Source organism: Clavibacter tessellarius, from assembly GCF_001618005.1.
In the GTDB taxonomy this organism is placed as follows: Bacteria; Actinomycetota; Actinomycetes; order Actinomycetales; family Microbacteriaceae; genus Clavibacter; species Clavibacter tessellarius_A.
On the sequence record NZ_LQXA01000013.1, the window covers coordinates 168892 to 225672 of the forward strand.

A 56781-nucleotide genomic window follows, 5' to 3' on the forward strand; every position below is an offset into this window, starting at 1 on the left:
CTCCTCGACGCCGCGGTGTCCGGATCCGTCGGCCAGTGCCTGTACCTCGTGGCCGTGGTGGCGCTGGCGGCGCTGACTGCCCGCGGGCGGGTCCCCGTGTGGACGGTCGGCGCCGTCGCGGCTGCGGCGACGCTCGCGACCGTGCCGCTCGCCGCGTCCGGCATCGCCGCGCCCTTCGCGCTCAGCGAGGGGCTCGTGCTGCTCGTCGCGGTCGTCGCGACCACGCGTCGGGCCGTCGGCGCGCGCGGCGCGGCGGCGGTCGCTCTCGTGGCGCTCGCGACCGTGACCCTCCCGGTGCGGCTGCTGTCGGCGGACACCGCCACCTTCGGGATCCTGCTGGTCGCCGTCGTCGCGTGCGCGCTCGCCGTGGGCGCGACGCTGCGGAACGCCGACGCCGAGCGCCGCCTCGCCCTCGCGGTCGCCACCCAGCGCGAGCGCGACGGCCTGGCCCGCGACCTGCACGACGACTTCACGAACCGCGTGACCGGCATGATCCTCCTGGCCCAGGCCGCCCGCCGCCGCGTCGACGCTCCCGGCACCGAGCTCGACGCGGAGCTCGCGCGCATGGAGGAGTCCGGCGGCGAGGCGCTCGCGAGCATGCGGCGCTGGGTGCGGACGCTGCGCGACACGGGCGTGGAGCGCGATCCCGAGCTGGCCGACGGCATCGACGGGCCCGACGACGCGATCCGCGCGCTCCTCGACACGTGGGAGGCCGCGGCCCCCGGCCGCCGCGCGGAGCTCCGGGACACCACCGCCGCGCCCCTGCCCGCCGAGGTGCGGGCGACGGCGACGCGCATCGTGCAGGAGTCGGTCACGAACGCTACCCGGCACGCGCCCGGCGCCGACCGGATCCGGGTGACGCTCGCCGAGGATCCGCACGCCGACGCCGTGGTCCTCACCGTCGTCAGCCCGCTCGAGGGCACCGGCCGGCCGGGCGCCGACCCCGTGCCCGGTTCCGCGGGCCTCGGCCTCGTCGGCATGCGCGAGCGCGCCGCGATCCTCGGCGGCCGCCTCGACGCCGGGCCCGTCGCGGGCACCTGGACCGTCCGGGCCGTCCTCCCCCGGGACGCCGGCGCATGACGATCCGCGTGCTCCTCGCCGACGACCACCCCTCCGTGCTGCGCGGCCTCGAGGGGATCCTCGCGGGCGAGCCCGACATCGCGGTGGTCGCGTCGTGCGGCGACGGCCTCGCCGCGCTCGAGGCCGCGCAGCGCCTGCGGCCGGATGTGGCGGTCGTCGACATCCGCATGCCGCGCATGGACGGGCTCGAGCTCACGCGGCTGCTCGCTGGATCCCGCGCGCGCGTGCCCGTGAAGGTGGTCGTCGCGACGACCTTCGACCTCGACGAGTACGTCTACGGCGCCCTCCGCGCCGGCGCCTCCGGGTTCCTCCTCAAGGACGCGGGGGCGGGCCTCCTCGTCGAGGCCGTGCGGGCGGCCCACTCGGGCGACCAGCTGATCAGCCCGTCCGTCACGGTGCGCCTGCTGCGGCACCTCGCGCCGCGCTCCGCCGCCACGATGCACCCGGACCTCACCGCCCGCGAGCTCGAGGTCGCCGCGCTCGTCGGGCGCGGCCGCACGAACGCGGAGGTGGGCGCGGAGCTCGTGATCTCGCTGGGCACCGTGAAGTCGCACCTCGGATCCCTGCAGGCGAAGCTCGACGCCCGCAACCGCGTGGAGATCGCGGCGTGGGCGTGGAGCTCGGGGCTGCTGCGGCCCTGAGGCATGGAGCCGGACGCGCCGGTCGGCGCCGGGCGCGCGGGCATCGGGAACGATCCGCGGAGACCGACCGAACGGCCGATGCCGCACCGCGCGCCCGGCCCGAGCATGGATCACGGCGGTCGGCCCGAGACGCGGGCCCCGCCGACGAGAGGCCCGCATGACCACCGCCCCGACGCATCCCGCCACGACCGGAAACAGCCGCGGCCCCCACCCCCGCCCCGGCTCCGGCTCCGGCTCCGAAGACGGCGGCGCCGCCCCGCGCTCCGGCATCACCCGCCGCGTCGCCGCGCTCGACGTGATCCGCGGCGTCGCCCTCTGCGGCATCATGCTCGTGAACATCGGCCCGCAGACGCGCTTCGGCACGGCCGCCGGCTTCTACGAGATGGCCGCGCTCGGATCCACGAGCGGCTGGCTCCAGCTCCTCGTGCAGCAGCGCTTCTTCCCCGTGTTCGCGCTGCTGTTCGGGATCGGCTTCGCGCTCATCGTCGAGTCCGCCGAGCGCCGCTCGGCCCGGCCGCGGCTCGTGCTGCTCCGCCGCCTGCTGATCCTGCTCGCGATCGCGATCCCGTTCGAGTTCCTCCAGCACGGGTCGGCGCTCCTGCCGTACGCGCTCGCCGGCCTCGTCGTCCTGCTGCCGAGCACGTGGCTGCCGCGGTCGCTCACGGCCGTGGCCGCCGTCGCGCTCGTCGTGGTCAGCGTGGTCGTGGCCGGCGGCGGGCTGACGCTGGTCCCGGGCATGCTCCTCCTCGGATCGGCCCTCACCCGCTACGGCGTCGTCGCGGCGATCGGCCGCTCGCGCCACGGATCCGCCGTCGTGCTCGTCATCGCCCTCGCCGCCGCCGCGCCGCTCGTCGCGTGGCAGGTCACGACCATCGCCGACTCCGGCTTCAGCACGGAGTCCGCCGCGGCCGGCCTCGCCCTCGCCGCCGCGTACGTGGCGCTCCTGTCGCTGCTCATGACGACGCGCGCGGCCCGCGCCCTCGAGGTCGCGTTCGCGCCGCTCGGCCGGATGGCCCTCACCAACTACGTGACCGGCGCCCCGCTGATGCTCGCCGCGGGCGCCCTGCTCGACCTGCCGCACGCGACCTCGTGGACGCCGATGCTGCTCGCGGTCGTCGTGATCCTCGCGGTGCAGGCCGTCGCGAGCGCCCTCTGGCTGCGCGCGTTCGCGCAGGGGCCGCTCGAGTGGCTCTGGCGGTGGGGCACGTGGGGCACACGCGCGCCGTTCCGACTCGCGCGCTGATCGGCTGCCCGCGGATCCCGGGCTCCGGCGACATGAGCGGGACCCGGGCGCCACGACGCCCGGCTCCCGCGCTCACGCGCCGGTCAGAGCGCGCCCTGGAGCTCGTCCCCGGCCGGGATCGGCACCAGCTCCGTCACGACGGGCGGCGCCTGCAGCAGGCCCGCGAGCGACGCGTTCATCCGCGCGACGACCTCGCCCGCGCCGTGGGCCGCGAGCTCCTCGCCGGAGGACCACTTCTCGAGCATGACGATGGTGCCGTCGGGCGCGTCGTGGATCGCGTACAGCTCGCAGCCGGGCTCGCCGTGCACCTCGGCGATGCCGCGGGACAGCGCCGCGACGGCCTCGTCCCGCCTCCCCTCGACGGGCGTGAAGACGGCGGTGACGACGACGGGCTGGGACATGGGATCTCCTCGGTTCGGGTGGTGCGGGTGGTGGATGGATGGACGGGGCGTCAGCGCGCCGGCGGCGCCGCGCTGCTCGACCGGGGCACGAAGTCGGCCTGCACCTCGATGCGCTGCGGCTCCGACGGGATCCGGCCCTGCATGCGCGCGAGCACCAGCTCGACGCTGTGGCGGGCGAGCATGTCGATGGGCTGCCGCACGACGCTGAGCGGCGGCGAGACGAGCTCGCTCCACGGGTTGTCGTCGAAGACCACGAGCGAGAGGTCCTCCGGCACGCGGATGCCGAGCTGCTGGATCCGCCGCACGGCCACCCCGACCTGCGCCGTGTTGGCCACCACGAGCGCGGTCGGCGGCTCCGGCAGGGCGAGGAGCGCGGTGACCGCGTCGGCCCCGAGGTCGCCGCGGAACGGCACGTCCCGCACGAGCGCCGGGTCGGCATCGATGCCCGCCGCCCGGAGCGACGCGCGGTAGCCGGCGACGCGCGCCCGCCCCGTGGACGTGTCCGCCGGCCCCGAGATGATCGCGATGCGCGTGTGACCGAGGGCGACCAGGTGGTCCGTGGCACGCGCGGCGGACGCGTCGTTCTGGATGCTGACCACGTCGATGTCGTCGAGCCCGTCGAGCGTCCGGTCGACGAACACCATGTCGACGCCCGCCCGGCGGAGGCGCTCCCACTTCTCGAGGTTGTCGCCCGCTGGGGTCGCGATGACGCCGCCCACGGAGCGGTCGAGGAGGCTCGTCAGCGACTCCCCCTCGACGTGCGCGTCCTCCTGCGTGGTCATGAGGAGCACCTGCGCGCCGCGCGCCCGGGCCTCCCACACGATGCGGTCGGCGAGCCGCGCGAAGAACGGGTTCGTGAGGTCCGGGAGGACCAGGCCGATCGCGAGGGCCTGCCCGTGGCTGAGCTCGCGGGCCGCGGCGCGGGGCCGGAAGTCGAGCTCGGCGATGGCCTCCACGACGCGCCGGCGGGTGTCGACCGCGACGGGACCGGATCCGTCGTTGAGCACTCGGGAGACGACGGAGACGGACACGCCTGCCGTGCGCGCGACGTCGCGGATCGTGGCGGGCTTCCTCACGCGACCTCCTCCGGTCGGGCCTCGCTCGTGCCCGGGCAGGCGGATCGAGTCCTCGTTGACACAGCCTACGCCCGGTGGTACAAAACTGGTACCGGTTCCACCGTGACCGGTCGACACACCCACATCGCATGCGACGACGACGTCCTCCGCCCCGGCGGCCGACGTCCCCCGCCTGCCCGGACCCGGAGGTCTCAGTGAACCTGCACAAGCTGCTCGGCGATCGCGAACGCGAGGGCCGCCCCATCCGCATCGGGCTGATCGGCGCCGGCCGGTACGGCACCATGTACCTCTCGCAGGCCCGCAACATCCCCGGCGTGCACGTCGTCGCCATCGCCGACATCAACACCGAGCGCGCACGGGGCGCCTTCGCCCTCGTCGACTGGCCGGACGAGCTGGTCGCCGCCGACATCCCCGAGGCGCTCGCGAACCGCACCACCACGATCGTCGCGGACGCCGCGGCGCTGTTCGAGAGCGACATCGACGTGATCGTGGAGGCGACGGGCAACCCCATCGTCGGCGTGCACCACGCGCTGCGGGCGATCGCGACCGGCAAGCACATCATCATGGTCACGGTCGAGGCGGACGCCCTCGCCGGCCCCGCGCTGCAGAAGCGGGCCGAGGCCGCGGGCGTCGTGTACTCGATGGCGTACGGCGACCAGCCGGCGCTCATCATGGAGCTCGTCGACTGGGCCCGCACGAGCGGCTTCGACGTCGTGTGCGCCGGCAAGGGCGCCAAGTACCTCGAGCACTACCACCAGATGAATCCCGACAACGTCTGGGAGAACTGGGAGTTCAGCAAGGAGCTCACCGACTCGGGCCAGCTGAACCCGTACATGCACACGTCGTTCCGCGACGGCACGAAGGCCGCCATCGAGATGGCCGCGGTCGCGAACGCGGCCGGCCTCGTGCCCTCGGACTCCGGGCTCACCTTCACTCCCGGCGACGTCGAGCAGATCGCCACCATCGGCCGGCCGCGCGACCTCGGCGGCGCCCTCGCCCACGAGGGCACGGTCGACGTGATGTCGAGCGTCGAGCGCGACGGCTCGCCCATCCCGCACAACACGCAGGAGGGCGTCTACGTCGTGGTCAAGGCCACGAACGACTACGTCGCCACCTGCTTCGACGAGTACCCCTGGCACCCGGACCCCACCGGGCGGTACGCGGCGCTCTACCGGCCGTACCACTACGTCGGCCTGGAGCTCAACGTGTCGATCGCCAACGCCGCCCTCCGCGGGATCTCCACCGGCCACCCCGACGGCTTCTACGGCGACGTCGTCGCGACCGCGAAGAAGGACCTGACGGCGGGCGAGCTCCTCGACGGCGAGGGCGGCTTCACGGTCTACGGCAAGCTCGTCTCCGCCCGCCACTCCGTCGCGACGGGCGCCCTCCCCGTCGCGCTCGCCCACCACGTGGAGCTGACCCGCGACATCGCCCAGGGCGAGACCGTGGGCTGGGCCGACGTGATCATCGACGACTCGCTCTCCGAGGCCATCGAGCTCCGCCGCGAGACCGAGGCGCTGCTCCGGTCCTGACCCCGCATCGCCGCACGGCTCCCGGGCGCGCCGCCCGGGAGCCCTCCCCGCACGACCCACCCGCACCGCTTTTCGATGACGAAAGGTCCACCATGCTCCTCCCCTCCCGGACGACCCGGCTCGCCCTCGCCGGCCTCGCGTCCGTCGCCCTCCTCGCCGGATGCACGGCGACGCCCGACGGCGACGCGCCGGCCGGCGGGTCCTCCGCATCCGGCGGCGTCGCCTCCCTCGTGAGCGCGGACGCGAAGTCCACGGTCGACGAGGTGAAGGCGTCCCTCGGCGAGCCCGCCGCGAAGGACGGCGTCAAGCTCTGCTATGTCACCCGCACCCTCTCGAACGAGTTCTGGGGCTACGAGCGGGACGGCTTCGAGGCCGAGGCGAAGCGCCTCGGCGTGCAGTTCCAGACGTTCGATGTGACCGACGAGTCGTCCATCACGGAGCAGCTCGACAAGGCCAAGAGCGCGCTCAACCAGGGCTGCTCCGCGATCCTCGCCTCCCCCATCTCCGCGACCGGGCTCGACTCGGTGTTCCAGTCGGCGCTCGCGGCGGGCATCCCGGCCATCGTCCTGAACGACGCCAAGAGCAGCCTGCCCGGCGTCGTCTACGTGGGGCCCGACGCGACCACCATCGGCGGCACGGCGGCCGACTACATCGCGGGGAAGCTGCCGGACGGCGGCAAGGTGGCGATGATCGAGGGCGACCCGGGCTCGTCGAACGCCATCAACCGCGGCGACGGCTTCACCGCGGCGCTCACGAACCACCCCGGCCTCGACCTCGTGGCGTCGCAGACGGCCTCGTGGGACCAGACGAAGGCGCAGGAGATCGCGACCACGATGCTCACGGCCAACCCCGACATCGCGGCCTTCTACTCGCAGAACGACGGCATGGCGCTCGGCGTGCAGGCCGCCATCGACGCGAAGGGGCTGACGGGCAAGGTGCTCCTCGTGGGCACCGACGGCATCCCGCAGGCGAAGAAGCAGATCCAGGCGGGCTCGTACACGGCGACCGTGAGCGAGCTGCCGACCACCGAGGGCGCCACGGGCGTCGACGTGGCGCTGTGGCTGCTCGCCGGGAAGCAGGTGCCGGCGTGGGTCGACGTGCCCGCGTTCATCGTCGACGACCAGAACGTGGCCCGGTACGCGACCGGGATGCCGTGACCGGCGTCGTCCGGCCGTCCCCCGTCCTCGAGGGCCGGCCGCCCGCGGGATCGGACCGGCCCCTGCTGGAGGTCCGCGGCATCGCCAAGTCGTTCCCCGGCGTGCGCGCGCTGGAGGACGTGAGCTTCACGCTCGCCCGTGGCGAGATCACGACCCTCGCCGGGGAGAACGGCGCCGGGAAGAGCACCCTGCTCAACATCCTCGGCGGCGCGCTCCGCCCGGACCGCGGCTCCATCACCATCGACGGGGTCCGGCGGATGGAGTACACCTCCCGCCGCGCCCTCGCGGAGGGCGTCCGCATCGCGCACCAGGAGCCGGCGATCGTGCCGCAGCTCACGGTGATGCAGAACCTGCTCCTCGGCCGCACGCGCCGCCAGCGCGCGACCGCGCAGGCGGACGTCGACCGGGCGCTGCAGGACGTGGAGCTCATGGGCTTCCCGATGGAGGCGCGCACGCCGGTGTCGCGCCTCAGCCCCGCCCAGCGGCACGCGCTCACCATCGCCCGCGCGTTCGCGTTCGACGCGCGGATCGTCGCGCTCGACGAGCCGACGACGAGCATGCTCGAGCACAACGTCGCCGGCGTGCTGACCCGCGTCCGCGAGATCGCCCACGGGCGCGGCGTCGGCGTCATCTACGTCTCGCACAAGATGCCCGAGGTGATGAGCGTCTCCGACAACGTCGTCGTCCTCCGCGACGGCCGGCCGGCCTACGACGCGCCCATCGCGGAGACCTCCTCGGAGGACATCGTGCGGCGCATGGTCGGCCGTGAGCTGCTGTCGTTCTCGCGGCAGCACCCCGTGGCGCCCGACGCGCCCGTGCAGTTCGAGGCGACCGGCGTCACGCATCCCTCGGGGGTCGGGCCGCTGTCCGTGGCCGTGCGCCGGGGCGAGGTGGTCGGCGTCGCCGGGCTCGTCGGATCCGGGCGCACGGAGTTCCTGCGGGCGCTGATCCGGGCGGACGCGGGCTCCGCGGGCACCGTGCGCGTGGGCGGACGCGAGGTGCGGATCCGCTCCCCGCGCGACAGCCGCGACGCGGGCATCGCCTTCATCCCGGAGGACCGCAAGCACCAGGGCCTCGTGCTCCAGACGCCGGCGTACGCCAACGTGGCGCTCACCTCGGACCGGCAGCTGAACGGCTTCGGTCCGTTCGTGAGCACCCGGAAGCAGATCGCGACCGCGGAGGAGATGGGCCGGCGCATGTCGCTGCGCCCCGCCGACGTGCGCCTCGCCGCCCGCCAGTTCTCGGGCGGCAACCAGCAGAAGATCGTCATCGCGAAGTGGATCTGGCTGGGCGCCGGCGTCTTCCTCTTCGACGAGCCGACCAAAGGCGTGGACGTGGGCGGGAAGGTCGAGATCTACGAGCTCATCGACCAGCTGGCCGCCGACGGGCACGCCGTCATCGTGGTCTCGAGCGACCTGCCCGAGATCATCTCCATCAGCGACCGCGTCCTCACCATGAGGGCGGGCCGGTTCGTCTCCGAGCACGTGGGCGACGACATCAACGAGCAGAGCATCGTGGCGAACGCCATGGGCGTCGCGGAAGGAACATCATGACCTCGCCGGAGACCCGGAGCATCCCCACCCGCCCGAAGCGGGCGCTGAACCTGCAGGCGGTGGGCATCTACCTCGCCGCCGTCGTGCTCTTCGTCGTCCTCGGCGTGCTGAACCCGGCCTTCCTCACCGTGGGCAACCTCCGCGACGTGGCGGTCTCGGCGAGCGTGAACGCCATCATCGGCATCGGCATCACCTTCGTGATCATCACGGGCGGCATCGACCTCGCGGTCGGCGCGATGGCGAGCTTCGTCGGCATCGTCAGCTCGACGCTCATGGTGGGCAGCGGGCTGCCGCCCGTGGCCGCGCTGGTCGCGGGCATCGCGCTCGGCGTCGTCGCCGGCGCCGTCAACGGCCTGCTCGTGACGAAGCTCAGCCTCCCGCCGTTCATCGCGACGCTCGGCACCATGAGCGTGTTCCAGGGCGCCGCGTACGTCGCCACGAACGGCAAGCCCGTGTACGACATCCCGCCGGCGTTCGTCCTGCTGCTCAACAGCTACGTGGGCGGCGTGCCGATCGTCGTGATCGTCGTCGCGGTCGTCGGCGTCGCCGCGTGGCTGCTGCTGCGCAAGACCGTGTTCGGGCAGAACGTGATCGCGGTGGGCGGCAGCGAGGAGACCGCGTGGCTCTCGGGCGTCCGCGTGCACCGCGTGAAGATCGCCGTGTACTGCATCGCCGGCGGGCTCTCCGGGCTCGCGGGGCTCGTGATCGTGGCGCGCATCGACGCCGCGCAGCCCGACGCCGGCAGCCCGTACCAGCTCACGGCCATCGCGGCCGCGGTCATCGGCGGGGCGAACCTCATGGGCGGCGAGGGCCGCATCGCCGGCACGCTCGTGGGCGCGCTGATCCTCGGGGCGCTCACCAACGGCCTCGTGCTCCTCAACGTCCCCAGCTTCTACGAGCAGATCGTGACCGGCCTCGTGGTGCTCATCGCGGTGACGCTCGACCAGGGCGGCAAGGGCTGGCCGATGCTCTCGCGGGCGAAGCGGCGACGGCAGCGCGAGGAGGAGGTCGGCGCACCGGCCACGTCCTCGATGGCGGCGGTCGACCGATGACGCGCGGCGCCCTGCCCGGCCTGTCGGGCGCGCGGGTCCTCGTGACCGGCGGCGCGGGGCTCATCGGGGTCCCGACCGTCCGGGCGCTGCAGGACGCGGGCGCCGTGGTCACGGTCCTCGACCGGACGGGCGCCCGGGAGGGGACGGCCGCGCGCACGGTCGTCGGCGATGTCACCGAACGCGCGGTCGTCGCCGACGCGGTCGCCGGGCAGGACGCGGTCGTGCACCTCGGCGGCTACGCGGGACTCGGCATGGCGGATCCGGTGGAGACGTACCGGGTCAACGTCGTGGGGACGTTCGCGGTGCTCGAGCGGTCCGCCGCGGCGGGCGTGGCGAAGGTCGTCCTCGCGTCGAGCATCAACGCGAACGGCTACCCGCTCGGCGCCCGTCGCGCCCAGCCGCCCGTGCTCCCGTACGACGAGGACTCCGCGCCCGACCTCTCCGACGAGTACTCGCTCTCCAAGGCGGCGAGCGAGGACGCGGCGCGCATGGCGCACGCCACCTGGGGCCTCGCGGTCACGTGCCTGCGCTTCCCGCTGGTCCGCGACATCACGGCCGACGGCGGGCGCGTGTTCGGCGCGCACGTCCGGGCGGCCGTGGGCGCCGATCCGCGTCGCCAGGCGGCGGAGGGCTGGAGCTACCTCGACGCGTCGGATGCGGCGCGCGCCGTCCTCGCCGCGCTCCTGCACGAGACGCCGCCCGCGCCGGGGATCCTCGTGGCCGCGCCCCGCACGTACCTCCGCACCCCGACCGCGACGGCGCTCCGCCTGCACGCCCCCGGCGTCCCGACCCGGCCGATCGCGGGACGCGACGTCGCGCTCGACCTCACGCGCTCCCGCGAGCTGCTCGGCTTCGCCTCCCGCGTGCACCTCGACGATGTCGCGCCCCACGAGCTCCTCGACCTGGAGGCCGGCGCGTGAGCGTGTCGCTCCTCGGGCTCGGGCCCATGGGCGCGCCGATGGCCGAGCGCCTCCTCGCGGCCCGCGGCGAGCTCGTGGTCTGGAACCGCACCGCGTCTCGGGCCGCCGAGCTCGGGGCCCGTGGCGCGACCGTCGCGGCGACCCCGCGGGAGGCGGCCGCGGAGATCACGCTCACGGTCCTGCCCGACCTCCCCCAGGTGGAAGCGCTCCTCGACGGCGACGACGGGCTGCTCGCGGGGTGGCGCGAGGCCGGCATCGCGGATCCGCTGCTCGTCGTCCACGGCACCGTGTCCCCCGTCGGCGTGGCCGCGTTCGCCGCCCGCGTCCGGGCGGAGCACGGCATCCGCGTCGTCGACGCGCCGCTCAGCGGCGGCACCGCGGGTGCGCACGACGGGACCCTCAGCATCATGGTCGGCGGCGAGGCGGAGGACGTGGCGCGCATCGCCCCGCTGCTCGCGCACCTCGGCCGCACGGTGCGGCACCTCGGGCCGAGCGGATCCGGCGCCCTGGCGAAGGCCTGCAACCAGGTCGTGGTCGCCGGCGTCGTGACGGTCGTCTCCGAGGCGATGCTGCTCGCCCGCAGCGCCGGCCTCGACCCGGCCGTCGTCGTCGAGCTCCTGCAGGGCGGGCTGGCGCGCACGGCCGTGCTCGAGCAGCGCGCGGCCAAGTGGATCGACGAGGACTTCGTCTCCAGCGGCAGCGCGCGCAACCAGCTCAAGGACCTGCGCTTCATCGCGGAGGCCGCCGACCGCGCGGGGGTCGCCCTGCCGACCACCGCGACGGTCGCCGACCTGTTCGCGCGCATGGTCGACGACGGGGACGGCGACCTCGACCACACGGGCGTGTACCGGACGATCGCCGCGCTCGGGCGGCCCGCACCCGGGCGCCACGCGCCGCGGGACGGGGACGACCGGCACCCGGCCGACGGCGCCGCGGAGACCGCACGATGACCGGCCGCGCCCGCGGCATCGTCGTGATGGGCGTCTCCGGATGCGGCAAGTCGACGGTGGGCGCGGGCCTCGCGGACGCGCTCGGCGGGCGCTTCGTCGACGCCGACGACCTGCACCCGCCCGCCAACGTCGCGAAGATGGCGGCGGGTGTGCCGCTCGACGACGCCGACCGGGCGCCGTGGCTGGCGCGGGTCGCCGAGGTGCTCGCCCAGGGCACGTCGGCAGACGGCACGCCGCCGGGCGCCGCGCCGGGCATCACGGTCGTCGCCTGCTCGGCGCTGCGTCGCCGGTACCGCGACGCGTTGCGCGACGGATCCGGCGCCCGGCTCGACTTCGTGCACCTGGTCGGCGATCCCGCGCTGCTCGAGCGGCGGATCACCGCCCGGACGGGCCACTTCATGCCGCCCGGCCTCCTCCTCTCGCAGCTCGCCGCGCTGGAGGGGCTCGACCCCGACGAGCGCGGCGTGCTCGTCGACATCGCTCCCCCGCCCGGGTCCGTCGTGCGCGCCGCGCTCGAGGGGCTCGCCGCCCTGCCCCACCGGGAGGACCCGCCCCGTGCCTGAGCTCGAGATCGTCGACGCGCACCACCATCTCACCGACCTCCGCCGGTCGTACCCCTGGCTCGAGGGCCCGCCGACCACGCGCTACCACGGCGACGACCTGCCGCTCCGCCGCGACTACGACGTCGACGACTACCTCGAGGACGCGCGCGACGTCACCCTCCTCGCCTCCGTCCACGTCGAGAACGGCGCCGCGGACGCGCTCGCCGAGACCGCGTGGATCGACGGGCTGTCCCGGGAGCGACGCGTGCCGACCGTGCACGTGGCGCACGTCGACCTGCTGCGGCCCGACGCCGCGCGCCTGTTGGAGGAGCACGCCGCGTTCCCCGTCACGCGCGGGATCCGCGACATCCTCAACTGGCACCCGGACCCCGTCTACACGCACCGCGACCGGGGCGACGTCATGCAGGATCCCGCGTGGCTCGCGGCGTTCGGCAGGCTGGAGGGCCTCGGCCTGTCGTTCGACCTGCAGGTCTTCCCCTCGCAGCTGCACGATGCCGCGGCGCTGGCGGCACGGTTCCCGGGCACCGCGATCGTGCTCGACCACGCCGGCATGCCGATCGGGCGCGACCGCGACGCCGTCGCCGCCTGGCGCGCGGGGATGCGGGCCGTCGCCGCCCAGCCCGGCGTCACCGTGAAGATCAGCGCCCTCGGAACCAACGACCACGCGTGGACGCGCCAGTCGATCCGCCCGTTCGTGCTCGACACCCTCGAGGCGTTCGGCGCCGAGCGCACGATGTTCGGCAGCAACTTCCCGGTGGACGGCCTCTACGGCACGTACTCCGACCTGTACGGGGCCTTCGACGCGCTCACGTCCGAGCTCTCGCCCGCCGAGCGCCGCGCGGTGTTCGCGGGCACGGCGGATCGCTTCTACCGGATCGGCGTGGGCGCCGCGACCGCGTGAGCCGGTCGCGGCGCCAGGTCGCTCACGGCCGCGGGATGTTCCGCAGGTTCGAGCGGGCGAGCTTCGAACTTCCCGAGCCGCCGCTTCCCCACCGCCGCACAATTATTCACCTATTGTGCAAATAAGGACTTCACAACCCGCACCGGGATTCCCCACTATGAGAATAACTATTTGTGAAACAAAACAGTACTGCGGAGTGGGGTGCGGCACAAGACATTGAAGGACATCACTGCAGATTCTTTTCTCCTGGCAAGCTCTAGCCGCCGGCTCCTCGCGATTGGAGCCACCTAGCGAGAGACAAATCATTGAAGAAGCGAATCAAAATCACCGCCGCGTGCACTGCGAGCTTGGCCTTGCTGCTCGGGCTGAGCATGGGCGCTCCCGCCATGGCGGCCACGGGTGGCACGTCGCCGGATGCTCGTCAGACCGTCGTCTCGCGCTACACCACGACGGACCCCGCGTGCGTCGCCTCCGTCACGGCGGCCATCGCCGCCGGTGACGGTCACGCCTCGCTCGCCGTCTGCACCGGCACCGTCACGCTCAGGCAGTCGACGGCACGACAGGTGACGAAGGCCGACCTCAGGCAGGCGCGGTCGAGCATGAGCACCGAAAGCTTCGACGAGCTCTCGGCCGCCGTGACCGATGGCGTGGTGCGACACAAGAACTACAGCCAGAATTTCAACAACATCACCGACAGCGAGACGCAGGCGGGCGACTTCTACTACAACGGCAGCAACGTGTGGGTGACGGGCCCCTTCCTCGGGCGGGTGGGCAGCCACAACTGCACCGTCGACTACGCCGTGGGATGGACAGTCGCCAGGGAGGAATGCTCGGACATCGGCACGCCGACGCAGCGTGACCTCCGCATGCAGTGGGGCTTCTCCGAGGCGTTCGGGCCCCTCAGCGGGGACAAGATCTACACTATTCACTTCAATTCCTACGGCAGCATCTGGCAGTAGGGGAGACGACTCCATGCTCGAGAACACGAACTACGCGCACCTCGGGGTGCTGCTGCTCGTCATCGTGGCCCTCGTGCCCGCGGTCATCGCCATGGTGGCGACTGTCCGCTCGCGCGATCTGGCGACGGTGGTCAAGCTGCTCTGGCTCCTCCTCCTGACGGTCCCTCTCCTGGGAATCGTGCTGTGGCTCGGGGTCCGGCCCACGCGGTCGACGACCGCCGGAGGGCATGGCGACACGCGCTAGCCAGCGGGAGGTACGGGGATCGAGTCCGCCCGGCTCGGTCCCCGCTGCCAGACGATCGCCGGTGGCTCCTTCCGCTCCGGACACGCGGGACACCTCGCTCGCGACGCCCGAGAGGCGTCGGCTACGGCCGCGGGATGTTCCGCAGGTTCGAGCGGGCGAGCTTCACGGCCTCGCCGACGCCGCCGTTCATCACGATCTTCGACATCGAGAGCGCGAAGCCCTTCACCTGCGCGGCCGAGATCTCCGGCGGGATCGAGAGCGCCATCGGGTCGGTCACGAGGTCGACGAGCGCGGGCCCGTCGTGCGCGAACGCGGCCTCGAGCGCGCCGCGGATGTCGGCCGGGTCCTCGACGCGCTGCGAGTGGATCCCGAGCGCGGCGGCCACCGCGGCGTAGTCGACCATGGGCACGTCCACCCCGAAGTCGGGGATCCCGTCCACGAGCATCTCCACCTTCACCAGCCCGAGCGTCGAGTTGTTGAACACGACGACCTTCACGGGCAGCTGGTACGCCGCGACCGTCACGAGCTCGCCCATCAGCATCGCGAGGCCGCCGTCGCCCGAGACCGACACGACCTGCCGCTCCGGGTACGCGACCTGCGCGCCGATGGCCATGGGGAGCGCGTTGGCCATGGACCCGTGCACGAGCGAGCCGATCATCCGCCGCCGCCCGTTCGGCGTGAGGTAGCGCGCGCTCCACACGTTGCACATGCCGGTGTCGGCCGTGAAGACGGTGTCGTCGCCCGCGACCTCGTCGAGGATGCTGGCCGCGTACTCCGGGTGGATCGGCTTCAGCTTCTCGGCCTTCGACGTGTACGCGCCGACGACCTGCTCGACTTTCTTGTCCTGCTCCTTCAGCAGCTTCTCCAGGAACCTCCGGTTCGTCTTCCGCTCCACGAGCGGCAGCACCGCGCGGATCGTGGACAGCGCGTCGCCGTGGATCGCGATGTCCACGTCGGTGCGACGGCCGAGGCGCTCGGGCGCGATGTCGATCTGCGCCGTCCGCACCTCCTTGCCGGGCAGGAACTGGTCGTAGGGGAAGTCGGTGCCGATGAGGATCAGCAGGTCGGCGCCCGAGATCCCGGCCGCCGCGGCGCCGTAGCCGATGAGGCCCGTCATGCCGACGTCGAACGGGTTGTCCTGCTGGATCACGTCCTTGCCGCGCAACGAGTGGCCGACGGGAGCCGCGATCTTCTCGGCCAGCTCCATGAGCTCGGCGTGCGCTCCTCCCGCGCCGCGGCCCGCGAAGATCGCGACGCTCTTCGCCTCGTCGATGGCCGCGGCGAGCGCGCGCACATCCTCCTCGGCCGGCACGATCGCGGGACGCCTGGGCAGCGAGAACGCGGGCGCCTCGCCCTCCGCCTCGAACTCGGCGACGTCGCCCGGCAGCGTGATGACGCTGACGCCGCCGAGCGCGAGGGAGTGCCGCATCGCCTGGTCGACGACGCGCGGCGCCTGCACGGCGGTGGAGATCATCTCCGTGTAGTGCGAGCACTCGACGAAGAGGCGGTCGGGGTGCGTCTCCTGGAAGTAGCCGGAGCCGATCTGGTTCGTGGTGATGTGGCTCGCGATGGCGAGCACGGGCGCGCCCGAGCGGTGCGCGTCGTAGAGGCCGTTGATGAGGTGCAGGTGGCCGGGGCCGCAGGATCCGGCGCACACGGCGAGCTTTCCCGTCAGCTGGGCCTCGGCGGACGCGGCGAACGCGCCGGCCTCCTCGTGCCGCACGTGGATCCAGTCGATGCCGCCCTTGCGGCTCCCTCCCGTGCGCCGGACCGCGTCCACGATCGGGTTGAGGCTGTCGCCCACGACCCCGTAGATGCGGCTCACCCCCGCCTCGATGAGCTGGGCGATGAGCTGGTCGGCGACCGTGCGTGCCATGGGAGCGTCCTTCCGTCGGTGCATCCAGTCAATACCCGACGGCTCCGCGCCGCCTCCGCGGCGGGCTCGCCGGGCGCGGCGGGAATGCCGCCGGATGCGACGCGCGTTGCCCCGGGGGGACCGACACGCGAGAGACCCCCGCCCGCCCCGCCGCATCCGACGCCGACCCCGCCGCCGCTGCGCTGGCCGAGGCTGCGCTGGCTGAATACGAGGCCTGGCACCGCGCCCGCCTCGCCGCCGTGACGAGCCCGTTCGGCAGCCTCGCGCTGATCCAGACGACATGGCTCGAGCCCGGCCAGGAGGTCAGCGACCTCGAGGCGCTCGAGGGCCAGCCCGACACCGTGCAGCTCACCCGCATCGAGCGCATCTCGCTCGACACCGGCGAGCCCGAATACGGCTACCGGCTCTGGGACGCGGCGTCCCCGAAGAACCGCGCCTTCGTGGACATCGAGGTCTACCCGTACGCGCCCGAGTGGATCCTCGAGGGCCGCTTCGAGCGCGTCGACGACGACCGGGTGATCCCGTTCGAGCACATCGCCGACGCGGGCCGCACGCGCGAGCTGCCGGTGCCCGGCGACATCGTCGTGACCATCGAGGGCGAGGAGGTGCGCCTCAGCGCCTTCGCCGACGGCGACCGCCTCCAGCTCGTCTTCGCCGACGCCACCACCGGCCGCGAGAGCTACGCGCCCAGCCGCTTCCTCTTCCTCCCCCGCCCCGACGGCGACGGCCCCGTGACCCTCGACTTCACGCGCGCCGTCGTCCCGCCCTGCGGCTTCTCCGATTGGATGAACTGCCCCCTCCCGCCCGCCGGCAACCGCCTCGCCGCGGCCGTCCGCGCGGGCGAGCGGGGCGTGGTCTACCGCGACGAGGCCTGACTAGTCATTCTCGTTAGGAAGTCCGAGCAGAATCGGGCGTGTACTGATTGTGTGCTACTGTTGTACACATGGATATGTGGAATGTACGTGATGCCCGAGCCCGATTCGCAGAGCTCCTGACGGCTGCTCGACAGAAGGGAGCCCAGACGATCAGGCAGTCCGGGCTTCCCGACGTGGAGGTGGTCGCCGCACAACCTCGCCTCCCGATGCACCATCTGGTCAATTCGCTGGCACGATGTGACGCGATGGAGATCGTGCTGAGGCAGCACGAGCGCAGTGTCGAGGCACCGGCAGGACAAGAGCGTTCGGATCTCCATCTCCCGCCGAACCTCTCCGGGGATGTCCTGGCGTGGGCTCTCGAAAACCAAGGCGAGTTCCAGGCCGCGAGCTACGTCGTGAGCGCCGTGAAGTCGATGCGGAGACTCCAAGCGGCCCTGGGTCTCCCACTTTCTTCAGCCTCACAGGTGCTGACGGGGCTCCGACTGACTGCAGCAGAACCTGTCGTCAATGCCGGCACAGTGCACTGGATCGAGAAACTGGTTCGGGAGCGATGGGGAGAAGAAGCAACCTCGGTGCTCGGATCTAATTGGTCCGAGTCAGTCGAGCGCGCCCTTCACCCTTAGCCCGCCATTCGCACAGTCAGAGGTCACGACGCGACCTTACGGGCTCGTCACCCCAGAAGCTCGGGCCGCACGAACTCCCTCCCGTGCACGTGCTGGTCGAGGAACGCGAGCACCGTGCGGTACCAGACCACCGACTGCTGCGGCTTCAGCACCCAGTGGTTCTCGTCCGGGAAGACGAGGAACCGGTGCGGCGTCGTGCCGTCGTCGGCCGCGTGGTGCTCGGCGAGCTCCGACCACAGGCGGAGGCTCTCGCCGATGGGCACGCGGTAGTCGCGGTCGCCGTGGATCACGAGCATGGGCGTCGAGATGTCGCGCACGGAGTGGTGCGGCGAGTTCCGGTCGAGCCCCTCGGCCGAGAAGATGCTCTGCCAGTACTGCGACGAGTCGGTGGTGGGTCCGAACTGGTCGAGCGACCACAGGCTCGCGTGGCTGACGATCGCGCGGAAGCGGTCGGTGTGACCCGCGACCCAGTTGGCCATGTAGCCGCCGAACGAGCCGCCCAGCGCGGCCGTGCGGGTCGCGTCGACGTCGTCGCGCGCCTCGACGGCGTCGGTGATCGACATGAGGTCGGTGTACGGCGCCGCGCCCCAGGCGTCCCAGCCGCGCGCGATGAAGTCGAGGCCGTAGCCGGTGCTGAGCGCGGGATCCGGCAGCAGCACCGCGTAGCCGCGGGCCACCATCACCTGCGGCGTCCAGCGCCAGCTCCAGGCGTTCCAGCTGTTGAGCGGGCCGCCGTGGATCCACAGCAGCAGCGGCGCGGGCGCCTCGGCCGACGCGCCCTCCGGCAGCATCAGCCAGCCGCGCACGCGGGCGCCGTCGGAGGCCGTCGTCTCGACCTCGGTCATGGTGCCGGTGGTCGCGGGGATCGGCGCGGGCGTCGCGAGCTCGGTCACGGATCCGTCGGCCGCCGACACGCGCACCGGGTGGGACGGCGCCATCCACGAGGAGCGGAGCGCGAGCACGTCGCCGGTCTCGCGGTCGACCCGCACGTCGGTGTAGGTGTGGTCGTCGGTCGTGAGCTGGGCGACCCGGCCGTCGAAGCCGATGCGGAACACGGGACCGCGGCCGTCCTGGTCGGCCGTGACCACGAGGGCCTCGGAGTCGACGTCGAACTGCAGCGACGACGGCCAGCGGTCCCAGTCGGCGGCGACGCGGCGGGCGTCGGATCCGTCGAGGGCCGAGACCCAGAGCTCCTGCTGCGTGGGCGCGGCCGGCGTCGCCCGGTCGGTGCGCACGTACGCGAGGAGGGCGCCGTCGGGGCTGATGGCGGGCATCTCGAGGTCGACGCCGGGCACGTCGAGGAGCGTGCTGCGCTCGCCGGTCGCGACGTCGATGGACACGAGCGCCTGCCGGTACCCGCGGCGCTCCTTCACACCGACGGCGACCACGAGCGTGCGGCCGTCGGGGCTGATCGCGGCGGCCGCGTGCTCGAGCGTGCGCCCGGGCCGGGGCGTGAGGTCGCGCGGCCTCGGGAGCGACGCCGGATACGGCTGCGCGGTGGCGCCGGGCGCGGACGCCGCGGAGCCGCCGTCCTCCGCCTCGGCCTCGGCGGCGAGCGCGGCGGCCGCGTCGGCGGTCGTGGGCCGGGCCGGCTCCTCGGCGAGCGCGCCGGCGAGGTCGATCGCGAGGAGGTGCGTCTCGGCGGGTCCGAGGTCGTGGTCCCAGTACCGCACGGGGTAGCTGTCGTGCAGGATCGCGTTCACCTGGAGGTCGGCGCGCTTCCTCCGGGCCACGGCGTCGGCCTCGAGGGAGCCGGATCCGGGCAGCAGCGGCGCCTGCACGACCACGGTGGAGGCGTCGCGCGCGACGGCCGCGATGCCGTCGACACCGCCCGCGAGCCGGGTGATCGCGCGGGCCTCGCCGCCGGCCGCGGGCAGGATCCACAGCTGCGCGGCCTCTCCCCCGTCGGCGTCGTCCGCGTCGGGGCGGGAGGAGACGAAGAGCAGGTCGCCGTCGGCGGTGAAGGCCGCGCCGCCCTCGCTCTTCGCGGAGCGGGTGAGGCGCCGCGGTGCGCCACCGCCCGTCGCGGGGACCACCCAGAGCGCGTGGCGGTAGCCCGTGCGCGCGGGGTCGAGCGTCGTGACGGTGAGCACCGCGCGGCGTCCGTCGGGGGAGAGCACGAGGCCGCCGAGGCGCGGGATGGCGATGAAGTCGTCGAGCTCGGAGAAGGGGATGCGGGAGTCGGGCATCCTCCTACGCTAGCCGCGGCCTCGGCGCGGGACCGGGCACGCGCCGCGCGGAGGGGCGTCGTCGACCGTCGATTTGCGCCCAAAGCATCGGCGGCGGACCGGTAGGATCTGACGCATGGAGCGGCGAGCCGGTCGGATCGGGAGGCCCGCGCGCGTGTCGCGGAGGCTCATCGCGGAGGCGGCCCTCGAGGTCGGCCTGAGCACGCTCACCCTCACCACGCTCGCCCAGCGGCTGGGCGTCGACCACTCGACGCTGTACCGCCACGTCGCCAGCCGCGACGACATCGTGCTCCTCGCCTGCGACACGGCCATCGCCCGGATGGACTGGCCGGACGTGCCCGACGCCCCCGCCGCGGAGCTGCGCGCGCCGGGCGACGCGTCCTGGCGCGCGTACCTGGAGCAGGCCGTCGAGGGCATCTGGGACATGTACGACCGGCACCCCGGCCTCGCGAGCGCCATCCACCACCTGCACGCGGCACCCGACCAGGTCGTGCTGCGCTTCACGAGCGCGATCCGCGACCTCGTCCGGATGGGCTTCGCCGAGGCGGAGGCGGTGCTGGTCCTCGACACCGTGATGGACATCGCCGTCGAGTCGTACGTCGCGTGGGAGCGGGCGCTCGCGCTCGACGCGGCCCCGCCGGCGCGTCCGCCGTCCACCGCCCCCATCGCGGACGCGACGGCGTCGGCGAGCGTCGGCCGCGGGCTCCTCACGCGGGCTTCGGGCCGGATCGCCGCGGACCGCGTGGCTGAGGAGGACGCCGGTCACTCCCCGCACGCGTCCCGTCGCGGCGGACCCGCCCACTCCTCGGGGGCGCCCGATGCCGGGCACGCGCGCGAGGAGGAGGCCCAGCGCGATGCGCTCGGCACCATGGTCCGCGTCACGGCGCGCTTCTCGGGAGAGGTCGAGACCGGCACCGCCACGACGCCGCGGGACTGGTGGCGGCGGAAGCTCGCCGTGATCCTCGCGGGCGTCGCCGACCTGCGGGTCGCGGGCGACGCCTGACCGGCTCCCCGACCGGGCGCCCCATCGGGGCGTCCCGTCAGGGCGTCCCGTCCGCGCCGCCGTGGTGGGAGGCCGCCCGCTCGTAGGTGCACTCGGCCACCCCACGGCCGTCCTCGCTCACGGCGGTGGCGATCAGGGTGAAGCCGAGGCGCTCGCACAGTGCCCGCGACGAGCGGTTCGCCGCGTCCGTGCGGGCGATGATCCGGGGGGATCCGTCGGCGAGGGCCGCCGTCACCACGGCCGAGACGGCCTCGGTGGCGAGCCCCTGTCGGCCGTGGTCCGGGTGGAAGACGTAGCCGACCTCGGCGCCCTGCTCCCGTCGGACGAGGCCCACCTCCCCGACGACGACGCCGGTGCCGAGGAGCTCGACCAGCAGCACCAGCTCGTCGCCGGGCCGGGAGAAGGCGGAGGCGGCGTACAGCGCGAGCTCCGCCGCCGTCTTCTCCCGCGTCCAGGTCCCGGCGCCGAGGTGGCGCGCGACGTCGGGTCGCGACCGGTAGGCGTGCACCGCGTCGACGTCAGCGGCCCGCGGGCGGCGGAGGCGCAACCGCGGCGTCTCGATCACCACGTCGCCCGCGAGGTCGACCATCGTCCGTCCCCGCTAGACGCCCGGGCTCACGGCGTCGCCGTCGTCGCGACCGTCGTCGCCGCCGCCGTCCAGCACACGGGCCAGCACCTCCCGCACCGCGGCCGCGCCGTCGGGCCCGAGGTGCAGCCGGTCGTCCGTGAACGCCGGGTTGAGCTCGCCGTCGCCGAAGCCGAGCACCGGCCACAGGTCCACGTGCTCCGCGCGCACGACGGGCGCGAACTGCCGCAGGTGGATGTTGACCACGCGGATCCGCTCGGCCATCTCCCGCCCCCGCGGCGGCACGGAGAGCACCACGAGGCGCGCGGCCGGGAGGTCGCGTCGGAGGTGGGCGAGGATCGTCTCGAGCGCGCGCACCGTGAGCTCGGGGCCGCGACGGAGCCGACCCAGGTCGTGCGTGCCGACCGAGAGCACGACGGTCGCGGGATCCGCGGCCACCACCTCCGGCAGGAGCGCGAGCACATCGTCGGTGGTCTGGCCGGCCCGGCCGAGGTCGGTCGTCGCGTCGTCGTCTCCCGCGTCGCGGGACGGGAGGAGGGCGCTCCAGTTGCCGTCCCCGGTGAGGCTGTCGCCCAGGAGGACGGTGGTCCGCGTGCGGGGTGCCATGGTGTCGCCTCTCGTCGTGCCCATCATGGCCCCCGATCCCGGCGATGTCACCGGACGGCGGGACGCCCTAGCCGCGGTTCCGGCGGAGCGCCCCGCTCCAGCGACGGCGCCGCCGGGGGCCGGCCACGAGCGCGATCACGGTGATCACGAGCGGCACGCTGAGGATCGTCGCGAGCAGCGCGCCGGCCTCGCCCGGTGTGATCCGCATGCCGAGCACGTCGACGGTCACGCGCGTGGCGGCGTGCTGCGTGAGGTCGGTGATGCTGCGGCCGTCCGCGGCCTCCGCGGGCAGCGGCGTCCAGGCCTCGGAGGGCGTGGTGCGCGGCTCGGGTGCGCGCGCGGCGCCCGCCCCCGCGTCGGACGCGCCGAGCGCCGCGAGGTCGGCCTGGGCCTGCACCGGCGCCGAGACGCTCATGGTGACGGCGGTGGCGAGGCCCGCGGACGCGAGCGCGATGCCCGCGAGGGTCAGGAGGATGAGGCCGATGCGCGGCGCCCCGGTCCGCCGGCTCACCGGGCGGCCCCCGCGGGCGCCGACTCCGGCTCGCGGGCGGTCGTGGCCGCGAGCGCCTTCGCCGTGATGCGGTTGGCCATCGACGTGAAGATCACGCCATGGAACGGCAGGATCGAGAACCAGTAGAGCCGGCCCGCGAGGCCGGACGGGAAGAAGATCGCCCGCTGCCGGTAGTCGCTGCCGCCGCCCTCGCGCGGCGTGGCGCTGAGCTCCAGCCAGGCCTCGCCCGGCAGCTTCATCTCGGCGCGGAGCCGGAGGCTCGAACCGCGCTCGATGTGCTCGACGCGCCAGAAGTCGAGCGCGTCCCCCGTCTGCAGGGAGGTGGCGCTGCGCCGGCCGCGGCGGAGGCCGACGCCGCCGACCAGCTTGTCCATGTAGCCGCGCGCCGCCCACGCCACGGGCAGCGAGTACCAGCCGTTGTCCCCGCCGATCGACTCGATGACGGCCCACAGGTCCTCGGGCGCCGCGTCGGTCGAGCGCTCCTTGAGGTCGAGGTAGACGGTGTGGCCGGACCAGTCCGGGTCGCTCGGCAGCAGGTCGCTCGGCGCGCCGACGACGGCCGAGTCCTTCCAGCTCGTCTCGACGACGCCGTCGCGCATCCGGCCGAGCGCGAGGCGCACCGAGCGGCGGTAGCCCGTGAGCCCCCCCTCGGGGTCCGGGATGTAGGTGGAGATGTCGTGCTCCCCCATCACGCAGTCGTATTGCAGCGACTCGATGATGGGCACGGCCAGCGTGCGCGGGATGGGCGTGACCACGTTCACCCAGTGGGCGGCGAGGCGCGGCGCGAAGATGGGGATGGAGGCGATGGGCCGCTGCGGCAGGCCCGCCTCGACCGCGTAGCCGTTCATCATCTGGCCGTAGCGCAGGACGTCCGGGCCGCCGATGTCGAAGGTGCGGTTGAGGTCGGCGGGCAGGTCGGCGCTGGCCACCAGGTAGTAGAGGACGTCGCGGATCGCGATGGGCTGGATGAAGTTCCGCACCCAGGCGGGCGCCGGCATGAAGGGCAGCACCTCGGTGAGGTGGCGGATCATCTCGAACGACGTGGAGCCGGATCCGATGACCACGCCCGCCTGGAGCGCGATGGTCGGCACGCCGCTGGCGAGCAGGACGTCGCCCACGGCCTTGCGGCTCGCGAGGTGCTTCGAGAGCTCGTCGGTGTCCGGGTGCAGCCCGCCGAGGTAGACGATGCGTCCCACGCCCGCCGCCTTCGCGGCCTCGGCGACGTTCCGGGCGGACTCGCGCTCGGACGCGGCGAAGTCGCCCTTCGCGCCCATGCCGTGCACGAGGTAGTAGAGGACGTCGACGCCGTCGACCGCCGGCGCGAGCGTGGATGCGTCGGACAGGTCGCCCTGCACGACCTCCACGTCGTCGCGCCAGGGGACGTCCGTGAGCCGGCGCGGGTCGCGGACGAGCACGCGCACCCGGAAGCCGGCCTCGATGAGGCGCGGCACGAGCCGACCGCCGATGTAGCCGGTCGCTCCGGTCACGAGGGCGAGACGGGAGGCGACGCTCGGCGATGTCATTCCCTCACGCTAGGCAATCAGCCTGGCAAGCGGCTCCCAGGAGCCGGGGTGCCGCGTGGGCGACGGCCGGGGATCAGCCTTCGGCGGACTCGAGCTCGGCGAGGTACCGGCGCCAGGTGGCGCCGTGCTCCGCCTCGCACGTGGCCCAGTCGACCGGGACGCCGTGGACCAGGTCCTCCAGCAGGTCGAGGTGCAGGCGCCAGCTCGCCTTGAGGACGTTCGCGATGCCCGAGGGCAGCAGGCCCGAGACCGTCACGAGGAGCTCGGTCTGCCGATCGCGCGGGCCGCCGGGGACGTCCTCCAGGCGCAGGTGGAAGCGCGCCGTGACATCGCCCTCGTGCAGGAACGTGTACTCGATCTGGCGCTCCTCGTCGAACCGGCTGACGAAGCCGCCGGCGGCGGAGGAGAGGCTGCGGTCCGGCACGGTCATCCACTCGAACCAGAAGTCGCCGCCCTCGCGCTGCTCGACGGTGGCCTCCGCGAGCCAGCCCGAGAGCATGTCGCCGTCGGACACCGCGTCCCACACGATGGGCGCGGGCAGGTCGATGAGACGGCGGAAGACGAACTGGTACGGCAGGAAGACGGTGGACGCCTTCGCCTCGTCGAGCAGGGAGCCGGGGAAGGACGGGAAGCGGGCGCGGGTCTCGGTGACCTCGTCCTCGAGGCCGGTGGAGGCGGGCATCCCCTCGTCGAGCTCGCGGGAGGCGAGGCGGGCCTCGGCCGCGTCAGCGAAGTCGAGCGCGGGGGCCGAGCCGCGGCGCGCAGGCGCGGCGTTCTCGGCGCGCGGGTCGGAGGGCTCTCTGGGGGCCTGTCCGGGGGCGTGATCGGGATCCACGTGCCGAGCCTAGGCGCGGAGCCGCCGGACGGCCCATGAATTCCACACAGGTGTGAGGGCAGCCGGGTCCGGCGGAGGGCGCAGGACGGGCCGCGCGTCTCCGGTCGAGGCCTCCGCCCGCCCCTATCCTGGACGCCGGTGGACGGGCGGATCCGGGACCGGGACAGGACGAAGATGCCTCGCACGCTCGCGCTCGCCGTCGACTTCGGCGGCACCAAGGTCGACTCCGCGCTCGTGGACGACGCCGGCCGCGTGCTCGAGGGGAGCCGCTTCCGGCGCCCCACGGGACCCGAGCGCTCCGCCGACGAGCTGCTCGACTCCGTCCTCGGCGTGGCCCGGCAGGCACTCGAAGCGCTGCCCGCCGACGCGGAGCTCGTGGGCACCGGCCTCGCCGCCGCCGGCCCCGTCGACGTGCGCGAGGGCCTCGTCTCCCCTCTCAACGTCCCCGTCTGGCGCGACTACCCGCTCCGCGACCGCATCGCCGAGCTGACGCCCGACGTGCCCGTCACCCTGCAGGTCGACGGCCTCGCGATCACGCTCGCCGAGCACTGGGTCGGCGCGGGGCGCGGCTACGACGACGTGATGGGCATGATCGTGTCCACGGGCGTGGGCGGCGGCCTCGTGCTCTCGGGCCGCACGGCCGCGGGGGCAACGGGCAACGCCGGCCACATCGGGCACGTCGAGGTCGCGGGCTTCGACGACCCGTGCAGCTGCGGCGGGCAGGGGTGCGTCGAGGCCGTCGCGTCCGGGCCCCGGAGCGTCGCGTGGGCGCGCGCCCGCGGGTGGACGGGATCCACCGGCGAGGACCTCGCCGCGTCGTACCGCGACGGCGACGATACGGCCGTCGCGGCCGTGCGCCGCGCGGGCCTAGCGATCGGCCGGGCCATCGCGTCGGCCAGCTCCCTCGTCGACCTCGACGTGGTCGCGATCGGCGGCGGCTTCAGCCGGGTCACGCCCGACCTCTTCGACATGATCCGCGAGCCCCTCGCGCTCCGCACGCAGTTCGGCTTCGTCATGAAGACGCGCGTCGTGCCGACCGGGCTCTCGGAGGACGGCCCGCTCATCGGCGCGGGCGCGCTCGTGCACCGCAAGGAGATGGTGCCGAGCTTCTGACCGGGATCCCGGTCAGCGGACGCGCGCGGCCTCGTCGCGCGCGGCGCGGTCCCAGGTGTCCTCGAGCATGCGCGGCCTCGCGAGGTAGAAGCCCGAGGCGGAGGCCACGGCGACCATGGCGAACAGCATCAGCAGCGGGACGGTCCACCCGCCGGACAGCTCGTGCAGCACGCCGAACAGCAGCGGCCCGAGGGCGCCGATCGAGTAGCCGATGCCCTGCACGAACCCGCTGAGCGCGACCACTCCCCCGTGCGTGCGGGTGCGCAGGTTGATGAGCACGAAGACGAGCGGGAACAGCAGCGGACCGGATCCCGCGGCGGCCACCCACAGGAGCGGCGCCGCGGCGGGCGCCACCAGGAGGCCCACGTAGCCGACGACGAAGAACAGCACGCCGACCTGGATCAGGATGCCGACGTTCCGCATCCGCGCGGCGAGGATCGGCATGATGATCGCGGCCGGCAGCCCCATGAACCCGAAGACCGCGAGCAGCGCGCCGGACGCGACGGGCGACTGGCCCGCCGTGTCCTGCAGCAGCGCGGGCAGCCAGGCGAACATCGCGTACGCGTTGAACGACGACGCCGCCTGGATCCCGACGAGCGCCCACGCGACCGGCGAGCGGAACACGCGGCCCGTGACGGCGGCCGGCGCCTCCTCCACCCGGTCGAGCCCGGCCGCGGCCGCGCGCTCGCGGCGGGTGTGCCGGTGGTGCTCGACGAGCAGGGCGATCCACGGCGCGAGCGCCACGACCGCGACCCCGGCCCACGCGCCGATCGCGACGCGCCAGCCGGCGCCGTCCGCCAGCGGCGCGGCGACGAGCGACGGCACGCCCGTGCTGATCGACATCATCACGGTGGTGACGGAGGTGAGCGGCCCGATCCGGCCGGGGAAGTACTTCTTCACGAGCGGCGGCAGCAGCACGTTGCCGAGGCCCATGCCCGCGAGCGCGAGGATCGTGCCGATGCCGAAGACGACCACGTGCGACGAGCCGGCGCGCACGAGGTGCCCGGCGATCATGGCGGCGAGGCCCACGACGACCGTGAGCTCGAGGCCCAGGCGGCGCGAGATCGCGGGCGCCAGGAGGCCGAAGAGCGCGAAGCAGACGGGCGGCAGGGCGCCGAGCACGCCGATCGACACGGTGTCGAGCGGCACGTCGCGGCCGATCTCGTCGACGATCGGCGAGAAGACGGCGACGGCGGTGCGGAGGTTCAGGGCCACCAGCACGATGCCGACGAGGGCGAGGAGCGCACCCGCGCGGGGAGCGGCGGGAGGAGTCGTCACCACCAGATTCTACGGCGGCCGGAATAGGCTCTCGGCCATGAGCGAGATCTCCCGTCACCTGCCCCTCAGCCAGCGCCCCTCCGAGCCCGAGGCGCGCGTGACGGGCGTCTGGAGCGCCGAGATCGCCGACGTCCTCGACCGCACGGCCGACCTCCTCGCCTCCCTCGACGCGGACGGCTGGGAGGCCGCGAGCATGTGCGAGGGCTGGACCGTGCGCGACGTCGCCGGGCACGTCGTCTGGCGGGTGGGCGCGAGCAACGGCGCCATGGTGCGCACGGCCGTGGGATCCATGCGCCGCCGCCCCCACCTCAACCCCATGCACGTGATGGACGACCTCAGCGCCGACGAGGCCCGCCGCGCCCCCGAGGACCTCGTCGCCCGGATCCGCGCCATCGCCGCCGAGAAGCGCGCCGGCAAGGGCCGCAAGCGCCTGCCGGAGCTCCTCGAGGTGGTCGTGCACGCGTTCGACATCGCGCACGCGCTCAAGGTGGACCTGGAGCTCGACCACCGCTCGACGGGCGCCGTCGCGGTGGCCCGCGCGGCGATCGCGCCCGCCGGGATCCGCGGCGTGCTGCGCGCCCGGACGCTCCGCGCCTCCGACGCCGGCTGGAGCGTGGGCCACGGCCCCGCCATCGAGGCCACCGCGTCGACGCTGATCATGTACCTCTTCGGCCGCACGCCCCGCCCCGAGGGCGACGCCGCGGGAGACGCCGCCTAGATCCCGAGCACCGCACGGGTGCGCACGACGTCGTCCGTCATCTGCGCGATCAGCGGCTCGCGGCCCTCGTACGCGACCATGCCGCGGATCCGGCTGACGAACACGACCTCGACCTCGTGGTCGTACAGGTCGAGCGTCTCGTCCAGCACGAACGCCTCGACGACGCGGGGCCGGACGCCCGCGAATGTGGGGTTCGTGCCGACGGAGATGGCCGACGGGTAGGTGCGGTCGCCGTCGCGCAGCCAGCCGGCGTAGACGCCGTCGGCCGGGATGAGGCCCTCGGCCTCGGGCGAGAGGTTGGCGGTGGGGAAGCCGAGCTCGCGGCCGCGCTTCTCGCCGTGCACGACGACGCCGCGGACGGCGGGGCAGCGGCCGAGGAGCTCCGCCGCGGCCGTCACGTCGCCGCGGTCCATGAGGTCGCGGATCCACGTGGAGGAGACCTTGCGGCTGCCGTCCGGCATGACGTCGCCGACCACCACCGTGCGGAAGCCGTGGCGCTCGCCGAGGCGCGTGAGGGTGGCGGCGTCGCCCGCACCCTGCGCGCCGAAGCGGAAGTCCTCGCCCACGAGCACGACCCGGGCGCCGAGGGCGTCGACCAGCACCGTGCGGACGAACTCCTCGGGGCTCAGCCGCTGCAGGCGCTCGTCGAACGGGAGCATGAGGGTCGCGTCGACGCCGAGCTCAGCGAGCAGCTCGATCTTCTGCCGGTTGCTCACGAGGCTCTGCGGGCGCGCGGCGGGCGCGAGCAGGGCGGCCGGGTGCCGGTCGAACGTGACGACGGCCGAGGCCAGGCCCTCGTCGGCGGCGATGCCCAGGAGGCCCTGGATGACCGCGCGGTGCCCGGCGTGCACGCCGTCGAACTTGCCGATGGTGACGGCGCTCGGCCCGAATCCTCCCGGCACCCCGGCCGGGTCGTGGACGACGATCACGTCAGCGGTCCCCGCGCACAGGGCGCTCGTCCACCGCGCTCACCCGCGAGCGTCCGCCGCGGCGCAGCCACCACAGCCCGAGCACGGGCAGCACCAGGGGGATGAAGCCGTAGCCGTTGCCGTAGACCGACCACACGCTGTCGTGCGGGAAGAGCTGGGCGTCGACGAGGCTCAGCGTGCCGACCACCAGCACGCCGACGAGCTCGAACGCGATGGTGGCGAACGCGATGCGGTACCAGCGGCGCGCGGAGTCCGGGCTCTTGGCGGGCGCGACCAGGGCGACCGTGGCGACGATGTAGACGACCGCGGCGAGCGCCGAGAGCGCGTACGCGACGGGGGCCTCGTCGAACTTGGTGAGGATCTGCGTGACGGACCGCCCGGTCGCGGCGAGGGCGAGCAGCCCGTAGAAGAAGACCAGGACCCGTCCGAGGCCGGTCATGCGCGAGTTCCGGGAGTCAGTCATGGCACCAGCGATTATCCCCTACCGGGGGAACGCCGCGATCACGCGGACTGCACGTTCCAGATGACGTCCATCCGGTAGACCATGATCGCGATGGCCAGGCACGAGGCGCCGAGGATGATCGTGCTCCAGCGCGTGCGCTCGACCAGGGCCCAGAAGATCGCGAGCGGCGGGATCACGAGGCCGCTCAGCAGGTACGCGTAGTACTCGACGAGGTTGCCCGACGGCGGGTTCCCCACGGCGGGGGCCGCGATCGCGACGACGAGCTGCACGACGAGCAGCACCTCGACGAGGGCGGTCGGCAGCACGGTGAGGTCGCTCGGCTTCCGTCCGATCGCCCCCACCACGAGGCAGAGCACGCCGGCCACGACGGCCACCGCGATCTGCGCCACCGTGAGCCAGCCGATCACGAGGCGCCCGGGTCGTCGGCCGGGAAGTTGACGAGGGACGTGCCGGTGCGGCCGCGGAAGCCGACCAGCCCCACGAGCCGGCCGTCGGGCGCGACCGCGGCGAGCGGATCCTCGGTGGGCGCCTCATCCGGAGTCGTCAGCTTCTTCCCGTGGCCGAGGTCGACGGCCTCCTGCGCGGTGAGGTGCAGCACGTCGAAGAGGCGGGCGGCCGCCTCGGCCGGCGGGATGAGGCGGTCGGCGACGACCATGTCGTCGATGGCCACGGCGTCGTCCACGTGGAAGGGCCCGACGCGCGTGCGGCGGAGCGCGGTGAGGTGCCCGCCGACGCCGAGCTCCCGGCCGAGGTCGCGCGCGAGCGCCCGCACGTACGTGCCGGACGAGCAGGTGATGCGCACGTCGAGGTCGAGCTGCGCGCCGTCCTCCTCGCCCTCCTCCGCGTCGACCGCGGAGAAGCGGAGCACGTCGAACGCGGAGACGGTGACCTCGCGCGCGGCGAGCTCGACGTCCTCGCCCGCGCGGACCCGGGCGTAGGCGCGCTTGCCGTCGACCTTGATGGCGCTCACCGCGCTCGGGACCTGCGAGATGACGCCGCGGAGGCCCGAGATCGCGCGCTCCACGTCGGCGACGGCGAGGTCGCGGATGCGGCCGGGCTCGGCGCGCGACACGACCTCGCCCTCCCGGTCGTCGGTGGTGGTGGCGCGGCCCAGGCGGATCGTGGCCAGGTACTCCTTGTCGAGGCCGACGAGGTACGTGAGCAGGCGCGTGGAGCTGTTGACGCCGAGGATCATGAGGCCCGTCGCCATGGGGTCGAGCGTGCCGGCGTGCCCGACCTTGCGCGTGCCGGCGAGGCGGCGGGTGCGGGCGACGAGGTCGTGGCTGGTCCACTCCCCGCGCTTGTCGACGAGGAGCAGGCCGCTCACGGTGGAGGGAGCGGCGCGGGGGGTCGGGGATTCCATGGCCTGACCATCATGCCGTGCGGGGACGCGTCCCCGGATCCGCGGAGGCGGCCCGGCTTAGGATCGGGTGTCGAGGGAGGGCCTGTGCTGATCGGGGTCGTGGGGGCCGGAGCGGTCGGTGGGACCGTCGCCGCGCTGCTGGAGCGGGCGGGCCACCAGGTGGACGTCACCGCGCGCGGGCCGCACCTGCGCGCCATCCAGGACCGCGGGCTGCGGCTGGCCGGCGGATGGGGCGCGCACGTCGCGCGCGTCGCCGCCGCCGAGCGCCTGGGACGGCCGCCCGAGCTCGCGGTGGTCGCCACGAAGATCGCCGACGCCCGCGATGCGATGCGGGAGAACGCCGGCTGGCTGAGGGGCATCCCCGTGCTCGTCGTGCAGAACGGCCTGTCGGGCCTGCGGATGGGCGCCGAGTGCCTGCCGCGCTCCCAGGTCGTGGGCGGGCTCGCGCTCCTCGCCACCTCGTTGACGGAGCCCGGGCTCGTCACCGTCACGGGACCCGCCGGCATCCACATCGGCTCGGCGGACGGCCCGGACGGCGCCGGGGTCGAGCTCGTGCGCCGCGTCCTCGACCCGGTGATGCCCGTCACCGTCGCCCCCGACTTCCGCGGCGCGCAGTGGACGAAGCTCGTCGTGAACGGCATCAACGCGGTCCCGGCGGTCACGGGCCTCAGCGCGCAGGCGGTGATCGCCGACCCGGTCATGCGGCGGATCGTCACGCGCGCCATGCAGGAGACCGTCCGCACGGGCCTCGCCCGCGGCGTCGTCTTCGGCTCGCTCGCCGGGCTCACGCACCGGCGGCTGAAGGCGTTCGCGTCGATGCCCGTCGGACTCGCCGGCCGGCTGCCCGTGTCGCTCGCGCGCGCCATGGGGAGCGTGCCGAACCCGGGGTCGACCCTGCAGAGCATCCGCCGCGACCGCCCCACGGAGATCGACCACCTCAACGGCGCCGTCGCCGCGCTCGCGCCGGGCGCCGGGCAGGACGCACGCGTGAACGCCGCGCTCGTGCAGCTCGTGCACGGCGTGGAGACGAGCGGACGGCACATCTCCCCCGCCGAGCTCGTGCGGCTCGTCCCGCGCTGATCCGGCCGGCCCCGCGCTCCACGAGCTCGGCCGACGGCGTCAGCAGCTGTCGGCGAAGACGCGCCGCGGGAGCTCGGGGTCGGTGACGTCGACGATCATGGTGGCCGCGCGCCGGGGGTTCACCGCGCGGATGTACCGCGCGTGCGCCTCCTGCGCGGCGGATCCGGCGTCCCCGCCGGCGGTCGCGAGCGGCTCGCCGGGCAGCAGCAGGTAGACGACCGCGTTCCAGAGGCCGCGCAGCTCGGGGGCCTGGAGGGCATCGCCGGAAACCAGCAGCACGGCGTCGTCGGGGGCGTCGGTCACGGGATCGCCGCCCGGACGCAGGGCGAACGGCAGGCCGGGCCGGCGGAAGGGGCGCACGAGGCCGTCGCGCAGCGCGTCCGCGCCCGCGGCGCCGTGCTCCGCGGCATCCGCGACGTACGCGGCGTGACCGCCCGCGCGCAGCACGTCCGCGAGGTCGCGCGCGAAGCCCGCGGGATCCGCGAGCGGGCCGCCGTCCACCGCCAGGAACGCGCGCCCGCGGCCGTAGTTGTGCAGGAACTCGTCGGCGAGCGAGGACAGGACCTCGGCGCGGGAGGCGCGGTACAGGGGCATGACCCGAGCGTAGGCCGCGCTCTCGTACGCTGGCCGCATGCCCGAGACCGCCCTCGCCCGCGACGTCAACGCCTGGTTCCGGGAGAACGCGCGCGACCTGCCGTGGCGACGCGAGGGGTTCGGATCCTGGGGCATCCTCGTCAGCGAGTTCATGCTGCAGCAGACGCCCGTGGTCCGGGTGATCCCGCGGCTCGAGGAGTGGCTCGTGCGCTGGCCGACGCCCGCCGCGCTCGCCGCGACGCCAGCGAGCGAGGCCGTCCGCGCGTGGGGCCGGCTCGGCTACCCGCGCCGGGCGCTCAACCTGCACGCGTGCGCGGTCGCGATCACGGAGCGGCACGGCGGCGAAGTGCCCGAGGACGTGGACGCCCTGCTCGACCTGCCCGGCGTCGGTCCGTACACGGCGCGCGCCGTCGCCGCCTTCGCGTTCGGGCACCGGCACCCGGTGGTCGACGTCAACGTGCGGAGGGTGATCGCGCGCGCGGTCGCCGGCCAGGGCGATCCGGGTCCCGCGCGCACCGCGGCCGACCTCGCCGCCATGGAGGCGCAGCTGCCGGCCGACGTCGCCGAGGCACGGGTCTTCAACGCGGGCGCGATGGAGCTGGGCGCGGTCGTCTGCACGGCGCGGTCGCCCCGCTGCGAGGAGTGCCCGATCCGGGGCATCTGCGCGTGGCGCGCGGCCGGCTACCCGGCCTACGACGGCCCGGTGCGCGTGGTGCAGAAGAAGTACGAGGGATCCGACCGCCAGGTGCGCGGGCTGCTGCTCGCCGAGCTGCGGTCGAGCCACTCCCCCGTGAGCGCCGCCGACCTCGCGACCGCATGGCCGGAGCCCGTGCAACGGGACCGCGCGCTCGCCGGGCTCGTGGCCGACGGGCTCGCCGTGGTCCAGCCCGACGGCACGTACGCCCTGCCGAGCTGACGCGCGCGGCGACGCGTCGATCCACCTACGCACGCACGGAGGGGGCGCGCGTCCCTCGACGCGCGCCCCCTCATCGAAGCCGGATCAGCGCTCGACGCCGGATCAGGGCGCCGTGCCGGATCAGTGCGCCGGCGTGAACCCGGGCGCCGTCGGGTCGCCGAGGTCGCCGTCGGCAACCTCGTCGTCCTCGTCGTCCTCGTCGTCCTCGTCGTCGTCCTCGTCCTCGTCGTCCTCCAGGACGCGCGGCTTGACGTACGGGTCCTCGTCGCCCGCGTATACGCCGGCCTTCGCCTGCGCCTGCACGTCGGCGTCGCGGCGACGCGCCTCCTCGAGGAGGGCGTCGATCGCGGCCGCGTTCTCCGGCACGCCGTCGAGGATGAACTCGAGCGACGGCGTGAGGCGCGCGGTGATGTTCTTGCCGACCTCGCTGCGGAGCATGCCCGTCGCGGACTTCAGGGCCGCGGCCGTGTCGGCGCGCTCCTCGTCGGTGCCGTAGACCGTGTAGAAGATGCTGGCGTGCTGCAGGTCGCCCGTGACGCGGACGTCGGTGACGGTCACGAAGCCGAGGCGCGGGTCCTTGATGCCCCGGTCGAGCTTGCGCGCGACGATCTCCTTGATGCGGTCGGCCATCTTCCGGGCCCTCGCGTGATCGACCATGGTCGACGTCCTTCCGTGACGGATGCGGCCGGGCGAGACCCGGCATCGTGCTGACGCCCCGCGGGTGGCGGGACGGGAGGGCCCCGCTCCCCTGGTGGGGAGCGGGGCCCGGATCGGCCGGGGTCAGACCCGCGGCTTCTCCTTCATCTCGATCGTCTCGATCTCGTCGCCGATCTGGATGTCGTTGAACTTGCCGAGGCCGATGCCGGCCTCGTAGTCCGTGCGGACCTCGGACACGTCGTCCTTGAACCGACGCAGCGACTCGATCGCCAGGCTGTCGCCCACCACCACGCCGTCGCGGATGACCCGCGCCTTGGCGTTCCTGGTGATGGTGCCCGAGCGGACGATGACACCCGCGATGTTGCCGAACTTCGAGGAGCGGAACACCTCGCGGATCTCGGCGACGCCGGACTGGACCTCCTCGTACTCGGGCTTGAGCATGCCCGTGAGGCTCGACTCGATCTCCTCGAGCGCCGAGTAGATGACGCTGTAGAAGCGGATGTCGACACCCTCGCGCGCCGCGCGGGCGCGGGCCTTCGGGTCGGGGCGGACGTTGAACCCGATGATGATCGCGTTGTCGATCGTCGCCAGGTTGACATCGCTCTCGGTGACCGCTCCGACGCCGCGGTGGATGATCCGCAGCTGCACGGAGTCGTCCACCTCGATCTTCATGAGCGACTCCTCCAGCGCCTCGACGGCACCGGACACGTCGCCCTTGATGATGAGGTTGAGCGACTCGACCTTGCCCTCCTCCAGCGCACGCGTGAAGTCCTCGAGGCTGATGCGCTTGCGGGCCTTCGCCAGCTGGGCGTTGCGCTCGACGGCCTCGCGCTTCTCGGCGATCTGACGGGCGGTGCGGTCCTCCTCGGTGACGAGGAAGGTGTCGCCCGCGCCGGGGACCGACGAGAGGCCCTGGACCTGGACGGGCCGCGAGGGGTAGGCCTCGTGGACCGCGTCGCCGTTCTCGTCCATCATCGCCCGGACGCGGCCGTAGGCCGTGCCCGCCACGATGGCGTCGCCCACGCGGAGCGTGCCCGACTGGATGAGGACGGTCGCGACCGCACCGCGGCCCTTGTCGAGGCGGGCCTCGATGGCCACGCCGCGCGCGTCCTTGTTCGGGTTGCTGCGCAGGTCGAGACCGGCGTCGGCGGTGAGCAGGACGGCCTCGAGGAGGTCATCCACGCCCTTGCCGGTGAGCGCCGAGACGTCGACGAACATGACGTCTCCGCCGTACTCCTCGGCGACCAGGCCGTACTCGGTGAGCTGCTGGCGCACCTTGGCGGGGTTGGCCCCCTCCTTGTCGACCTTGTTGACCGCGACCACGATCGGCACGTTCGCCGCCTGGGCGTGGTTCAGGGCCTCCACCGTCTGCGGCATGATGCCGTCGTCGGCCGCGACCACGAGGATCGCGATGTCGGTGACCTGGGCACCACGGGCGCGCATGGCGGTGAACGCCTCGTGGCCCGGGGTGTCGATGAAGGTGATGGCGCGCTCGTAGCCCTCGTGCGGCGCCCAGACCTGGTACGCGCCGATGTGCTGCGTGATGCCGCCCGCTTCGCCCTCGATGACGTTGGCGTTGCGGATGGCGTCGAGCAGGCGCGTCTTGCCGTGGTCGACGTGGCCCATGACGGTGACGACGGGCGGCCGGATCTCCAGCACGTCGTCGTCCTCGTCCTCGAGCTCCTGGTCGAGGTCGATGTCGAAGCCCTCGAGCAGCTCGCGGTCCTCGTCCTCCGGGGAGACGACCTGGATCTTGTAGCCGAGCTCCGTGCCGAGCACCTCGAAGGTGGCCTCGTCGAGCGACTCGGTCGCCGTCGCCATCTCACCGAGGTGGAACAGCACGGTCACCAGGTTGCCGGGGCTCGCGTCGATCTTGTCGGCGAAGTCGGAGATGGACGCGCCGCGACGCAGGCGGACGACCGTGTTGCCGTCGCCGCGGGGGACGCTGACGCCACCCAGCGACGGGGCCTCGCGCAGCTCGAACTCGGCCCTCTTCGTCCGCTTCGACTTGCGCGACTTGCTCTTGCCGCCGCCGCGCCCGAAGGCACCTGCGGTGCCGCCGCCGGGGCCGCGGCCGCGGCCTCCGCCACCGGGACGACCGGCGAAGCCGCCGGCCGGACGCTGGAAGCCGCCGGCGGCGGGGGCGCCGGGGCGTCCCGCTCCACCGGGTGCGCCGCCGGGACGACCGGCGCCCGCGGGGCGCTGACCGAAGCCGGCAGGACGCGCGCCCTGGCCGACGCCGCCGGGACGCGGGGCGCCGGGGCGGGGGGATCCGGGACGGGGAGCGGCCGGGCGGGGGCCAGCGGCTCCCGCGGCGGGACGCTGGCCCATGCCCTGGTTGCTCGCGAACGGGTTGTTGCCCGGGCGGGGCTTGGTGCCCATGCCCTGGTTGCTCGCGAAGGGGTTGTTGCCGGGGCGCGGGGCCGCCGGACGCGGGATCCCGGGTCGCGGGATGCCGTTGGAGGGCGCCGGGGTGCTGCCGGCGTCCGGGCGCGGGGCGCTCGGGGTCGACGCGGCCGGGGCCTCGGAGGTGGTGGACGCGGCCGACTTCTCGGCCTGCGCCTTCTCCTCGGCGGCGGCCTTGCGGGTCGCCTCGGCCTGGGCCTGGCGCTCCGCGACGGTCAGCGGCGCGACCGGAGCCGGCACGTCGGACGCCTCGGGGGCGTCAGCGGCGGGAGCCGTGGGCTGCGGGCCGGGGGTGGGACGACCGCCGGGCTTCGGGGCCGACGAGCGGCTCCCGGGGCGCGGGGCGGACGAGGGAGCCGCTGCGGGCGCCGCGGCCTGGCCGGTGACCCCGGCGGCCTCGAGCGCCGCCTTGAGCTTGCGGGCCACGGGGGGCTCGATGCTCGACGACGGTCCCTTGACGAACTCGCCCATCTCCTTGAGCTTGGCGAGTGCGGTCTTGCTGTCGACGCCGATCTCGGCGGCGATCTCGTGTACGCGTGGTTTTGCCACTGTTCTCCTGTCTGGGGGTCCTCTCCCAGGCAGGAGGGGACCGCTAGTGCTGGACGGATCTCATTTCGAGCCGCTCATTAGTTGTCCATGTGCCGTTCAGCCTGTTCTCTCGGATGCTCGCGCGCTCGGCTGGGCCGCGAGCCGCTCTCGTAGTCCCCCAAGAGCTGCGGGGTCGAGCGCCGCCTCGCTGCGCAGGGCCCGCCCGAAGGCGCGCCTCGCGATGGCTCGGTCGATGCACTCGATGGTCGGATGGATCCACGCGCCCCTGCCGGCCATCACCGCACGCTCGTCGAGGACGAGGGAGCGGGTGGGGGGATCGGCGACGATCCGCTGGAGAGCGGACCTCGGGGCACGCCGACGACAGCCGACGCACGTTCTTACCGGATCCATACTACCCCCTGCGTCCGGCGGCGGGGAGGCCGCGTCCCGCCGGGCGGCGCTCAGTCGTCGCCCTCGAGGATCGAGTCGGGCTGGATGTCGATCTTCGCGCCCGTGAGCTTGGCGGCGAGGCGGGCGTTCTGGCCCTCCTTGCCGATGGCGAGCGACAGCTGGTAGTCCGGCACGAGCGCGCGGACGGCCTTGGTCGCCTGGTCGATCACGAACGAGCTCGTGACCTTGGCGGGCGAGAGCGCGTTGCCGACGAACACGGGCAGCGACTCGGAGTAGTCGACGATGTCGATCTTCTCGTCGTTGAGCTCGGCTGTGACGGCGCGGACGCGCTGCCCCAGCTCGCCGATGCACGCGCCCTTGGCGTTGATGCCGGGCTCGGTCGCGCGCACCGCGATCTTCGTGCGGTGGCCCGCCTCGCGGGCGAGCGAGACGATCTCGACCAGGCCCTGCGCGATCTCCGGTACCTCGAGCGCGAACAGCTTGCGGACGAGCGACGGGTGCGTGCGCGAGACCGTGATCTGCGGGCCCTTCGCGCCGCGCGAGACGCTCGTGACGTAGACGCGCAGGCGCGAGCCGTGCGTGTACTTCTCTCCGGGCACCTGCTCCTCGGGCGGCAGGATCGCCTCGATGGTGCCGAGGTCGACGTGGATCATGCGCGGGTTCGGGCCCTGCTGCACGATGCCGGCGACGATGTCGCCCTCGCGGCCCTTGAACTCGCCGAGGATGCGGTCGTCGCCGATGTCGCGGAGGCGCTGGTTGATGACCTGCTTCGCGGCGAAGGCGGCGATGCGGCCGAAGTCGCTGGGGCTGTCCTCCGACTCGCCGATGACGAGGCCGTCCTCGTCGAGCTCGGGGACATGCACGGAGACGTGGCCGGACTTGCGGTCCAGGTGCACGCGGGCCGGGGGCACGCCGTCGGCGACGGGCTTGGCGTCCGCCTGGTCGGTGTGCTTGAGGTAGGCGGTGAGGATGGCCTGCTCGATGATCGAGACGAGCTCCTCGAACGGGATCTCGCGCTCGCGCTCCATCATGCGCAAGACGCTCAGGTCGATGTCCATGGGCCACTCCTCTATTCGGTTGGAAGGATTCGAGGCTACCCGACCGGGAGGGGTCGGGCAGCCCCGAGGGCGGAGCGGGAGCGGATCAGCGGTCGGCGGTGAGCGCGCCCACGACGTCCGCGAGCGCGACCGGGGTGCGCTCGTTCGTGCAGCGGTCCCAGAGCTCGGCCATGCCGTCGGCGGCGCCGCGGCCGACGATGACGATGGTGGGCACGCCGATGAGCTCGGCGTCGCCGAACTTCACGCCGGGCGAGACCTTGGGGCGGTCGTCGAAGAGCACGTCGAGGCCGGCGGCGTCGAGCGCGTCGACGAGCTCCTCGCTGGCCGTCCTGACCCCCTCGTCCTTGCCGGTCATGACCACGTGCACGTCGAACGGGCTGATGGACGCGGGCCAGAGGAGGCCCCGGCCGTCCTGCGTGGCCTCGGCGACGAGCGCCAGGTTCCGCGTGATGCCGATGCCGTACGAGCCCATGGTGACCGTGACGAGCTTGCCGTTCTCGTCGAGCACCTTGAGGCCGAGCGCCTCCGCGTACATGCGGCCGAGCTCGAAGACGTGGCCGATCTCCGTGCCGCGCGCGGTGCTGATGGGGCCGGATCCGTCGGGCGCGGGATCGCCGTCGCGCACGTCGGCCGCCTCCACGGCGCCGTCGGGCGTGAAGTCGCGGCCGGCGACGAGCGAGAGCACGTGCTTCCCGGCGACGTTGGCGCCCGTGATCCAGGAGCTGCCGTCGACGACGCGCGGGTCGACGAGGTAGCGCACCTTCGTGGCCGACGTGGATCCGAGCACGGGGCCCTCGGGCGACCACGGGCCGATGTAGCCCTTCACGAGGCCGGGCTGCTTCTGGAGGTCGCCCTCGGTGGCGGGCTCGACCTCGGCGGGGAAGAAGGCGACCTCGGCGCGCTTGAGGTCGATGTCGCGGTCGCCGGGGATCCCGACGACGACGAGCTCGCGCGTGCCGTCGAGGTGCGTGAGCGCGAGGACGATGTTCTTCAGCGTGTCGGCGGCGGTCCAGGGACGGCCGTCCTCGCGGGGCTCACGGGCGTTCGCGAGGTCGACGAGCGTGGCGATGGTGGGGGTGTCCGGCGAGTCGAAGACGCGCGCGGCGGGCTGGCCCTCGATGGGGATCGACTCGGGCACCAGCGTCGTGAAGGCCTCGACGTTGGCCGCGTAGCCGCCGGGCGACCGCACGAAGGTGTCCTCGCCGATGGGCGTGGGGTGCAGGAACTCCTCGCTCTTGGACCCGCCCATGGCGCCCGCGTCGGCGGCGACGATGACGTACTCGAGGCCGAGGCGCTGGAAGATCCGCTCGTAGGCGTCGCGCTGCGCCTGGTAGCTCACGGCGAGCCCGGCATCGGTGTGGTCGAACGAGTACGCGTCCTTCATCGTGAACTCGCGGCCGCGGAGGATGCCGGCGCGGGGGCGGGCCTCGTCGCGGTACTTGTCCTGGATCTGGTAGATCGACAGGGGCAGGTCCTTGTAGCTCGAGTAGAGGTCCTTCACCAGCAGCGCGAAGAACTCCTCGTGCGTGGGCGCGAGCACCATGGGCGCGCGCTTGCGGTCCTCGAGGCGGAACATCCCGGGGCCGTACTCGTCGTAGCGGCCGGTGGCCTGGTACGGCTCGGCGGGGAGCAGCGCGGGGAAGTGCACCTCCTGGGCGCCGATGCGCTCCATCTCCTCGCGGACGATGGCCTCGACCTTGTTCTTGACCCGGAGGCCGAGCGGCAGCCAGGCGAAGATGCCGGGGGCCTGGCGGCGGATGTAGCCGGCGCGCACGAGGAGGCGGTGGCTGGCCACCTCGGCGTCGACGGGGTCTTCCCGGAGGGTGCGGACGAAGAGCTTCGAGAGGCGTGTGGACACCCGACACAGCCTAGCGATCCGGGCGCGTCGGGCGGGCGCCGCGGGCGGGCGCCGGCGCCGGTCAGCGTCCGGTGGATCCGGCCGCGGCGTAGGAGAGGCGGAGGCGCTCGAAGCCCTCGTCGAGGGAGACGGCCGGGGTCCAGGCGAGCGCCCGGCGGGTCTCGCGCTGGTCGAACCAGTGCGCGGTGGAGAGCTGCTCGGCGAGGAAGCGGGTCATGGGCGGCTCGTCGGATCCGGGACGCACGGCCCAGACGCGCTCGACCGCTCCCCCGGCGGCGCGCGCGAGAGCGGCGGGCACGCGGATCCGGGGTGCGGGCACCCCCGCCGCCCGGCACATCCCGGCGATGAGCTCGGCGACCGGACGCGGCTCGCCGTTCGTGACCACGTACGCGCGGCCGTGCGCGGTGTCGGCGGCGGCGAGCGCGGCGACGATCGCGTCGGCGGCGTTGTCGCGGTACACGGAGTCGACGAGGGCGGCCCCGTGGCCGAGGAGCGGGAGGCGGCCACGGGCGGCCCGGTCGACGATGCGCGCGACGAGCTGGGTGTCGCCCGGACCCCAGACGAGATGCGGGCGGACGGCGAGGACGCGCATCGCCTGGTCGTCCTCGGCCAGGGCGATGAGCTCGCCCTCGGCCTTGGTGCGGGCGTAGTCCCCGCGGGCGCGCACGGGATCCGCGGGCCCGGCGCCGTCGCCCGTGATGGAGAGGCCCGTGTGCGCGACCGACGGCGAGGAGACGTGCACGAACCGCGCGACCCCGGCGGCGCGGGCCGCCCGGAGGAGGCCGCGGGTGCCCTCGACGTTGACGGCGCGGAAGTCGGTCGGATCCCCGGCGAGCGAGACCTTGGCCGCGAGGTGGACGACGGCGTCGACGCCCGCGACCGCGCGCGCGACGGCCGCCGGATCCGTGACGCTGCCGCGGAGGTCGACGACGGATCCCGGCACCGGCTCCGTGCCGCTCGCCGCGAGGCCCGACGGCTGGCGCTGGAACGTGCGGACCGCGTGGCCCTCGGCGGCGAGCCGCTCGGCGACGGCGCGGCCGAGCATGCCGCTCGCGCCCGTGACGAGGACGGTCACGGCGCGCTCACCCGGCCGCCCGAGAGGATCCCGGCGGCCCAGCGCCCGAGGCGCGCGCGGTCGACCTTGGAGTTGTGGCGGACGTCCGTCGGCAGGACCGGGACGACGATCACCGCGGCCACGGGGACGCCGACCGCGGCGCGCACGGCGGCAGCGAGGTCCGGGTCCGCGAGGCCCACGCGCCGTGCGGCCGGCACGGTCTCCACCACGAGCACGAGCTGCTGCACGCCCGCGGGCCCGACGCCCACGGCGGCCGCGCGACCGACGCCGGCGGCGGACTCGGCGCGCTGCTCGGGGCCGACGGGCGTGAGCACGCCGTCGGCGGTCGTGATGACGTGCGGGAGGCGCCCCTCGATCCAGAGCGCGCCCATGGCGTCGAGGTGGCCCACGTCGCCGGTGCGGTGGCGGCGGATCCCGTCGGCCGAGTCGCGCCGCGCGGCCCGGTCGGTGACGTGCAGCCGGTCGTAGCGCTCGTGGACATGCGGGGCCTGCGCCACGATCTCGCCGGTGACGCCGGGCTCGGACGTGAGCGCGCCGGTGGCGGCGCCCGTGGCGTCGAGCGGGCTGATGCGGATGTCGACCGGGTCCACGGGCGTGCCCACGCAGACGCCGGCGTCGCCGCGTCGGGCGGCGTCGCGGATCCCCTCGAGCGTGATGTCGGTGAGCAGCAGGCCCTCCGTCATGCCGTACGGCGTGTGCACCTCCGCGGCCGGGACGAGCGCGGCGGCGCGCGTGAGCAGCGCCTCCGACAGCGGGGCGCCCGCGGAGAGCAGCGACCGGACCCGGCCGAGGGCGACGCGGTCGTCGGCGGTCAGCGCGTCGGCGGTCGCGACGACGTTCGCGAGCACGGCGGGCGACGCGAAGACGACGGTCGCGTCGGCGGCGCGGGCCGCGGCGGCCAACGCGGACGCGGTGAGGTCGCGCGGCCGGGTCACGTCCATGTCGGGCGTGACGCTCGTCGCGCCGAGGGCCGGTCCGAGCAGCGCGAACGGCGCGAAGCCGGCGACCAGGCCGGTGCCGACGCCCACGTCGAAGCGGGAGCCGAGGGTGTCCCGGAGGGACGCGAGCTGGCGGTGCGTGTAGACGACGCCCTTGGCGGGGCCCGTGGATCCGGAGGTGAAGAGGATCGCGGCGTCGTGGTCGGCCGCGGGCTCGGGCGGGAGCACCTGCGCCCAGCCGTCGCGGGCGATCTCCGGCAGGCTCGCGGCGACGCCGAGCGCGCGGGCGACGGGCGGCGCGAGCGTGGTGACCGAGATCCGCTCCCCCGGCCAGCCGAGGGCGCGCGCGAGGGCAAGGCCCGCGGGGATGCCGACGACCATGTCCGGGCGGGATCCCGCGACCGCGCGGCCGAGGCCCTTCACGCCGAGGCCCGCGTCGGCGACCACCACGATCGCGCCGATGCGGAGGCACGCGTAGAGGAGGGCGGTGAGGTCGGCGCCGGGCGGCACGAGGAGCGAGACGCGGTCGCCGGCGCGGAGGCCGCGCGCGTGCAGACCGGCCGCGATCTCGCGCACCCGGCGGGAGAGCAGCCGCCAGGAGACGGTGCGCGGACCGGTGCCGCCGCGCGGCGCCATCTCCACGAGCACGGGGTCGTCGCTGTCGCGCAGCTCCTCGAGCAGCGCGCCGAGCGGGCGGACGGGCGCGGGCGTGCGAGGCGCGGGCGCGGCGGGAGCCGTCCCCGGGGCGACCCGGTCGGCCAGCCAGTCGAGCGCGGCGGAGGCGTAGTCGTGGTCCTCCGCGATCAGGTGGCCGGCGCCCTCCACGCGGTGCACGTCGGCGTGCGGCAGGCGCTCGAGGAGGTCGGAGAGGTAGACGTCGCTGAAGATGGGGTCGCGCGGGCCCCACACGAACAGGGCCGGGAGGTCGAGGTCGCGCAGCCCCTCCGCGATGGCGGTGAGCGTCGCGTGGCTCGGGTGCGCGGGCCCCACGGGGATGTCGGCGACGAAGCCGCGGATCCCGGCGCGCCGGTCCGCGCCCCGGTACGGCGCCGCGAAGGCGCGGCGCACGGCCGGGTCGAGCGGCGGGTGCGCGAGCGCGAGCGTGGTGGCGAGGAAGCCCGGTGTGCCGCGCGTGGCGGCGTCGTGGATCCCCGTGGCGAGCGCCAGCCGCAGCGGCCACGGGATGGGCACGCCCTCTTCCTGGTGCACGGCCGTGTTGAGCGCCATGACCCCGGCGAGCACGTCGCGGTTGCGGAGCGCCCAGCCGAGGCTGACGACGCCGCCCCAGTCGTGGCCGAGCGTGACCACGGGGCCGGTGGCGCCGGATCCGGAGAGCCCCAGCTCGTCGGTCAGCGCCTGCAGGTCGTCGAGTCGCGTCGGCAGCGTGCGGGACTCGCCCGTGCGCTCGGAGAAGCCCATGTCGAGCTGGTCGACGGCGACGACGCGCCACGCCGGTGCCGACGGATCCCGCTCCGCGCGCGCGAGCGACTCCGCCGCGATGCGCCGCCACAGGTACGACCAGGTCGGGTTGCCGTGCACGCAGAGGACGGTGCCGGCGACCGGCGCGCCCGTCGCCGCGAGCCGCGCCCCCGTGTCGAGCAGGTGCCAGCCGTGGCCGCCCGCCTCCACGACGCGCGACCAGGCGGGGTCGAGGCCCGGCAGCGGCTGCCCGTCGTCGCCGGGCACAGGGACGGTCGCCGCGTTCCCGCGGGCCTCGCGCGTCACGGCGCCGCTACCAGAGGATCTCGGTCATGGCCGTGTTGAGGCCGGAGCCCACACCCATGCAGAGCACGCGGTCGCCGCGGCTGAGGCTGTCGGCCTGGTCGGCGAGCGTGATCGGGATGCTCGCGGGACCGACGTTGCCGTACCGCGGGTACGTGAGCGGCACGCGCGACCTGTCGAGCTTCGCGGCCTTGACGATCGCGTTCGTGTGCACGTCGGAGACCTGGTGGAGGATGTATCGGTCCATGTCCGACCACTGCCAGTCGTCCCCGGCCGCCTCCTTCCACGCGTCGACGACGAGCTCCATGCCGCCGCGGAGGAGCTCCTTCGTGTCGGTGAACATTCCGTCGACGTCGCCGATGCAGAGCTCGTGGTGCTGGGTGGCGGCGCGCGTGACGCCGCCGAGGATCCGGTGCCCCTCGGGGTGGTCGCTCGTCCGCCCGAGGACGGCCGCCGCCGCGCCCGCGCCCAGCGTGAGGCTCGGGAACTCGCTGAGGAAGTCGGCGCGCGTCGTCTCGGGACGGAGCAGGCGGGCGACCGTGTTGTGGCGGATCTCGCCGGCGTCCTCGCCGTCGACGATCATCGCGTAGTCGATCTGGCCGGAGTCGATGAGGTGCCCGGCGAGCGTCATGGCGTTGACGAACCCGAGGCACGCGTTGGCGATGTCGAAGTTGAGCGCCGACGACGGCAGGCCGAGCCCGTGGTGGATGCCGACCGCGACGCTCGGCTCGAGGTGCGCGCGCGTGACGGACGTGTTGATGAGGAGCCCGATCTGCGACGGCTCGACGCCCGCCTGCGCGAGCGCCTTGCGCCCGGCCTGGGTGGCGGCCGCGTCGAACGACATGGAGGCGTCCCAGTTGCGGCGCTCGAGCACTCCGGCGACGCGCTGCAGCAGGCCGGTGGGGAGGCGGAGCCGGGAGAGCACGGGCTTCAGGCGGTCGTCGATCTCGACGGAGGTGACCGTGTGCGGGGCGAGGACGCTGGCGAGCCCCAGCAGGGAGGTGTTCCGATGCCGGAAAGTGGCGTTACCGTTCAACAGCATCCTCAGTTCGTGGGCGGTCCGCCGGGCGGACGACTAGCAGAGCCTACGCGCAGGCGGCGCGCGCGGACGCGCGGCCGCCGCGCGGGCGGGTGGGGCGGGTGGGACTAGACGAGGATCTCGGGGCTGCCGATGGATCCCGCGGGCATCTCCGCGGCGAGGCGGTTCGCCTCCTCGATGAGGGTCTGGACGATCTCGGCCTCGGGGACGGTCTTGATGACCTCGCCCTTGACGAAGATCTGGCCGCGTCCGTTGCCGGACGCGACGCCGAGCTCGGCCTCGCGGGCCTCGCCGGGACCGTTGACGACGCAGCCCATGACCGCGACGCGCAGCGGCACGTTGACGTGCTTGAGGCCCTCGGTGACCTGCTCGGCGAGCGAGTACACGTCGACCTGCGCGCGGCCGCAGCTCGGGCAGGAGACGATCTCGAGCTTGCGCTCGCGGAGGTTGAGCGACTGCAGGATCTGCAGGCCCACCTTCACCTCCTCGGCCGGGGGCGCGGAGAGGGAGACGCGGATGGTGTCGCCGATGCCCTCGGACAGCAGGATGCCGAACGCGGTCGCGCTCTTGATCGTGCCCTGGAAGGCGGGGCCGGCCTCGGTGACGCCGAGGTGGAGCGGCCAGTCGCCGCGCTCGGCGAGGAGCCGGTAGGCCTTGACCATGATGACCGGGTCGTTGTGCTTGACCGAGATCTTGAAGTCGTGGAAGTCGTGCTCCTCGAAGAGGCTCGCCTCCCAGACGGCGGACTCGACGAGCGCCTCGGGCGTGGCCTTGCCGTACTTCTGCAGCAGGCTCGGGTGCAGGGATCCGGCGTTGACGCCGATGCGGATGGACGTGCCCGCGGCCTTGGCGGCCTTCGCGATGGCGCCGACCTGGTCGTCGAACTTGCGGATGTTGCCGGGGTTCACGCGCACGGCGCCGACGCCGGCGTCGATGGCCGTGAAGACGTAGCGCGGCTGGAAGTGGATGTCCGCGATGATCGGGATCTGGCTCTTCTTCGCGAGGATGTGCAGCACGTCCGCGTCGTCCTGGTGCGGCACGGCGACGCGCACGATGTCGCAGCCGGTGGCCGTGAGCTCGGCGATCTGCTGGAGCGTCGCGTTGATGTTGGTCGTCTGCGTGGTCGTCATCGACTGGACGCTGACCTGGGCGTTCCCGCCCACCTTCACCTTGCCGACGCTGATCTGACGGGTCTTGCGACGGGGCGCGAGGACCTCAGGGACCTTCGGCATTCCGAGATTGACTGCTGGCACGGGGAAGAGCCTACGTCCGATTCCTGCACGTGGAGTGCGGCGGGGGCGCGCGCGGCCGGGGACGCCGTCCGACGCGCGGCTCAGGTCAGGCGTACGGGGTTCACCAGGTCGGCGAAGATCAGCAGCGCGCTCATGGCGCCGAACAGGATCACGACCACGAAGGTCAGCGGCATGAGCTTCGCGACGTCGACCGGTCCCGGGTCGCGCCGGCCGAACGCCTTGGCGAGGAACCGGCGCACGCCCTCGACGACGGCGCCGAGCACGTGACCCCCGTCGAGCGGCAGGAGCGGCAGGAGGTTGATCATGCCGAGCGCCACGTTGAGCGAGGCGACCAGGCCGATCATGGCGGAGGCGCGCGAGGCGACGGGCGTCTCGTCGAGGCTCGCGATCTCACCGGCCACGCGGCCGACGCCGACGACGCTCATGGGGCCGTTCGGGTCGCGCTCGCCGCCGCCGAACGCGGCCCGGCCGACGTCGACCAGGCGCTGCGGGAGGTTGAGGATGAGGTTGCCGACGGCCGCCATGTTCTCGCCCGTGGTGGTGAAGGCGGCCGACAGCGGCTGCCGCTGCACGGCCTGCGTGGGCGTGAAGCCGATGAGGCCCACCTGCTGCGTGACCGGCCTCCCCTGCTCGTCGACCTCGGGGGCGCCGCGGGATCCGGGGACGGCCTGCTCGGAGAGGACGGGCGTGATGGCGAGGGTCTGCTGCGCACCGCCCCGGTCGACGACGACGTCGAGCTCGCGGCCGGCGGAGGCGCGGACGGTGGTCGTGACCTGGTCCCACGCGGTGACGGGCGTGCCGTCGATGCTGACGATGGTGTCGCCCGGCTGGAGGCCGGCGGCCGCACCGGGAGCGGCGGGGGCGCCGGCGGGGCAGGTGGCGGGATCGGCCGAGGCGGCGGATCCGGCGGGGACGATGCACGCGTTGACCTGGCCGACCGTGGTGGTGGGCTGGGTGACGCCGAAGCCGCACAGCACCACGGCGAAGAGCACCAGCGCGAGGAGGAAGTTCATCGCCGGGCCGCCCAGCATGATGACCATGCGCTTCGGCACGGGCAGCTTGTAGAAGGCCCGGTCCTCCTCGTCGCCCACGCTCTCGGCGCTGGCCTGGCGCGCGTCCTGCACGAGGAGGTCGAAGAAGCCGCGGCCCGCGCGGTCGTCGGCGGGCGGGGATCCGCCGTCGGCACCGGGCTCCGCCTGGCCGTCCCGGCGGGAGTCGGAGCCGACGAGCTGCGCGATCCCCGTGCTGCTCGTGCCGGCGCGCGAGCTCTGCGGCGGGAACATGCCGATCATGGAGATGTAGCCGCCGAGCGGGATGGCCTTGACGCCGTACTCGGTCTCGCCCTTGCGGCGGCTGAAGATCGTGGGGCCGAAGCCGATCATGTACTGCGTGACGCGGACGCCGAAGAGCTTGGCGGGCAGCAGGTGCCCGACCTCGTGGAGGCCGATGGACACGGCGACGCCGACCACGATGATGAGCACCCCGAGGATGTAGAGGAAGACGCCGTCCATGGTGGGAGAGGCTACCTCCCGCATCCTGGGCGGACGCCCGCCGCGATGCGGATCCGCGGGGTCGCGTCCGACGGACGCCGCGCGGGGCGCTCCCCCACAGCCCGGGTCGGCGCGGCAGGCTCTCTCACGGGAGCCCCCGGCTAGTCTGGGGGCCCGCGCGACGAGAGGTGGCCCCATGCCCGGAGAACGGACCGACGGCCTCGCCGGAGCCCTGCTCGGCGGCCGCTACCGCATCAGCGGCCTGCTCGGCCGCGGCGGCATGGCCACCGTGCACCGAGCCGTCGACGAGACGCTCGGCCGCGAGGTCGCCGTCAAGGTCTTCGCCACCGACTCCGCCGACCCGAACGAGGTCGAGCGGCAGGAGGGCGAGGTGCGGATGCTCGCGGGCCTCAGCCACCCCGGCCTCGTGACGCTCTTCGACGTGGGCGACGACGTGGTCGGCGACCGCGCCCTCGCGTTCATCGTGATGGAGATCGTCGACGGCACCACGCTCGCCGACCGCATGAAGGAGGGTCCGCTGCCCGGCCCCGAGGTCGCGCGCATCGGCGGGATCCTCGCGGACGCCCTGGGCTACATCCACCGCCGCGGGGTCGTGCACCGGGACGTGAAGCCCGCCAACGTGCTGCTCGCCCGACCCGAGGCCCCCGACGAGCCGGCCGCCGCGAAGCTCACCGACTTCGGCATCGCGCGCCTCGTGGACGGCACGCGCCTCACCTCCACCGGGTCCATCGTCGGCACCGTCAGCTACCTGAGCCCCGAGCAGGCGCTCGGCCAGGAGGTGGGTGCCGCGACGGACGTCTACGCGCTCGGCCTGGTGCTCCTCGAGTGCCTCACCGGCCGCCGCACCTTCCCGGGGACGGCCGCCGAGTCGACCATGGCGCGCGTCGTGCGCGACCCGGAGATCCCCGCGCGGCTCGGGCCGTCGTGGGTCGACCTCATCGGCCGCATGACCCGGCGCGATCCGGCCACCCGGCCCACCGCGCGCGAGGTCGCGGCGGAGCTGCGGACCGGACGGGCGCCCGCGTCCGCCGTGGACGACCCGACCGCGACGTCGACGCGGGTGATGCCCGGCGCCGCGGCCGCCGCGGCCGGCCTCGGTGCCGGCGCGACGCAGGCGGGCGCCGATGCGCGCACGGAGCGGTTCGGGGCGTCCGCGGATGCGGACGCGCGCACCGAGCGGTTCGCTCCCCCGCCCGCCGACCGCGTCGACCCGACCGGGACCGGCCTCCGGGCAGCCGACCGCGACCCCGCGAAGCGCCGCGGCACACGGGCCCTCAGCATCGCGGTCGTCTCGGTGCTCATCGCGGCGGCCGCCGTGGTCGGCGTGGTCACCATCACGTCGTTCCAGGACCGCGACACCTCGTACCCGTCCGTCCCCGGACCCCTCGGCGCCAGCCTCGAGGAGCTGCAGAAGAGCGTGGAGGACGCCCCGTGATCCGCACATCCGCCCGACCCGAGGGCACCTGCCCCGAGGGCATCCGTCCCGAGGTCACCCGCGCCCCGGCATCCGCCCGCACCCGGCGGCGTCGCGCCGCGGTCGGACTCGCCACCGTGACGACCGCCGTCCTCCTCCTCGCGGGCTGCGCCGGATCGTCGACCCCCGAGGGCCGCGCGCTCGACGACCTCCAGCAGCGCACCCTCGCGGTCACGCAGTCGTCCGCGGACGGCGACTACGCGAAGGCGCTCGCCCAGCTCGAGGAGCTGCGCGCGGCCGTCGAGGCGGACCTCGCGGCCGGGACCGTCGACCAGGCACGGCACGACGAGGTCGTCGCCCGCATCGACGCCGTGCGCGCCCAGCTCGTGGCCGCGCAGGAGGCGGCGAAGTCGACGCCGACGCCGACGCCGTCTTCGAGCCCGTCGCCCTCGCCGTCCGCGACGCCCCCGCTCGCTCCGAGCCCGTCGCCCACGCCCAGCCCGACCGCCACGACCCCGCCCGCGCCGTCGCCCAGCCCCTCGCCGGGCGGCGGGAACGGCGGCGGCAACGGCGGCGGGAACGGTGGATCCGGCAACGGCGGCGGGTCCGGCAACGGCGGGTCCGGCACCGGGTCCGGCACCGGGAACGGCGGCTCGAACACCGGCAGCGGCGGCACTGGCGGCGGCGGCAACGGCGGCTCGAACGACGGCTGAGCCGTAGCGGTCGGCGGGTGAGCCGCGGCGGTCGACGACTCAGCCGCGGAGGCCGACCGCCGACCCACGCAGCCCCGCCCCGCGGCGGCACGTCCCAGGCGCCGCGGCGTCACCAGTGACGGCGGGCATCGGACCTGCGCAGGGCGGACGACGTGCCGTCCGGGGAGGTCAGCGGACGCGGGGCGGCCGGCTCGACGGCGAAGCGCCCGGTCAGACCCCCAGCACGCGGTCGGCCTCGGCGCGCGCCCAGCGCTCGGCCTCGGCGAGCGACTCGCGCGTGAGCGCGTCGGACGCCGGCTCGTGGGCGTCGACGACGCGGCGGATGGTGTCGACGATGTCGAGGAAGCCCGCGCGACCGGCGTGGAACGCGTGGACGGCCTGCTCGTTGGCCGCGTTGTAGACCGCGGGGTACGTGGATCCGGCCCGGCCGACCTCCTTCGCGAGGAGCACGGCGGGGAACGCCTCGTCGTCGAGAGGCTCGAAGGTCCAGGTGGCGGCGCGGGTCCAGTCGATGGGGACGCCCACGTCGGTCATGCGGTGCGGCCAGTTGAGGCCCAGGGCGATGGGGAGCCGCATGTCGGGCGGGGAGGCCTGCGCGAGCGTGGAGCCGTCGATGAACTCGACCATGGAGTGCACGAGCGACTGCGGGTGCACCACCACGTCAATGCGGTCGTAGGGCACGTCGAACAGGAGATGCGCCTCGATGACCTCGAGGCCCTTGTTGACGAGGGTCGAGGAGTTGGTGGTGATGACGAGGCCCATGTCCCAGGTGGGGTGCGCGAGGGCCTCGCGCGGGGTGACATCCGCGAGCTCCGCGCGCGTGCGGCCGCGGAACGGGCCGCCCGACGCGGTGACGACGAGACGCCGCACCTCCTCGGCCGTGCCGCCGCGCAGCGCCTGGGCGATGGCGGAGTGCTCGCTGTCGACGGGGACGAGCTGGCCCGGCCGGGCGATGGACCGCACCAGCTCGCCGCCGACGATGAGCGACTCCTTGTTGGCGAGCGCGAGCGTGCGGCCCTCCTCCAGCGCGGCGAGCGTCGGGCCGAGCCCCACGGATCCGGTGATGCCGTTCAGCACCACGTCGGCGTCGACCGACCGGATGAGCTGCTCGGCCTCGTCCGCTCCGAGCGCCGTGTGCTCGACGCCCGCGACGCGCGCCTGCTCCGCGAGCGCCTCGCGCTTGCTGCCGGCGCCGAGCCCGACCACCTCGAAGAGCTCCGGGTGGCGCGCGACGACCTCGAGGGCCTGCACGCCGATCGAGCCCGTGGATCCGAGGATGATGACGCGGCGCACGACGACGACCCCTACTGGCCCGCGGGGGCGGCCTGCGTGCCGAGGATGTCGACGACGAACACGATGGTGTCGGTGCCGCCGATGTCGTCGCCCTGGCCCTTGTCGCCGTAGCCGTCGGCCGGCGGGATGATCGCGATGACCTGCGAGCCCACCTTCTGGCCGACCAGCGCCTTGGTGAAGCCGGGGATGACGCCGCTCGTCTGGAACGAGACGGGCTTGCCGCCCTTGTCCCAGCTGGAGTCGAAGACCTTCTTGGTGGTCCAGTTGATGCCCGTGTACTGCACCGTGACGTTCGCGCCGTCGGTGACCGTCTCGCCCGTGCCCACCTTCAGGTTCGCGATCTTCGTCTCCGTCGGCGGCGCGGCGTCGGGGATCGTGATGGTGGGGGCGCCGTCGTCGCCGAGCACGACCGTGGGGAAGCCCTCGGGCGCGGGCTGGTCGGCGCCGTCGGCGCGCGTCGGGACCTGGCTCAGGACGTCGACCACGATGACGATCGGGTCGTCGGCGCCGAGGCCCAGCTGCGAGGCCTGCTCGGCGGCGAAGCCGTCGGCGGCCGGGACCACGGCGACGATGCGGGATCCGACCTTGGTGCACTCGACCGCGCGGACCACGCCGGGGACGAGGGCGCTGTCGTCGAGGTTCGCGGGCAGCGGCGCGTCGCCGTTGTACGCGAGCTGCGGGAGCGCGGCTCCCGTCGTGCCGTTGTAGCCGGCGAGCGCGATGTTCGCGGTGGAGCCGGCGCCGACCTCGGCGCCGTCGCCCTGCGTGACGACCGTGCGCTCGGTCGTGTCGACCTTGAGCGGCCCGTCGACCGTGACCTCGGGGGCGGACCCGAAGTCGCCCGACACCTTCACGGACTTCGACGCGTCGCCCGACTGCGTGTCGATGCACGAGGCGCCGGCCGTGCGCGCGCCCGCCGTGGGGCTGGCGGACGGATCGGCCGAGGGCGCGCCGCTGCCGGAGCAGGCGGACAGGGCCAGGACGGCGGCCGCGGCCAGGGTGAGGGGGATGCGTCGCTTCACGGGAGTCGCTTTCATCGGCGCGCCGGACGCGCCAGGTTTGTGGGAGGGACGCGGACAGTCTGCCCGATGCGGCCGGGCGGCGCCTGACAGGGACGACAGGCGAGCACCGGGATCCGACGGGTCAGACGGGTCAGACGGGTGCGACCACCGTGCGCGGCTCGTGATGCACGGGGAAGGCGACGCTCGCCGCGATGAAGCAGCGCTCCGATGCGCCCCGGTGCAGGGAGGTCGCCAGCTCGACCTGGGCGGGGTCCCGCACGGTGACGACGGGCCGCAGCGTGACCTCGACGAAGTGGCCGCCCCCGTCCGCGGTCTGGCGCATCGTGCCCGTGGGCTCGTCCGTGTACCCGACGACGACGACCCCGGCCGCGGTGGCCGCCTGCAGGTAGCTGAGCAGGTGGCACTGCGCGAGCGCGGAGAGGAGGGCGTCCTCGGGGTTCCAGCGGGCGGCGTCGCCGCGGAACGGACGGTCGGCGGATCCCAGGAGGTCGGGCTTGCCGTCGATGCGCACCACGTGGTCGCGGCCGTAGGAGCGGGGGTCGGACGTGCCGGATCCGCGGTCGCCCGTCCACTCGAGGGACAGGGCGTAGCGGTGCTCGAAGTGCATGCGATCACGCTACCGGCCCGGCTGCGGGGCCTCTCGGATCCGGGCTCCCGCGCGGGTAGGCTCGCCGGATCATGACAGACACCCTGGACTCCGCCCTCGTCGGCACTCCTGCCGGCTCCGCCTCCGACTCCCCCGCCGCGACCGCGGCTGCCGCCCGTCCGCAGGTGCCGCAGGAGCGACGCATCGTGACGGAGATCCCGGGACCGCTCTCCCGCGAGCTGCACGAGCGCCGGAAGCGCGTCGTGCCGCCGGGCGTCTCGTCGCTGCTGCCCGTGTACGTCGCGCGTGCGCACGGCGCGATCGTCGAGGACGTGGACGGCAACCGCTTCATCGACCTGGGCGCCGGCATCGGCGTGACCACCGTCGGCCACACGCGCCAGGAGGTCGTGGACGCCGCGACCGCGCAGCTCGGCGACGTGATCCACACCCTCTTCACCGTGACCCCGTACGAGGAGTACGTGCGCGTGGCGGAGCTGCTCGCGGAGCACACGCCCGGCACGCACGAGAAGCGCACCGTGCTCGTGAACTCGGGCGCGGAGGCCGTGGAGAACGGCGTGAAGATCGCCCGCAAGCACACGGGCCGCCGCGCCGTCGCGGTGCTCGACCACGGCTACCACGGCCGCACGAACCTCACGATGGCCATGAACTACAAGGCCGCGCCCTATGGCACGGGCTTCGGGCCCTTCGCCGGCGACGTCTACCACGCGCCGAGCTCGTACCCGTATCACGACGGGCTCTCCGGCGCCGAGGCGGCGGCCCGCACGATCTCGTACCTCGAGAAGCGCATCGGCGCGAGCGACCTCGCGTGCGTCGTGGCCGAGCCCATCCAGGGCGAGGGCGGGTTCATGGTGCCGGCCGACGGCTTCCTCCCCGCGCTGCAGGAGTGGTGCACGGCGAACGGCGTGGTCTTCATCGCCGACGAGATCCAGTCGGGGCTCGCGCGCACCGGCCGCTTCTTCGCGAGCGAGCACCTCGGCCTCGTGCCGGACCTCGTGCTGACGGCCAAGGGCATCGCGGGCGGCCTGCCGCTCGCGGGCGTGACCGGCCGCGCCGAGATCATGGACTCCGCTCTCCCCGGCGGGCTCGGCGGCACGTTCGGCGGCAACCCCGTCGCGGCAGCGGCCGCCGTGGCCGTGTTCGAGGCGATCGAGGCGCACGGTCTGCTCGCCGAGGCGACGCGCATCGGCGAGCACCTGCACCGCGCGCTCACGGCGCTGCAGGCGGAGCACGACATCATCGGCGACGTGCGCGGCATCGGCGCGATGATCGCGATCGAGCTCGTGCAGCCGGGCACCGGATCCACCACCAAGGAGCCGAACGCCGAGGCCGTCGCGGCCATCGCGGCGCACTGCCACGCGCACGGCGTGATCATCCTCACCGCCGGCACGTACGGGAACGTGCTGCGCTTCCTGCCGAGCCTCGCCATCTCCGAGGAGCTTCTCGACGACGCGCTCGGCGTGCTGGCCGACGCGTTCCGGGCGCTCTGATGGGGACGACCGTCGGGACGATCCCCGTGCAGGGCGCCGTGGAGCTCGCGGTGCTCGACCGCAGCGGCTTCGTGGAGTCGCGCCATGTGGGCGCGGCCGTGGTGCTGTCGGGCGAGGGCGAGGTGCTGCGCGAGGTCGGGGACGTGTCGACGCCCGTCTTCCCGCGCTCGAGCATGAAGCCGTTCCAAGCCCTCGCGGTGCTCGCGAGCGGCGCGGAGCTGACCGAGGAGGAGCACGTGCTCGCCACGGCGAGCCACGCGGCGACCGCACGGCACGTGGAGGTGGTGCGCGGGATCCTCGCCAAGGCCGGGCTCGACCAGTCCGCCCTCCGCTGCCCCGCGGACTGGCCGCTCGACCGGGCCGCGCGCGACGAGCTCGTGCGCGCCGGGATCCCCGCCTCCCCCGTCTACATGAACTGCTCCGGCAAGCACGCCGCGATGCTGCTCGCGTGCGCCACCAACGGCTGGTCCACCGACGACTACCTGCACCCGGACCACCCCCTGCAGGTGCGGATCCGCGACGTGGTCGAGCGATTCACGGGCGAGCGCATCGCGACGACGGGGATCGACGGCTGCGGCGCTCCCGTGCACGCGATGTCGCTCACGGCGCTCGCGCGCGGGATCCACCGCATCGCGACCTCCGCCGCGGGCTCCCCGTTCGCGCTGTACCGCCACGCGGCGGCCCTCACGGCGGCCGTCCGCGCGCAGGGCTGGGCCATCGATGGCCCGGGCCGCGCGAACACCGTGGTCATCGAGCAGCTGGGGCTGTTCGCGAAGGGCGGGGCCGAGGGCATCATGATCATGACCGCCCCCGACGGCACGACCGTCGCCTCGAAGACGCTCGACGGCAGCCTGCGGGCGTCGACCATCGTGGCGCTGGAGCTGCTCGCCGAGGCGGGTGCGATCACCCGGGACGACGTGGAGCGCGTGCGCCCCGACCTCGACCTCGTGGTGCTCGGCGGCGGCGTGCCCGTCGGCGCGATCCGGGTCTCGCCGACGCTCATCGGCTGAGCGCCGGGTCGGCGGCAGCGGCAGCGGGCGCGGGCTCGGGCTCCCGCGGCCCGACGGTCTCGGGCGCGCGCAGCCAGGATCGGCGCTCGACGGCGCCGTCCGGCGCGACCCGCCACACCCGCCCCGGGACGGGCGCGAGCGGCGGCGGCACCTGGCGGATGCGCAGGAGCGTGCGGACGTCCCGCGGCGCGCACCCCTCGAGCACGACGCTGCCCGCCCGGCGGATCTCCGCGAGCAGGGCGCCGCGGACGAGCCAGGCGTCGGGATCGCCGACGACGACATGCGGCATGCCGTCGCGATCGCGCGCGCCGGGGGCCACATGACCCGGATCCGGCGACCAGCCGAGCGGCAGGTCGAGCACCTCCACGGCCTCGTGGCCCTCCGCGCGGAGACGCGCCGCCGCCTGGGCGGGAGCCGACGCGACGAGCGCGTGCACCGGACCGTCCTCGAGCACCAGGGGCGGGGCCGGGTCCGCGAGTGCGGGTGCGAGTGTGGGTGCGGGTGCGGGGAGCGCGTGAGCATCCGGGCCGGCTCCCGCCGCCCGGTCCGCGGGCGGCAGCGCCACCTGGATCCGCGCCCCGCGCCACTCCCCCGCGCCCGGCCCGGCGGCCGGGTCGAACAGCGACGGCTCCCCGCCGGCGAGCACGTGCTCCTGGCGCGTCGGCAGCGCCAGGAGCACGGGCGGACCCGCCGCGGCGCCGACGGCCTGCAGCGCGCCGCCCGGCCGCCTCGCCGATGCCGCGAGCGCGACGCCCGCGTGGGGCCCCTCGCGGACCAGCGCGGCGAGCAGCTCGAGGAGGGCCGCCTGATGGTCGGGGTCGAGGCGGGAGACGGCCACGTCGAGGTCGTCGGCGAGCACGACCAGCGGTGCGGGCCGCGGGCCCGGCCTCCGGATGCGGGCCACGACGGCCGTGAGGGCGTCCCAGCAGCCCTCCGGATCGGCGGGCACCCGGCTGACCCGCACGCCCGCGGCGGCCGCGGAGGCGGCGAGCGCCCCCAGGCACGAGCTGCGCCCGGATCCCGGACCGCCGAGCACGAGGAGGTGCCCGTCCGTCGCGGGACGCCAGAGCGCGGCCGCGCGGCGCTGCTCGGCGGGCAGGTCTACGAGCGCGAACGGCAGGGCCACGTCGTGACCGTCGCCGTCCGGGGACGGGCCTGCGGACGGGGACGCGCGGAGGGGCGGGAGACCCGCGAGCCCGGCGAGCGGGACGACGGCGGGGAGCGGGTCCAGCCACGGACGACGGACCGGCCGCCGGGGCACGCGCTCGGATGCGATGCGCGCGAGGTCGTCGGCCGTGGTGACGGCGACCTGTAAGGGGCGCGCGGATCCGCCGTGCGCGCCCAGCAGGCAGCGGCCTGCCGGGGCGGCGGGCAGGTGCGCGGCGTCGGGGGTGCCGAGGAGCGCCCGGCTGTCGGCCTCGTTGTT

At 74.2% G+C, this 56781-nt stretch carries 53 protein-coding genes (2 of these 53 cut by a window edge); 24 read left to right on the forward strand and 29 right to left on the reverse strand.

Translation table 11 applies throughout. The features are described 5' to 3' along the window. The 3 genes from AWH51_RS03035 to AWH51_RS03045 form a co-directional block, all read left to right on the forward strand. Window positions 1–1080, forward strand: the 3' portion of a protein-coding gene (locus AWH51_RS03035) for a sensor histidine kinase (RefSeq protein WP_063070648.1). The gene continues 105 nt to the left of window position 1, outside the view; only the last 1080 of its 1185 coding nucleotides appear in the window; its start codon lies off the left edge, out of view; it ends in the stop codon at window positions 1078–1080. After that, window positions 1077–1721 (forward strand): response regulator transcription factor, encoded by a 645-nt coding sequence (locus AWH51_RS03040; protein ID WP_063070649.1) that lies wholly within the window; start codon window positions 1077–1079, stop codon window positions 1719–1721. The genes AWH51_RS03035 and AWH51_RS03040 overlap by 4 nt, the downstream gene beginning before the upstream one ends. A gap of 157 nt (window positions 1722–1878) precedes the next feature. Further along, window positions 1879–2964, forward strand: coding sequence for a DUF418 domain-containing protein (locus tag AWH51_RS03045; RefSeq protein WP_081234815.1), 1086 nt, complete (start codon window positions 1879–1881; stop codon window positions 2962–2964). 83 nt (window positions 2965–3047) lie between these two features. Here AWH51_RS03045 and AWH51_RS03050 read toward each other — a convergent pair whose 3' ends face one another. Together AWH51_RS03050 and AWH51_RS03055 are read right to left on the reverse strand one after the other, a co-directional pair. Next, a complete protein-coding gene (locus AWH51_RS03050; RefSeq protein ID WP_063070650.1) occupies window positions 3048–3365 on the reverse strand; it encodes a putative quinol monooxygenase in 318 nt (105 codons plus the stop codon). Window positions 3366–3415: 50 nt separating this feature from the next. Continuing rightward, a complete protein-coding gene (locus tag AWH51_RS03055) occupies window positions 3416–4441 on the reverse strand; it encodes a LacI family DNA-binding transcriptional regulator (protein ID WP_063070651.1) in 1026 nt (341 codons plus the stop codon). A gap of 194 nt (window positions 4442–4635) precedes the next feature. Between AWH51_RS03055 and AWH51_RS03060 the strand changes: the two genes are divergently transcribed. The 10 genes from AWH51_RS03060 to AWH51_RS03105 all read left to right on the forward strand — a co-directional run bounded on the left by AWH51_RS03060 (window position 4636) and on the right by AWH51_RS03105 (window position 14272). Beyond that, window positions 4636–5973 (forward strand): NAD(P)H-dependent oxidoreductase, encoded by a 1338-nt coding sequence (locus AWH51_RS03060; RefSeq protein ID WP_063070652.1) that lies wholly within the window; start codon window positions 4636–4638, stop codon window positions 5971–5973. 92 nt (window positions 5974–6065) lie between these two features. Next, a complete protein-coding gene (locus AWH51_RS03065; protein ID WP_063070653.1) occupies window positions 6066–7130 on the forward strand; it encodes a substrate-binding domain-containing protein in 1065 nt (354 codons plus the stop codon). Then, window positions 7127–8683: a sugar ABC transporter ATP-binding protein gene (locus AWH51_RS03070; protein WP_063070654.1), complete on the forward strand. Its 1557-nt coding sequence runs from the start codon at window positions 7127–7129 to the stop codon at window positions 8681–8683. The genes AWH51_RS03065 and AWH51_RS03070 overlap by 4 nt, the downstream gene beginning before the upstream one ends. Beyond that, window positions 8680–9735, forward strand: coding sequence for an ABC transporter permease (locus AWH51_RS03075; protein ID WP_063070655.1), 1056 nt, complete (start codon window positions 8680–8682; stop codon window positions 9733–9735). Before AWH51_RS03070 ends, AWH51_RS03075 begins: the two co-directional genes overlap by 4 nt. Continuing rightward, entirely contained in the window at window positions 9732–10655 is a 924-nt protein-coding gene (locus AWH51_RS03080; RefSeq protein WP_063070656.1) for an NAD-dependent epimerase/dehydratase family protein, read from the forward strand. Before AWH51_RS03075 ends, AWH51_RS03080 begins: the two co-directional genes overlap by 4 nt. Then, window positions 10652–11605, forward strand: a complete 954-nt coding sequence (locus AWH51_RS03085) for an NAD(P)-dependent oxidoreductase (RefSeq protein WP_254654450.1) — start codon at window positions 10652–10654, stop codon at window positions 11603–11605. The genes AWH51_RS03080 and AWH51_RS03085 overlap by 4 nt, the downstream gene beginning before the upstream one ends. Then, window positions 11602–12168: a gluconokinase gene (locus AWH51_RS03090; protein ID WP_063070657.1), complete on the forward strand. Its 567-nt coding sequence runs from the start codon at window positions 11602–11604 to the stop codon at window positions 12166–12168. The genes AWH51_RS03085 and AWH51_RS03090 overlap by 4 nt, the downstream gene beginning before the upstream one ends. Further along, on the forward strand, window positions 12161–13069 hold the full coding sequence (locus AWH51_RS03095; RefSeq protein WP_063070658.1) for an amidohydrolase family protein: 909 nt from the start codon (window positions 12161–12163) through the stop codon (window positions 13067–13069). Before AWH51_RS03090 ends, AWH51_RS03095 begins: the two co-directional genes overlap by 8 nt. Window positions 13070–13374: 305 nt before the next feature. Beyond that, complete coding sequence (locus tag AWH51_RS16180; RefSeq protein WP_063070659.1) at window positions 13375–14028, forward strand: hypothetical protein; 654 nt, start codon at window positions 13375–13377, stop codon at window positions 14026–14028. A gap of 13 nt (window positions 14029–14041) precedes the next feature. After that, complete coding sequence (locus tag AWH51_RS03105; protein ID WP_063070660.1) at window positions 14042–14272, forward strand: hypothetical protein; 231 nt, start codon at window positions 14042–14044, stop codon at window positions 14270–14272. 121 nt (window positions 14273–14393) lie between these two features. On the opposite strand, the gene AWH51_RS03110 is transcribed toward AWH51_RS03105, so the two are convergent. Further along, the gene (locus tag AWH51_RS03110; protein WP_063070661.1) at window positions 14394–16148 is read right to left on the reverse strand and encodes a pyruvate dehydrogenase; all 1755 of its coding nucleotides are present in this window, start codon (window positions 16146–16148) and stop codon (window positions 14394–14396) included. A gap of 239 nt (window positions 16149–16387) precedes the next feature. Here AWH51_RS03110 and AWH51_RS03115 point away from each other — a divergent pair, with 239 nt between their 5' ends. Beyond that, window positions 16388–17023 (forward strand): DUF1684 domain-containing protein, encoded by a 636-nt coding sequence (locus tag AWH51_RS03115; RefSeq protein ID WP_254654451.1) that lies wholly within the window; start codon window positions 16388–16390, stop codon window positions 17021–17023. 74 nt (window positions 17024–17097) lie between these two features. Further along, window positions 17098–17646, forward strand: coding sequence for a type II toxin-antitoxin system prevent-host-death family antitoxin (locus AWH51_RS16605; protein ID WP_368072667.1), 549 nt, complete (start codon window positions 17098–17100; stop codon window positions 17644–17646). A gap of 47 nt (window positions 17647–17693) precedes the next feature. Here AWH51_RS16605 and AWH51_RS03120 read toward each other — a convergent pair whose 3' ends face one another. Further along, window positions 17694–19835 carry a S9 family peptidase gene (locus tag AWH51_RS03120; protein ID WP_063070662.1) on the reverse strand — a complete coding sequence of 714 codons (2142 nt, stop codon included), beginning with the start codon at window positions 19833–19835 and terminating at the stop codon, window positions 17694–17696. A 154-nt stretch (window positions 19836–19989) separates the two neighbouring features. Between AWH51_RS03120 and AWH51_RS03125 the strand changes: the two genes are divergently transcribed. Continuing rightward, the gene (locus AWH51_RS03125) at window positions 19990–20838 is read left to right on the forward strand and encodes a TetR/AcrR family transcriptional regulator (RefSeq protein WP_254654452.1); all 849 of its coding nucleotides are present in this window, start codon (window positions 19990–19992) and stop codon (window positions 20836–20838) included. A gap of 37 nt (window positions 20839–20875) precedes the next feature. Here AWH51_RS03125 and AWH51_RS03130 read toward each other — a convergent pair whose 3' ends face one another. The 5 genes from AWH51_RS03130 to AWH51_RS03150 form a co-directional block, all read right to left on the reverse strand. Then, window positions 20876–21427, reverse strand: a complete 552-nt coding sequence (locus tag AWH51_RS03130; RefSeq protein ID WP_254654453.1) for a GNAT family N-acetyltransferase — start codon at window positions 21425–21427, stop codon at window positions 20876–20878. A 12-nt stretch (window positions 21428–21439) separates the two neighbouring features. After that, a complete protein-coding gene (locus tag AWH51_RS03135) occupies window positions 21440–22030 on the reverse strand; it encodes a GDSL-type esterase/lipase family protein (RefSeq protein ID WP_254654454.1) in 591 nt (196 codons plus the stop codon). A 67-nt stretch (window positions 22031–22097) separates the two neighbouring features. Continuing rightward, window positions 22098–22541, reverse strand: coding sequence for a hypothetical protein (locus AWH51_RS03140; protein ID WP_063070665.1), 444 nt, complete (start codon window positions 22539–22541; stop codon window positions 22098–22100). Continuing rightward, complete coding sequence (locus AWH51_RS03145) at window positions 22538–24064, reverse strand: SDR family oxidoreductase (RefSeq protein ID WP_063070666.1); 1527 nt, start codon at window positions 24062–24064, stop codon at window positions 22538–22540. Before AWH51_RS03145 ends, AWH51_RS03140 begins: the two co-directional genes overlap by 4 nt. A gap of 73 nt (window positions 24065–24137) precedes the next feature. Beyond that, window positions 24138–24899, reverse strand: a complete 762-nt coding sequence (locus AWH51_RS03150; RefSeq protein WP_063070667.1) for an SRPBCC domain-containing protein — start codon at window positions 24897–24899, stop codon at window positions 24138–24140. 174 nt (window positions 24900–25073) lie between these two features. Between AWH51_RS03150 and AWH51_RS03155 the strand changes: the two genes are divergently transcribed. Beyond that, entirely contained in the window at window positions 25074–26012 is a 939-nt protein-coding gene (locus tag AWH51_RS03155; protein ID WP_063070668.1) for an ROK family protein, read from the forward strand. Between the two features lie 12 nt (window positions 26013–26024). Here the strand turns inward: AWH51_RS03155 and AWH51_RS03160 are convergent, their stop codons facing one another. Continuing rightward, a complete protein-coding gene (locus AWH51_RS03160; RefSeq protein WP_254654455.1) occupies window positions 26025–27290 on the reverse strand; it encodes an MFS transporter in 1266 nt (421 codons plus the stop codon). A gap of 37 nt (window positions 27291–27327) precedes the next feature. Between AWH51_RS03160 and AWH51_RS03165 the strand changes: the two genes are divergently transcribed. Then, window positions 27328–28008 (forward strand): maleylpyruvate isomerase family mycothiol-dependent enzyme, encoded by a 681-nt coding sequence (locus AWH51_RS03165; RefSeq protein WP_063070670.1) that lies wholly within the window; start codon window positions 27328–27330, stop codon window positions 28006–28008. On the opposite strand, the gene AWH51_RS03170 is transcribed toward AWH51_RS03165, so the two are convergent. From AWH51_RS03170 to truB, 4 genes are read right to left on the reverse strand one after another with little or no spacing between them, the layout of a single operon-like run. Then, window positions 28005–28937: a bifunctional riboflavin kinase/FAD synthetase gene (locus tag AWH51_RS03170; protein ID WP_063070671.1), complete on the reverse strand. Its 933-nt coding sequence runs from the start codon at window positions 28935–28937 to the stop codon at window positions 28005–28007. The genes AWH51_RS03165 and AWH51_RS03170 overlap by 4 nt on opposite strands. Before the next feature lies 1 nt (window position 28938). Beyond that, window positions 28939–29400 carry a hypothetical protein gene (locus AWH51_RS03175; RefSeq protein WP_063070672.1) on the reverse strand — a complete coding sequence of 154 codons (462 nt, stop codon included), beginning with the start codon at window positions 29398–29400 and terminating at the stop codon, window positions 28939–28941. Window positions 29401–29438: 38 nt separating this feature from the next. Continuing rightward, entirely contained in the window at window positions 29439–29807 is a 369-nt protein-coding gene (locus AWH51_RS03180) for a hypothetical protein (protein ID WP_063070673.1), read from the reverse strand. Continuing rightward, window positions 29804–30763, reverse strand: coding sequence for a tRNA pseudouridine(55) synthase TruB (gene truB / locus AWH51_RS03185; protein WP_063070674.1), 960 nt, complete (start codon window positions 30761–30763; stop codon window positions 29804–29806). The genes AWH51_RS03180 and truB overlap by 4 nt, the downstream gene beginning before the upstream one ends. A gap of 84 nt (window positions 30764–30847) precedes the next feature. Between truB and AWH51_RS03190 the strand changes: the two genes are divergently transcribed. After that, window positions 30848–31843 (forward strand): ketopantoate reductase family protein, encoded by a 996-nt coding sequence (locus AWH51_RS03190; protein WP_063070675.1) that lies wholly within the window; start codon window positions 30848–30850, stop codon window positions 31841–31843. Window positions 31844–31882: 39 nt separating this feature from the next. On the opposite strand, the gene AWH51_RS03195 is transcribed toward AWH51_RS03190, so the two are convergent. After that, window positions 31883–32437 carry a hypothetical protein gene (locus tag AWH51_RS03195; protein ID WP_063070676.1) on the reverse strand — a complete coding sequence of 185 codons (555 nt, stop codon included), beginning with the start codon at window positions 32435–32437 and terminating at the stop codon, window positions 31883–31885. Window positions 32438–32474: 37 nt separating this feature from the next. Here AWH51_RS03195 and AWH51_RS03200 point away from each other — a divergent pair, with 37 nt between their 5' ends. Then, entirely contained in the window at window positions 32475–33353 is an 879-nt protein-coding gene (locus tag AWH51_RS03200; protein ID WP_063070677.1) for an A/G-specific adenine glycosylase, read from the forward strand. A gap of 120 nt (window positions 33354–33473) precedes the next feature. Here AWH51_RS03200 and rbfA read toward each other — a convergent pair whose 3' ends face one another. The 10 genes from rbfA to AWH51_RS03245 all read right to left on the reverse strand — a co-directional run bounded on the left by rbfA (window position 33474) and on the right by AWH51_RS03245 (window position 47809). Next, the gene (rbfA, locus tag AWH51_RS03205; protein ID WP_063070678.1) at window positions 33474–34010 is read right to left on the reverse strand and encodes a 30S ribosome-binding factor RbfA; all 537 of its coding nucleotides are present in this window, start codon (window positions 34008–34010) and stop codon (window positions 33474–33476) included. A 123-nt stretch (window positions 34011–34133) separates the two neighbouring features. Then, window positions 34134–36965, reverse strand: a complete 2832-nt coding sequence (gene infB, locus AWH51_RS03210; protein WP_063070679.1) for a translation initiation factor IF-2 — start codon at window positions 36963–36965, stop codon at window positions 34134–34136. Window positions 36966–37061: 96 nt separating this feature from the next. Continuing rightward, the gene (locus AWH51_RS15645; RefSeq protein WP_081234819.1) at window positions 37062–37355 is read right to left on the reverse strand and encodes a YlxR family protein; all 294 of its coding nucleotides are present in this window, start codon (window positions 37353–37355) and stop codon (window positions 37062–37064) included. Window positions 37356–37405: 50 nt separating this feature from the next. After that, a complete protein-coding gene (gene nusA, locus AWH51_RS03215) occupies window positions 37406–38413 on the reverse strand; it encodes a transcription termination factor NusA (RefSeq protein ID WP_063070680.1) in 1008 nt (335 codons plus the stop codon). Window positions 38414–38498: 85 nt separating this feature from the next. Next, a complete protein-coding gene (locus AWH51_RS03220; RefSeq protein ID WP_063070681.1) occupies window positions 38499–40271 on the reverse strand; it encodes a proline--tRNA ligase in 1773 nt (590 codons plus the stop codon). Between the two features lie 61 nt (window positions 40272–40332). Further along, a complete protein-coding gene (locus tag AWH51_RS03225) occupies window positions 40333–41346 on the reverse strand; it encodes an NAD-dependent epimerase/dehydratase family protein (RefSeq protein ID WP_063070682.1) in 1014 nt (337 codons plus the stop codon). Next, the gene (locus tag AWH51_RS03230) at window positions 41343–44009 is read right to left on the reverse strand and encodes an alpha/beta fold hydrolase (protein ID WP_254654456.1); all 2667 of its coding nucleotides are present in this window, start codon (window positions 44007–44009) and stop codon (window positions 41343–41345) included. Before AWH51_RS03230 ends, AWH51_RS03225 begins: the two co-directional genes overlap by 4 nt. Window positions 44010–44016: 7 nt before the next feature. Next, window positions 44017–45048 (reverse strand): 3-oxoacyl-ACP synthase III, encoded by a 1032-nt coding sequence (locus tag AWH51_RS03235; protein ID WP_063070683.1) that lies wholly within the window; start codon window positions 45046–45048, stop codon window positions 44017–44019. A 104-nt stretch (window positions 45049–45152) separates the two neighbouring features. Further along, window positions 45153–46298, reverse strand: coding sequence for a flavodoxin-dependent (E)-4-hydroxy-3-methylbut-2-enyl-diphosphate synthase (gene ispG, locus AWH51_RS03240; protein WP_172405931.1), 1146 nt, complete (start codon window positions 46296–46298; stop codon window positions 45153–45155). Window positions 46299–46378: 80 nt separating this feature from the next. Beyond that, window positions 46379–47809, reverse strand: a complete 1431-nt coding sequence (locus tag AWH51_RS03245; protein WP_414146342.1) for a M50 family metallopeptidase — start codon at window positions 47807–47809, stop codon at window positions 46379–46381. A 175-nt stretch (window positions 47810–47984) separates the two neighbouring features. Here AWH51_RS03245 and AWH51_RS03250 point away from each other — a divergent pair, with 175 nt between their 5' ends. Together AWH51_RS03250 and AWH51_RS03255 are read left to right on the forward strand one after the other, a co-directional pair. Next, window positions 47985–49244 (forward strand): serine/threonine-protein kinase, encoded by a 1260-nt coding sequence (locus AWH51_RS03250; protein ID WP_063070685.1) that lies wholly within the window; start codon window positions 47985–47987, stop codon window positions 49242–49244. Next, window positions 49241–49936, forward strand: coding sequence for a hypothetical protein (locus AWH51_RS03255; RefSeq protein ID WP_254654457.1), 696 nt, complete (start codon window positions 49241–49243; stop codon window positions 49934–49936). Before AWH51_RS03250 ends, AWH51_RS03255 begins: the two co-directional genes overlap by 4 nt. Before the next feature lie 210 nt (window positions 49937–50146). Here the strand turns inward: AWH51_RS03255 and AWH51_RS03260 are convergent, their stop codons facing one another. The 3 genes from AWH51_RS03260 to AWH51_RS03270 form a co-directional block, all read right to left on the reverse strand. Then, a complete protein-coding gene (locus tag AWH51_RS03260) occupies window positions 50147–51229 on the reverse strand; it encodes a 1-deoxy-D-xylulose-5-phosphate reductoisomerase (protein WP_063070686.1) in 1083 nt (360 codons plus the stop codon). An 11-nt stretch (window positions 51230–51240) separates the two neighbouring features. Further along, the gene (locus AWH51_RS03265; protein ID WP_254654458.1) at window positions 51241–52251 is read right to left on the reverse strand and encodes an FKBP-type peptidyl-prolyl cis-trans isomerase; all 1011 of its coding nucleotides are present in this window, start codon (window positions 52249–52251) and stop codon (window positions 51241–51243) included. A 130-nt stretch (window positions 52252–52381) separates the two neighbouring features. After that, a complete protein-coding gene (locus AWH51_RS03270; protein WP_063070688.1) occupies window positions 52382–52858 on the reverse strand; it encodes an OsmC family protein in 477 nt (158 codons plus the stop codon). Between the two features lie 71 nt (window positions 52859–52929). Here AWH51_RS03270 and gabT point away from each other — a divergent pair, with 71 nt between their 5' ends. Continuing rightward, window positions 52930–54345, forward strand: coding sequence for a 4-aminobutyrate--2-oxoglutarate transaminase (gene gabT / locus AWH51_RS03275; protein ID WP_063070689.1), 1416 nt, complete (start codon window positions 52930–52932; stop codon window positions 54343–54345). Next, complete coding sequence (locus tag AWH51_RS03280) at window positions 54345–55355, forward strand: asparaginase (RefSeq protein WP_063070690.1); 1011 nt, start codon at window positions 54345–54347, stop codon at window positions 55353–55355. Before gabT ends, AWH51_RS03280 begins: the two co-directional genes overlap by 1 nt. On the opposite strand, the gene AWH51_RS03285 is transcribed toward AWH51_RS03280, so the two are convergent. Next, on the reverse strand, window positions 55345–56781 hold part of the coding region annotated (locus AWH51_RS03285) for an FtsK/SpoIIIE domain-containing protein (protein ID WP_254654459.1) (this coding region is incomplete at its 5' end). 815 nt of the annotated region lie beyond the right edge of the window; 1437 of 2252 annotated nt are visible. The two genes, AWH51_RS03280 and AWH51_RS03285, sit on opposite strands and share 11 nt — an antisense overlap.

Bases quoted from the DNA above. Each gene is read 5' to 3' on its own strand.
- AWH51_RS03040 (WP_063070649.1), top strand. From the start codon at position 1,077: ATGACGATCCGCGTGCTCCTCGCCGACGACCACCCCTCCGTGCTGCGC.
- AWH51_RS03045 (WP_081234815.1), top strand. From the start codon at position 1,879: ATGACCACCGCCCCGACGCATCCCGCCACGACCGGAAACAGCCGCGGC.
- AWH51_RS03050 (WP_063070650.1), bottom strand. From the start codon at position 3,365: ATGTCCCAGCCCGTCGTCGTCACCGCCGTCTTCACGCCCGTCGAGGGG.
- AWH51_RS03065 (WP_063070653.1), top strand. From the start codon at position 6,066: ATGCTCCTCCCCTCCCGGACGACCCGGCTCGCCCTCGCCGGCCTCGCG.
- AWH51_RS03075 (WP_063070655.1), top strand. From the start codon at position 8,680: ATGACCTCGCCGGAGACCCGGAGCATCCCCACCCGCCCGAAGCGGGCG.
- AWH51_RS03080 (WP_063070656.1), top strand. From the start codon at position 9,732: ATGACGCGCGGCGCCCTGCCCGGCCTGTCGGGCGCGCGGGTCCTCGTG.
- AWH51_RS03090 (WP_063070657.1), top strand. From the start codon at position 11,602: ATGACCGGCCGCGCCCGCGGCATCGTCGTGATGGGCGTCTCCGGATGC.
- AWH51_RS03105 (WP_063070660.1), top strand. From the start codon at position 14,042: ATGCTCGAGAACACGAACTACGCGCACCTCGGGGTGCTGCTGCTCGTC.
- AWH51_RS03110 (WP_063070661.1), bottom strand. From the start codon at position 16,148: ATGGCACGCACGGTCGCCGACCAGCTCATCGCCCAGCTCATCGAGGCG.
- AWH51_RS16605 (WP_368072667.1), top strand. From the start codon at position 17,098: ATGTGGAATGTACGTGATGCCCGAGCCCGATTCGCAGAGCTCCTGACG.
- AWH51_RS03120 (WP_063070662.1), bottom strand. From the start codon at position 19,835: ATGCCCGACTCCCGCATCCCCTTCTCCGAGCTCGACGACTTCATCGCC.
- AWH51_RS03130 (WP_254654453.1), bottom strand. From the start codon at position 21,427: ATGGTCGACCTCGCGGGCGACGTGGTGATCGAGACGCCGCGGTTGCGC.
- AWH51_RS03135 (WP_254654454.1), bottom strand. From the start codon at position 22,030: ATGGCACCCCGCACGCGGACCACCGTCCTCCTGGGCGACAGCCTCACC.
- AWH51_RS03145 (WP_063070666.1), bottom strand. From the start codon at position 24,064: ATGACATCGCCGAGCGTCGCCTCCCGTCTCGCCCTCGTGACCGGAGCG.
- AWH51_RS03155 (WP_063070668.1), top strand. From the start codon at position 25,074: ATGCCTCGCACGCTCGCGCTCGCCGTCGACTTCGGCGGCACCAAGGTC.
- AWH51_RS03165 (WP_063070670.1), top strand. From the start codon at position 27,328: ATGAGCGAGATCTCCCGTCACCTGCCCCTCAGCCAGCGCCCCTCCGAG.
- AWH51_RS03175 (WP_063070672.1), bottom strand. From the start codon at position 29,400: ATGACTGACTCCCGGAACTCGCGCATGACCGGCCTCGGACGGGTCCTG.
- truB (WP_063070674.1), bottom strand. From the start codon at position 30,763: ATGGAATCCCCGACCCCCCGCGCCGCTCCCTCCACCGTGAGCGGCCTG.
- AWH51_RS03195 (WP_063070676.1), bottom strand. From the start codon at position 32,437: ATGCCCCTGTACCGCGCCTCCCGCGCCGAGGTCCTGTCCTCGCTCGCC.
- AWH51_RS03200 (WP_063070677.1), top strand. From the start codon at position 32,475: ATGCCCGAGACCGCCCTCGCCCGCGACGTCAACGCCTGGTTCCGGGAG.
- rbfA (WP_063070678.1), bottom strand. From the start codon at position 34,010: ATGGTCGATCACGCGAGGGCCCGGAAGATGGCCGACCGCATCAAGGAG.
- AWH51_RS15645 (WP_081234819.1), bottom strand. From the start codon at position 37,355: ATGGATCCGGTAAGAACGTGCGTCGGCTGTCGTCGGCGTGCCCCGAGG.
- nusA (WP_063070680.1), bottom strand. From the start codon at position 38,413: ATGGACATCGACCTGAGCGTCTTGCGCATGATGGAGCGCGAGCGCGAG.
- AWH51_RS03235 (WP_063070683.1), bottom strand. From the start codon at position 45,048: ATGCTGTTGAACGGTAACGCCACTTTCCGGCATCGGAACACCTCCCTG.
- AWH51_RS03245 (WP_414146342.1), bottom strand. From the start codon at position 47,809: ATGGACGGCGTCTTCCTCTACATCCTCGGGGTGCTCATCATCGTGGTC.
- AWH51_RS03250 (WP_063070685.1), top strand. From the start codon at position 47,985: ATGCCCGGAGAACGGACCGACGGCCTCGCCGGAGCCCTGCTCGGCGGC.
- AWH51_RS03270 (WP_063070688.1), bottom strand. From the start codon at position 52,858: ATGCACTTCGAGCACCGCTACGCCCTGTCCCTCGAGTGGACGGGCGAC.
- gabT (WP_063070689.1), top strand. From the start codon at position 52,930: ATGACAGACACCCTGGACTCCGCCCTCGTCGGCACTCCTGCCGGCTCC.
- AWH51_RS03280 (WP_063070690.1), top strand. From the start codon at position 54,345: ATGGGGACGACCGTCGGGACGATCCCCGTGCAGGGCGCCGTGGAGCTC.